61 protein-coding genes and 2 tRNA genes (1 of these 63 running past the window's edge) are annotated in these 53585 nt (G+C 63.1%); 17 read left to right on the top strand and 46 right to left on the bottom strand.

Translation table 11 applies throughout. The features are described from left to right. Nucleotides 1-66 precede the first annotated feature (66 nt). The 4 genes from hemA (at nt 67) to CDE01S_RS00825 (ending at nt 5217) form a co-directional block, all read left to right on the top strand. On the top strand, nt 67-1326 hold the full coding sequence (gene hemA / locus CDE01S_RS00840) for a glutamyl-tRNA reductase (RefSeq protein WP_066702257.1): 1260 nt from the start codon (nt 67-69) through the stop codon (nt 1324-1326). Between the two features lie 102 nt (nt 1327-1428). Beyond that, nucleotides 1429-2514: a peptide chain release factor 1 gene (gene prfA, locus CDE01S_RS00835; protein WP_066702255.1), complete on the top strand. Its 1086-nt coding sequence runs from the start codon at nt 1429-1431 to the stop codon at nt 2512-2514. A 69-nt stretch (nt 2515-2583) separates the two neighbouring features. Further along, a complete protein-coding gene (gene prmC / locus CDE01S_RS00830) occupies nt 2584-3408 on the top strand; it encodes a peptide chain release factor N(5)-glutamine methyltransferase (RefSeq protein ID WP_066702253.1) in 825 nt (274 codons plus the stop codon). A gap of 66 nt (nt 3409-3474) precedes the next feature. Then, the gene (locus tag CDE01S_RS00825) at nt 3475-5217 is read left to right on the top strand and encodes a diguanylate cyclase domain-containing protein (RefSeq protein WP_066702251.1); all 1743 of its coding nucleotides are present in this window, start codon (nt 3475-3477) and stop codon (nt 5215-5217) included. Between the two features lie 6 nt (nt 5218-5223). Here the strand turns inward: CDE01S_RS00825 and CDE01S_RS00820 are convergent, their stop codons facing one another. Beyond that, the gene (locus CDE01S_RS00820; RefSeq protein WP_066702249.1) at nt 5224-6327 is read right to left on the bottom strand and encodes an ABC transporter substrate-binding protein; all 1104 of its coding nucleotides are present in this window, start codon (nt 6325-6327) and stop codon (nt 5224-5226) included. A gap of 78 nt (nt 6328-6405) precedes the next feature. On the opposite strand from CDE01S_RS00820, the gene CDE01S_RS00815 reads away from it, so the two are divergent. Then, nucleotides 6406-9222 carry an ATP-binding protein gene (locus CDE01S_RS00815; protein WP_066702235.1) on the top strand — a complete coding sequence of 939 codons (2817 nt, stop codon included), beginning with the start codon at nt 6406-6408 and terminating at the stop codon, nt 9220-9222. Between the two features lie 127 nt (nt 9223-9349). Continuing rightward, nucleotides 9350-9673 (top strand): Grx4 family monothiol glutaredoxin, encoded by a 324-nt coding sequence (gene grxD / locus CDE01S_RS00810; RefSeq protein WP_066702234.1) that lies wholly within the window; start codon nt 9350-9352, stop codon nt 9671-9673. Nucleotides 9674-9749: 76 nt separating this feature from the next. Here the strand turns inward: grxD and CDE01S_RS00805 are convergent, their stop codons facing one another. Next, nucleotides 9750-10394: a lytic transglycosylase domain-containing protein gene (locus CDE01S_RS00805; RefSeq protein ID WP_066702233.1), complete on the bottom strand. Its 645-nt coding sequence runs from the start codon at nt 10392-10394 to the stop codon at nt 9750-9752. Between the two features lie 2 nt (nt 10395-10396). Beyond that, nucleotides 10397-12142, bottom strand: a complete 1746-nt coding sequence (locus tag CDE01S_RS00800) for a proline--tRNA ligase (protein WP_066702232.1) — start codon at nt 12140-12142, stop codon at nt 10397-10399. A 93-nt stretch (nt 12143-12235) separates the two neighbouring features. Here CDE01S_RS00800 and CDE01S_RS00795 point away from each other — a divergent pair, with 93 nt between their 5' ends. Both CDE01S_RS00795 and CDE01S_RS00790 read left to right on the top strand, forming a co-directional pair. After that, nucleotides 12236-12862, top strand: coding sequence for an RNA pyrophosphohydrolase (locus CDE01S_RS00795; RefSeq protein WP_066702231.1), 627 nt, complete (start codon nt 12236-12238; stop codon nt 12860-12862). Nucleotides 12863-12884: 22 nt separating this feature from the next. Further along, on the top strand, nt 12885-13358 hold the full coding sequence (locus CDE01S_RS00790) for a CNP1-like family protein (RefSeq protein WP_218016483.1): 474 nt from the start codon (nt 12885-12887) through the stop codon (nt 13356-13358). A gap of 4 nt (nt 13359-13362) precedes the next feature. On the opposite strand, the gene proB is transcribed toward CDE01S_RS00790, so the two are convergent. The 4 genes from proB to rplU all read right to left on the bottom strand — a co-directional run bounded on the left by proB (nt 13363) and on the right by rplU (nt 16293). Continuing rightward, nucleotides 13363-14499 carry a glutamate 5-kinase gene (gene proB / locus CDE01S_RS00785; protein WP_066702225.1) on the bottom strand — a complete coding sequence of 379 codons (1137 nt, stop codon included), beginning with the start codon at nt 14497-14499 and terminating at the stop codon, nt 13363-13365. 57 nt (nt 14500-14556) lie between these two features. Next, nucleotides 14557-15627, bottom strand: coding sequence for an Obg family GTPase CgtA (gene cgtA / locus CDE01S_RS00780; RefSeq protein ID WP_066702223.1), 1071 nt, complete (start codon nt 15625-15627; stop codon nt 14557-14559). 81 nt (nt 15628-15708) lie between these two features. Beyond that, nucleotides 15709-15969 carry a 50S ribosomal protein L27 gene (gene rpmA, locus CDE01S_RS00775; protein WP_066702221.1) on the bottom strand — a complete coding sequence of 87 codons (261 nt, stop codon included), beginning with the start codon at nt 15967-15969 and terminating at the stop codon, nt 15709-15711. A gap of 12 nt (nt 15970-15981) precedes the next feature. Beyond that, entirely contained in the window at nt 15982-16293 is a 312-nt protein-coding gene (rplU, locus tag CDE01S_RS18035; RefSeq protein WP_082605348.1) for a 50S ribosomal protein L21, read from the bottom strand. 198 nt (nt 16294-16491) lie between these two features. On the opposite strand from rplU, the gene CDE01S_RS00765 reads away from it, so the two are divergent. The 7 genes from CDE01S_RS00765 (at nt 16492) to CDE01S_RS00735 (ending at nt 21681) form a co-directional block, all read left to right on the top strand. Then, nucleotides 16492-17421: a polyprenyl synthetase family protein gene (locus CDE01S_RS00765; protein ID WP_066702215.1), complete on the top strand. Its 930-nt coding sequence runs from the start codon at nt 16492-16494 to the stop codon at nt 17419-17421. Between the two features lie 22 nt (nt 17422-17443). Further along, a tRNA-Pro gene (locus CDE01S_RS00760) sits at nt 17444-17520 on the top strand. A gap of 457 nt (nt 17521-17977) precedes the next feature. Beyond that, on the top strand, nt 17978-19195 hold the full coding sequence (locus tag CDE01S_RS00755) for a type II secretion system F family protein (protein WP_066702212.1): 1218 nt from the start codon (nt 17978-17980) through the stop codon (nt 19193-19195). Beyond that, nucleotides 19195-20037 (top strand): prepilin peptidase, encoded by an 843-nt coding sequence (locus tag CDE01S_RS00750; RefSeq protein WP_066702209.1) that lies wholly within the window; start codon nt 19195-19197, stop codon nt 20035-20037. The genes CDE01S_RS00755 and CDE01S_RS00750 overlap by 1 nt, the downstream gene beginning before the upstream one ends. Nucleotides 20038-20040: 3 nt before the next feature. After that, nucleotides 20041-20649: a dephospho-CoA kinase gene (gene coaE / locus CDE01S_RS00745; protein ID WP_066702206.1), complete on the top strand. Its 609-nt coding sequence runs from the start codon at nt 20041-20043 to the stop codon at nt 20647-20649. A gap of 22 nt (nt 20650-20671) precedes the next feature. Next, a complete protein-coding gene (gene zapD, locus CDE01S_RS00740; protein WP_066702204.1) occupies nt 20672-21427 on the top strand; it encodes a cell division protein ZapD in 756 nt (251 codons plus the stop codon). A gap of 35 nt (nt 21428-21462) precedes the next feature. Continuing rightward, on the top strand, nt 21463-21681 hold the full coding sequence (locus tag CDE01S_RS00735; RefSeq protein ID WP_066702201.1) for a DNA gyrase inhibitor YacG: 219 nt from the start codon (nt 21463-21465) through the stop codon (nt 21679-21681). Between the two features lie 27 nt (nt 21682-21708). Here CDE01S_RS00735 and CDE01S_RS00730 read toward each other — a convergent pair whose 3' ends face one another. The 5 genes from CDE01S_RS00730 to CDE01S_RS00710 form a co-directional block, all read right to left on the bottom strand. Next, a complete protein-coding gene (locus CDE01S_RS00730) occupies nt 21709-22200 on the bottom strand; it encodes an NUDIX domain-containing protein (protein WP_066702198.1) in 492 nt (163 codons plus the stop codon). After that, nucleotides 22197-23072: an ATP-binding protein gene (locus tag CDE01S_RS00725; RefSeq protein WP_066702195.1), complete on the bottom strand. Its 876-nt coding sequence runs from the start codon at nt 23070-23072 to the stop codon at nt 22197-22199. Before CDE01S_RS00725 ends, CDE01S_RS00730 begins: the two co-directional genes overlap by 4 nt. A gap of 125 nt (nt 23073-23197) precedes the next feature. Next, nucleotides 23198-24436, bottom strand: a complete 1239-nt coding sequence (gene argJ / locus CDE01S_RS00720; RefSeq protein ID WP_066702185.1) for a bifunctional glutamate N-acetyltransferase/amino-acid acetyltransferase ArgJ — start codon at nt 24434-24436, stop codon at nt 23198-23200. A gap of 24 nt (nt 24437-24460) precedes the next feature. Then, a complete protein-coding gene (gene secA / locus CDE01S_RS00715; protein ID WP_066702182.1) occupies nt 24461-27205 on the bottom strand; it encodes a preprotein translocase subunit SecA in 2745 nt (914 codons plus the stop codon). A gap of 140 nt (nt 27206-27345) precedes the next feature. After that, complete coding sequence (locus CDE01S_RS00710) at nt 27346-28434, bottom strand: M23 family metallopeptidase (RefSeq protein WP_084382615.1); 1089 nt, start codon at nt 28432-28434, stop codon at nt 27346-27348. A 26-nt stretch (nt 28435-28460) separates the two neighbouring features. Between CDE01S_RS00710 and CDE01S_RS00705 the strand changes: the two genes are divergently transcribed. Then, nucleotides 28461-28772 carry a hypothetical protein gene (locus CDE01S_RS00705; protein WP_066702180.1) on the top strand — a complete coding sequence of 104 codons (312 nt, stop codon included), beginning with the start codon at nt 28461-28463 and terminating at the stop codon, nt 28770-28772. A 33-nt stretch (nt 28773-28805) separates the two neighbouring features. Here the strand turns inward: CDE01S_RS00705 and CDE01S_RS00700 are convergent. From CDE01S_RS00700 to CDE01S_RS00660, 9 genes are all read right to left on the bottom strand, one after another. Then, nucleotides 28806-28881 (bottom strand) — tRNA-Thr (locus CDE01S_RS00700). A 48-nt stretch (nt 28882-28929) separates the two neighbouring features. Then, on the bottom strand, nt 28930-29424 hold the full coding sequence (locus tag CDE01S_RS00695; protein WP_174525442.1) for a ClpXP protease specificity-enhancing factor: 495 nt from the start codon (nt 29422-29424) through the stop codon (nt 28930-28932). A gap of 21 nt (nt 29425-29445) precedes the next feature. After that, nucleotides 29446-30057 (bottom strand): glutathione S-transferase N-terminal domain-containing protein, encoded by a 612-nt coding sequence (locus tag CDE01S_RS00690; protein WP_066702169.1) that lies wholly within the window; start codon nt 30055-30057, stop codon nt 29446-29448. Nucleotides 30058-30163: 106 nt separating this feature from the next. After that, entirely contained in the window at nt 30164-30922 is a 759-nt protein-coding gene (locus CDE01S_RS00685; protein WP_066702167.1) for a cytochrome c1, read from the bottom strand. A gap of 17 nt (nt 30923-30939) precedes the next feature. Beyond that, entirely contained in the window at nt 30940-32352 is a 1413-nt protein-coding gene (locus CDE01S_RS00680) for a cytochrome b (RefSeq protein ID WP_066702164.1), read from the bottom strand. Nucleotides 32353-32363: 11 nt separating this feature from the next. Beyond that, a complete protein-coding gene (gene petA, locus CDE01S_RS00675) occupies nt 32364-32978 on the bottom strand; it encodes a ubiquinol-cytochrome c reductase iron-sulfur subunit (protein ID WP_066702161.1) in 615 nt (204 codons plus the stop codon). A 102-nt stretch (nt 32979-33080) separates the two neighbouring features. Beyond that, entirely contained in the window at nt 33081-34127 is a 1047-nt protein-coding gene (pdxA, locus tag CDE01S_RS00670; protein WP_066702159.1) for a 4-hydroxythreonine-4-phosphate dehydrogenase PdxA, read from the bottom strand. Nucleotides 34128-34286: 159 nt separating this feature from the next. Further along, nucleotides 34287-35045, bottom strand: coding sequence for a Nif3-like dinuclear metal center hexameric protein (locus tag CDE01S_RS00665; RefSeq protein ID WP_066702156.1), 759 nt, complete (start codon nt 35043-35045; stop codon nt 34287-34289). Further along, entirely contained in the window at nt 35042-35422 is a 381-nt protein-coding gene (locus CDE01S_RS00660; RefSeq protein WP_066702505.1) for a hypothetical protein, read from the bottom strand. The genes CDE01S_RS00665 and CDE01S_RS00660 overlap by 4 nt, the downstream gene beginning before the upstream one ends. A gap of 23 nt (nt 35423-35445) precedes the next feature. On the opposite strand from CDE01S_RS00660, the gene CDE01S_RS00655 reads away from it, so the two are divergent. Beyond that, nucleotides 35446-36588, top strand: coding sequence for a S1C family serine protease (locus CDE01S_RS00655; protein ID WP_066702154.1), 1143 nt, complete (start codon nt 35446-35448; stop codon nt 36586-36588). A 21-nt stretch (nt 36589-36609) separates the two neighbouring features. On the opposite strand, the gene tatC is transcribed toward CDE01S_RS00655, so the two are convergent. The 25 genes from tatC to CDE01S_RS00530 form a co-directional block, all read right to left on the bottom strand. Further along, nucleotides 36610-37401: a twin-arginine translocase subunit TatC gene (tatC, locus tag CDE01S_RS00650; RefSeq protein ID WP_066702149.1), complete on the bottom strand. Its 792-nt coding sequence runs from the start codon at nt 37399-37401 to the stop codon at nt 36610-36612. Nucleotides 37402-37477: 76 nt separating this feature from the next. Then, nucleotides 37478-37939 carry a Sec-independent protein translocase protein TatB gene (tatB, locus tag CDE01S_RS00645; RefSeq protein WP_066702146.1) on the bottom strand — a complete coding sequence of 154 codons (462 nt, stop codon included), beginning with the start codon at nt 37937-37939 and terminating at the stop codon, nt 37478-37480. A 17-nt stretch (nt 37940-37956) separates the two neighbouring features. Next, nucleotides 37957-38193 (bottom strand): Sec-independent protein translocase subunit TatA, encoded by a 237-nt coding sequence (gene tatA, locus CDE01S_RS00640; protein WP_066702144.1) that lies wholly within the window; start codon nt 38191-38193, stop codon nt 37957-37959. A 66-nt stretch (nt 38194-38259) separates the two neighbouring features. Beyond that, nucleotides 38260-38628 (bottom strand): histidine triad nucleotide-binding protein, encoded by a 369-nt coding sequence (locus CDE01S_RS00635; protein WP_066702142.1) that lies wholly within the window; start codon nt 38626-38628, stop codon nt 38260-38262. Then, the gene (locus tag CDE01S_RS00630) at nt 38625-39008 is read right to left on the bottom strand and encodes a DUF4870 family protein (protein ID WP_066702502.1); all 384 of its coding nucleotides are present in this window, start codon (nt 39006-39008) and stop codon (nt 38625-38627) included. Before CDE01S_RS00630 ends, CDE01S_RS00635 begins: the two co-directional genes overlap by 4 nt. Nucleotides 39009-39010: 2 nt before the next feature. Next, on the bottom strand, nt 39011-39394 hold the full coding sequence (locus CDE01S_RS00625) for a phosphoribosyl-ATP diphosphatase (protein ID WP_066702140.1): 384 nt from the start codon (nt 39392-39394) through the stop codon (nt 39011-39013). 4 nt (nt 39395-39398) lie between these two features. After that, nucleotides 39399-39788: a phosphoribosyl-AMP cyclohydrolase gene (hisI, locus tag CDE01S_RS00620; RefSeq protein WP_066702138.1), complete on the bottom strand. Its 390-nt coding sequence runs from the start codon at nt 39786-39788 to the stop codon at nt 39399-39401. Nucleotides 39789-39819: 31 nt separating this feature from the next. Further along, nucleotides 39820-40611: an imidazole glycerol phosphate synthase subunit HisF gene (gene hisF / locus CDE01S_RS00615; protein ID WP_066702136.1), complete on the bottom strand. Its 792-nt coding sequence runs from the start codon at nt 40609-40611 to the stop codon at nt 39820-39822. 11 nt (nt 40612-40622) lie between these two features. Then, nucleotides 40623-41363, bottom strand: a complete 741-nt coding sequence (gene hisA / locus CDE01S_RS00610) for a 1-(5-phosphoribosyl)-5-[(5-phosphoribosylamino)methylideneamino]imidazole-4-carboxamide isomerase (RefSeq protein WP_066702132.1) — start codon at nt 41361-41363, stop codon at nt 40623-40625. A 54-nt stretch (nt 41364-41417) separates the two neighbouring features. Further along, nucleotides 41418-42101 (bottom strand): imidazole glycerol phosphate synthase subunit HisH, encoded by a 684-nt coding sequence (gene hisH, locus CDE01S_RS00605; RefSeq protein WP_066702130.1) that lies wholly within the window; start codon nt 42099-42101, stop codon nt 41418-41420. A gap of 49 nt (nt 42102-42150) precedes the next feature. After that, nucleotides 42151-42747: an imidazoleglycerol-phosphate dehydratase HisB gene (gene hisB / locus CDE01S_RS00600; protein ID WP_066702127.1), complete on the bottom strand. Its 597-nt coding sequence runs from the start codon at nt 42745-42747 to the stop codon at nt 42151-42153. Beyond that, nucleotides 42744-43841, bottom strand: a complete 1098-nt coding sequence (gene hisC, locus CDE01S_RS00595; protein WP_066702124.1) for a histidinol-phosphate transaminase — start codon at nt 43839-43841, stop codon at nt 42744-42746. The genes hisB and hisC overlap by 4 nt, the downstream gene beginning before the upstream one ends. After that, a complete protein-coding gene (hisD, locus tag CDE01S_RS00590) occupies nt 43838-45217 on the bottom strand; it encodes a histidinol dehydrogenase (protein WP_066702121.1) in 1380 nt (459 codons plus the stop codon). Before hisD ends, hisC begins: the two co-directional genes overlap by 4 nt. Nucleotides 45218-45222: 5 nt before the next feature. Then, nucleotides 45223-45864 carry an ATP phosphoribosyltransferase gene (hisG, locus tag CDE01S_RS00585; RefSeq protein WP_066702118.1) on the bottom strand — a complete coding sequence of 214 codons (642 nt, stop codon included), beginning with the start codon at nt 45862-45864 and terminating at the stop codon, nt 45223-45225. A 66-nt stretch (nt 45865-45930) separates the two neighbouring features. Further along, on the bottom strand, nt 45931-47196 hold the full coding sequence (gene murA / locus CDE01S_RS00580; protein ID WP_066702115.1) for a UDP-N-acetylglucosamine 1-carboxyvinyltransferase: 1266 nt from the start codon (nt 47194-47196) through the stop codon (nt 45931-45933). A 12-nt stretch (nt 47197-47208) separates the two neighbouring features. Then, nucleotides 47209-47451, bottom strand: coding sequence for a BolA family protein (locus CDE01S_RS00575; RefSeq protein WP_066702112.1), 243 nt, complete (start codon nt 47449-47451; stop codon nt 47209-47211). A gap of 19 nt (nt 47452-47470) precedes the next feature. Further along, nucleotides 47471-48337: an ABC transporter permease gene (locus CDE01S_RS00570; protein WP_084382614.1), complete on the bottom strand. Its 867-nt coding sequence runs from the start codon at nt 48335-48337 to the stop codon at nt 47471-47473. A gap of 2 nt (nt 48338-48339) precedes the next feature. Next, nucleotides 48340-49290, bottom strand: coding sequence for an ABC transporter ATP-binding protein (locus tag CDE01S_RS00565; protein WP_066702108.1), 951 nt, complete (start codon nt 49288-49290; stop codon nt 48340-48342). Between the two features lie 49 nt (nt 49291-49339). Next, the gene (locus CDE01S_RS00560) at nt 49340-49609 is read right to left on the bottom strand and encodes an STAS domain-containing protein (RefSeq protein ID WP_066702107.1); all 270 of its coding nucleotides are present in this window, start codon (nt 49607-49609) and stop codon (nt 49340-49342) included. A gap of 2 nt (nt 49610-49611) precedes the next feature. Continuing rightward, nucleotides 49612-50250, bottom strand: coding sequence for an MlaC/ttg2D family ABC transporter substrate-binding protein (locus CDE01S_RS00555; RefSeq protein ID WP_439648656.1), 639 nt, complete (start codon nt 50248-50250; stop codon nt 49612-49614). Between the two features lie 90 nt (nt 50251-50340). After that, on the bottom strand, nt 50341-51060 hold the full coding sequence (locus tag CDE01S_RS00550) for an MlaA family lipoprotein (RefSeq protein WP_066702104.1): 720 nt from the start codon (nt 51058-51060) through the stop codon (nt 50341-50343). Between the two features lie 38 nt (nt 51061-51098). Then, on the bottom strand, nt 51099-51581 hold the full coding sequence (gene mlaD, locus CDE01S_RS00545; RefSeq protein ID WP_066702101.1) for an outer membrane lipid asymmetry maintenance protein MlaD: 483 nt from the start codon (nt 51579-51581) through the stop codon (nt 51099-51101). Nucleotides 51582-51647: 66 nt separating this feature from the next. Then, entirely contained in the window at nt 51648-52430 is a 783-nt protein-coding gene (gene mlaE / locus CDE01S_RS00540; RefSeq protein ID WP_066702099.1) for a lipid asymmetry maintenance ABC transporter permease subunit MlaE, read from the bottom strand. Next, complete coding sequence (locus tag CDE01S_RS00535; RefSeq protein ID WP_066702097.1) at nt 52427-53242, bottom strand: ABC transporter ATP-binding protein; 816 nt, start codon at nt 53240-53242, stop codon at nt 52427-52429. Before CDE01S_RS00535 ends, mlaE begins: the two co-directional genes overlap by 4 nt. A gap of 53 nt (nt 53243-53295) precedes the next feature. Further along, nucleotides 53296-53585 carry the final stretch of a glutamate synthase subunit beta gene (locus CDE01S_RS00530; RefSeq protein WP_066702095.1) on the bottom strand. 1177 nt of this gene lie beyond the right edge of the window, so the window shows 290 of its 1467 coding nt (coding positions 1178-1467); its start codon lies off the right edge, out of view; the stop codon is at nt 53296-53298.

Here is a 53585-nt window from a genome sequence, read left to right as displayed (position 1 = left end):
AGCCGGCCTGACAAGGCCAAAAAGAGGGCAAAAGCTTGAGGCATCGGCAAATTTTATAATCGGGCGATGGCAGTCTGGGCATTAGGCATCAATCACACGACCGCGCCGCTCGATCTGCGCGGCCGTTTTGCGTTCGCCCTCGACCAGATCGGCCCCACCCTGCACGGCCTGCGCGGCGCCCTGCCGCGTCCGCCCGAGGCCGCCATCATCTCCACCTGCAACCGCACCGAGATCTACTGTGCCGGCGACCAGCTGGAAATCGTTCCCACCCTGGACTGGCTGGCCCACAGCGGCGGCGTTTCGCCCGCGCTCCTGCGCTCACACACCTACGCACTGGAAGACGGCCAGGTGGCGCGCCATGCCTTCCGCGTGGCCAGTGGGCTGGACTCCATGGTGCTGGGCGAGCCGCAGATCCTGGGCCAGATGAAGGACGCGGTGCGCGCCGCCGAAGAAGCCGGCGCCCTGGGCACCACGCTCAACCAGTTATTCCAGCGCTCCTTTGCCGTGGCCAAGGAAGTGCGCACCTCGACCGAGATCGGCGCCCACTCCATCAGCATGGCGGCTGCCAGCGTGCGCCTGGCCGGCCAGCTGTTCGAAGACCTGAGCGACATCCGGGTGCTGTTCGTCGGTGCCGGCGAGATGATCGAGCTGGCCGCCACCCACTTCGCGGCGAAGAACCCGAAGGCGATGGTGATTGCCAACCGCTCGCTCGACCGCGGTGAAAAACTCGCTTCCCGCTTCGGTGCCGAGGTCATGCGCCTGGCCGACCTGCCCAGCCGCCTGCACGAATTCGACGCCGTGGTGAGCTGCACCGCCAGCACGCTGCCGCTGATCGGCCTGGGTGCGGTGGAACGCGCCCTGAAATTACGCCGCCACCGCCCCATGTTCATGGTCGACCTGGCGGTGCCGCGCGACATCGAACCCGAGGTCAAGGCGCTGTCCGACGTCTACCTCTACACCGTGGATGACCTGGCCGCCGTGGTGCAGACCGCGCAGGCCAACCGCCAGGCCGCCGTGGCCGAGGCCGAAGTCATCATCGACGCCGGTGTGCAGAGCTTCCTGCACTGGATGGACCAGCGCCGCAGCGTGCCGCTGATCCAGCAGCTCAACGCCCAGGCCGATGAATGGCGCAACGCCGAGATCGCGCGCGCGCGCCGGCAACTGGCCAAGGGCGAGGACGTGGATGCCGTGCTGGAAGCCATGGCCAAGGGCCTGACGCAAAAAATGCTGCACGGCGCGCTGGCCGAACTGCATGCCGGCGACGCGGCTGCACGCGAACGTGCCAGCGACGCCATTCAGCACTTCTTCTTGCGCAAAGAGCGTTAGCGACGGCCGCCTTCCGCGCGCCCGCCAGGGTGCGCGTTGCCGCCCTGCGCCTCCCCCGGCCGGGAGCCCCGATCCGCCGCCCTTCTCTTGTACCGTGTTCTCATGAAACCCTTTCTCCGCCAACAACTCGCACGCTACGCCGACCGCCTGGCCGAGCTGGAATTCCTGCTCTCGCGCGAAGACATCATGAAGGACATGGCCCAGTTCCTCACGCTCTCGCGCGAGCACACCGAGGTGGCCGCCGTGGCCAGCCGCTGGGCCCGCTACCAGCAGCGCGAGGCCGACCTGGCCAGCGCCCGCGAGATGCTGGCCGACCCGGACATGGCGGAGATGGCGCAGGAGGAAGTGGACAGCGCGAGCACCGAGCTCGCCCAACTGGAGACCGAACTGCAGCGCATGCTGCTGCCCAAGGACCCGGACGATGCGCGCAATGCCTTCGTGGAAATCCGTGCCGGCACCGGCGGCGACGAGTCGGCCCTGTTCGCCGGCGACCTGCTGCGCATGTACACGCGCTATTGCGAGCGTCGCGGCTGGAAGACCGAGATCATCAGCGAGTCACCCAGCGAGCTGGGCGGCTACAAGGAGGTGGTGCTGCGCGTCGAGGGCGACAACGTCTACGGCGCGCTCAAGTTCGAATCCGGTGGCCATCGCGTGCAGCGCGTGCCGGCCACCGAAACCCAAGGCCGCATCCACACCAGTGCCTGCACCGTGGCCGTGCTGCCGGAACCGGACGAGGCGCAGGCGATCCAGATCAACCCGGCCGACCTGCGCATCGACACCTTTCGTGCCAGCGGCGCCGGCGGCCAGCACATCAACAAGACCGACTCGGCGGTGCGCATCACGCACATTCCCACCGGCATCGTGGCCGAGTGCCAGGACGGCCGCAGCCAGCACAGCAACAAGGCCCAGGCGCTGAAGGTGCTCACCGCCCGCATCCAGGAAAAAGACCGCGCCGAACGCGCCGCCAAGGATGCGGCCCAGCGCAAGAGCCTGATCGGCAGCGGCGACCGCAGCGACCGCATCCGCACCTACAACTTCCCGCAGGGCCGCCTGACCGATCACCGCATCAACCTCACGCTGTACAAACTGCTCTACGTCATGGAAGGCGAGCTGGACGACGTGGTGGAGGCGCTGCAGGCCTATGAAGCGGCGCAACAGCTGGCTGAGCTGGAAGTGGGCAACGTCTGATTGAATCAGCAAGAAATCTGACTCCAGCCCTTATTCAATATGCGCCAGGCACTCTCTTTTTCATAGCAAATGCAGCTCAGCCAAGCCCTCGCTGCTGCCCGTACCCTCGGCCTGCCCCGGCTCGATGCCCAGCTCCTGCTGCTGCACACCCTGGGCCGGTCGGCACACGATCGCGCCTGGCTGCTGGCACATGACAGCGACGCGCTGGACCCTGAGGCCATGGAGCGCTTCCTGGCACTGGCACGACGCCGTGCCGGTGGCGAGCCACTCGCCTACCTGACCGGCGTCAAGGAGTTCTACGGCCTGCCGCTGCAGGTGGATGCGCGTGTGCTCGACCCGCGCCCCGACACCGAAACACTGGTGGAATGGGCACTGGAACGTCTGGCAGGGTTGCCAGCGCCGCGTGTGGTCGATCTGGGCACCGGCAGCGGCGCCATCGCCCTGGCACTCAAGCATGCCCGCCCCGATGCGCAAGTGAGTGCGGTGGATGCCAGTGCCGATGCGCTGGCGGTGGCGCGTGCCAATGCACAACGCCTGGGACTGGATGTGACGTTCCGGCAGGGCAACTGGCTGGCTGGGCTGGAAGGCCGCTTCGACCTGATCGTCTCCAACCCGCCCTACATCGCCGAGGGTGACCCGCACCTGGCCGCCCTCGGCCATGAACCGCGCCAGGCGCTGACCGCCGGCCGCGACGGTCTGGATGACATCCGCACCATCACCGCCCAGGCGTCGGCCCATCTGCAACCGGGTGGCTGGCTGCTGCTGGAGCACGGCTGGGACCAGGCCGATGCCGTGCGCGGCCTGCTGAGCAGAGCCGGGCTGCACGAGACACAATCGCGCGCCGATCTGGCGGGCATTGCGCGCTGTAGCGGGGCTTGCCTGCCCAATTCTTGACGTAACTCAAGACATGGCCGCCGCGCGACGATATGGTGGAGAGCAAATAATTCATTCAGGAGCACCATGACGGCCGACGTCACCATCGAGCGCATTGTCCATCCCGACATTCTGAGCTGTGCCCCGGACACCCCCTTGTCTGTGGCCGCGCAACGCATGGTGGCGGCACGCTGCAGTTCCATCCTGGTGATGGACAAGGGTGCGATCGTCGGCATCTGGACCGAACACGACGTGCTGGCACTGGACGCCTCCGACCCGTCAACCTTCCTGGCGCCGATTTCCAAGCACATGACCTCGCCGGTCAAGACCATCCATGTCGCGACCGGCCTGGGTGAAGCGGCCCTGCGTTTTCGCGAAGAGAAGGTGCGCCATTTCCTGGCGGTGGACGATACCGGCGCCTGCAAGGGCATCGTGACCCAGACCGACATCGTGCTCAACCAGGGGATCGAATACTACCTGTCCCTGCGGGAGGTCAACGCGGTGCTGAACCGTCGCGTGCCGCTGGTTGCCAGCCACCTGTCCTTGGGCGAGGCCGTTCACACGATGCGCGACAGCCGTACCGATGCCATCGTGGTGGTCTACCCGGATGGCAGTCACGGCATCCTCACCGAACGCGATGTGATGCGCCTGGTCGGGGCCAACAAGCCCAGCACCAATGTCGGTGAACTGGCCAGCCGCCCCCTCATCACCGTGGCCGTCAACGCGAGCCTGTACCACGCGCGCTCGGAGTTCACGGCACGGCACATCCGTCATCTCGGTGTGACCGGCACCGACGGCGAGTTGCTGGGCCTGGTCACGTTCTCCGACATCCTCGCCAGCATCGAACACGATTACGTGCACCAGCTGCGTGAGACGCTGAAGGATCGTGAGCACAGCCTGGCGCTGTCCCTGCAGCACCAGCGTCTGGCCACCAAGGTGTTCGAGAGCACGCTTGAGGGCATCGTCGTCACCAATGCACAGCGCATCATCGAATCCGTCAATCCGGCCTTCACCCAGATCACCGGCTACAAGGCGCACGAGGTGATCGGCCAGACGCCGGCCATGCTGTCATCCGGCCGGCACGACGCCACCTTCTACCAGAAGATGTTCGACGAGCTCGCGGTCAACGGCCATTGGCAGGGTGAGATCTGGAACCGGCGTCGCAGCGGCGAGGTCTATCCCGAGTGGCTCACCATCAACACCGTCCGGAATGAAGAGGGCGAGATCGTCAACTACGTCGGTGTGTTCGCGGACATCACCAAACGCAAGGCGGCGGAAGAACAGATGCAGTTCCTCGCCTACCACGACGGCCTCACCGGCCTGCCCAACCGAGGTCTGTTCCTCGACCGTCTGCACCACGCGGTCTCCCATGCCCATCGCAACCACACCATCGTGGCGGTAATGTTCATTGACGTCGACAACTTCAAGCCGATCAACGACACCCTGGGGCATCACATTGGCGACCAGTTGCTGCAGACCGTGGCGCAGCGTCTGGTGGCCAGTGTGCGCGAGGCCGATACCGTGGCGCGCCTGGGCGGCGACGAATTCACGATCATCCTGGAGTCGATTGCCGATGCCGGCGATGTGCCACTGGTTGCGCAGAAGATTGTCGACACCGTCTCGCAGCCGATGCGGATCGACGGGCATGACATCACCACCACCGTCAGCGTCGGCCTCAGCCTCTACCCCATCGACAGCGAACACGCGGAGGATCTGATCCGGCACGCAGACATGGCGATGTACATGAGCAAAAAAGGCGGCCGCAACAACTACCGGTTTTTCACGGCTGACATGAAGCAACTGGTCTCGGAACGACCGGTTGCCGCCTGACGGTCCTTATTTCAGCTGGACGTAGCGCCCGTCCCGGATCTCGGTGAAGAAGACCTTGCGCTGCGTATCGCCGTTGACGTCAAACACGATCTGTTGTTGCAGGCCCTGGTAGGGACCATTCTTCAGCGCCGAGCTCTTCAGGCTCTCGCCATGACCGCGCTTTTTCAGTGCCGTCAGCACCACGGTTGCGGCGTCGTAGGCGGAAACCGAGCTGTAGCCTGGATTGCGCTGGAAGCGCTTGAAGTACGCCTCGCTGAACTCCTTGAAACGTTGCGTTTCGTCGTCGCGATTGAAGTTCTGCACGATCATCAGCCCCTGGACCACGTCGCCGCCAAGTTCGATCAGCTGTTCGGTGGCCGCCCACTCCGACGCGCCGATCGGCAGCTTGGGGGCCTGTTTGCGGGACTGCTGGGCGAGGCGCGCCACGTCCAGCGCGCCGGCAATGTAAAACAGACTGTCGGGCTTGCTGCGCAACATCTGATGCACCACCGCCTCGAAATCGACATCCGGACTCGACTCGTAAGGCACTTCGCCAACCACTGAACCGCCACCGGCGCTCACCGCCTCGCGGAACTCCTTGAGCCAGGACTCGGTGAAGTTGCGGTTGCGGGTGTCGTAGGCCACGGCGATCTGCTGCTGGCCGCGGCCGAGCATGACCCGGGCATAGTCCCGCGCGTTGTCGCGCGTGGTCCGGTTGATGCGGAACAGGTTGTCGTCCTTGCCGTAAAAGGCCATCGACGTGATGGTCGGGCTGATCTGGAAGATGCCGGCCTTGCCGGTGATGGGCACGATCACCTCCGCCATGGCGCTGGTGAACGGGCCGATCACGGCCTCCACCTTGGCGCCCACCAGCTCCGTGGCAGACTTGGCCGCGGTTTCCTTGTTCTGGGCATCGTCACGGGCAATCAGCTCGACCATGCGGCCGTTCAGCCCACCGGCCCGGTTGAACTGCTCCACCGCCAGAATCACGCCATTGAGCCCCGACTGGCCGTTGTCGGAATTGCGGTCGCTCAGTCCCCCGATGAACCCGATCTGAACCGGTTGTTGAGGACCACAAGCGGACAGCAACAGGCTGACAAGGCCGACGAACAGGCAAAGGCGTTTTCTCATGGGGGGCTCCTTACAGTCCCGGAATATATGCAGATGTTATTTATTTTATCATATTTGCTATAATTTCCGATAATAGCCATGCAAGATCTCGCCTCCCCACTGGCCAAGCCGGATGACCCACCGGTCGGGCACGCTTTGCCGCTGCTGACGCGCTGGCGCCGGGCATGGGATGGCTCGTTGCGCTTTCGCCTGCTGGCGCTGGGTTTGATGCCCTTGCTGGTGGTCTTCCCCATCGTGATTGCCGTGCTGATGCTGGTTGGCGGGGAACGGACCGACCGTCTGTTGCAATCGAACCTGCGCGGCCACCTGGCCGGCAGCAACAACTACCTGGACCAGCTCAAGGCGGATGCCCGGCTGCGGGTCACCCAACTCGCCAAGTCGGAACGCTTGACCCATCTGCTCGGCACACAATCGGCCTCCCGGGAACTCAATCAGCTGCTGGGCACGGCCGCCGAGGGCGGTGGATTGGACTTCCTGGTCATTGCCTTGGCAGATGGCACCGTGATCGGCTCCAGCACCGGCGTCCCCCCCGGCAGCCGGCTGCCGGATTCCTATGTGATTCGCCAGGCCCAGATCGGGGTCGCCAACGTGGCCTACGAACGCTTCGAGGCCGACCAGTTGCGGGCGTTTTCACCCGAATTCCCCCGCCAGGCCCTCATCGCCCCGGCATCGCCGTCCTCCTCGGGCCCCGCCGTTGAAACACGCGGCCTGCTGATCAATGCGGCGGCCCACTTTCCTCTGGCGGTCAACAACCCGGACGCGATCCTGGTGGGCGGCATTCTGCTCAACAAGAATGCCCCGCTGATCGAGCACATGCGGGAAATCATCTTTCCCATAGGCATGCTGCCGGACGACGCGGAGGGCATCACCTCCCTGTTCATTGACGGCGTGCGCATCGCCGTCAGCCGCCAGCGCCACCACGGACAACGCACGGTCGCAGGGCCCGCCGACGCCGACGTCGTGGAGGCCGTGATCGGGCAGGGCCATTCCTGGCTTGGCCAACTCCAGTTGGCCGACCAGAAGCACATGGCGGCTTATGAGGCCCTGGTGGACGGCGACGGCCGGCGCGTCGGCATGATCGGTGTGGCCTTCCCGCATGCCCCTTACCAGCGGGCCATGTTGTTGCTGCTGGGCATGGTGGCCGGGCTGCTCGCACTGGCCATGCTGGCCCTGTCTTTCGTGTTCCTGCGGGCCGGCCGGGAGCTGACCCAGCAATTGGGCATCATCGGTGCCACGATGTCCGCGGTTGGACAAGGCGACCGCACCGCACGTGTCAGCGCGTTGCCGCGCCAGGACGAACTCGGCCGCCTGGCCCAGCACTTCAATGGTTTGCTGGACACGATCACCCGCCAGGACGAGCGGCAGAGGGCGTCCCAGCAGACCATTGCCGATGAGGCATCGCGCCGCCGCGCGCTGTTCGAGCACGAGCGCGACGGTGTCGTGATCCTGAACCTGGACGGCAGTGTCTTCGAAGCCAATCCGAAATGCGCCGCCATGCTGGGCTACACGCCCTCCGAACTGCTGCAACTGCGCGTGAGTGACTGGGACAGCCATGTCGATTCAAGTCGGGCAAGCGACCTGCTCGCCTCGGTGGGGTCGGAGGGCAAGTTCTTTGAGACCACCCTGCGCCACAAGGATGGCAACCTCTTTGAGGCCGAAGTGTCACTGAGCCGTGCCGAATGGGGCGACAAGACTTTTGTTGTCGGTTTGCTGCGCGACATCAGCGAGCGCAAGGCGGTCGCCGCCGAACTGGAAACCTACCGGCTGAATCTGGAAAAACTGGTGGACCAGCGCACCAAGGAGTTGCATGAGCGCTCGGAACAGCTCGACACCCTCTTCGCCCTGAGCCCGGACGGTTTTGTGTCGTTCGACCGCAGCCACAAAGTGGTGTTCGCCAACCTGGCGTTCCTGCGCATGACCGGTCTGGACGCCAACGACGTGATCGGGCTGGAAGAAAACAGCTTCTGCGATCTGCTGGCCCGCAAATGCCTGGCCCACAGCAGCTTCCCCAACCTGGCAACGCTGCGTGCCGCCAGAAAAAATATCAGCGAGTCCGGCGTCGAGGTGGAGCCGGGAAGCAACCGACGGCAACTGTTCGAACTGGCCGCCCCGGCCAGCCGCGTGCTCGAAGTCGGCATCCGCATGTCGGAAACCGCCAGCGTCTCGCAGATCCTCTATTTTCGCGACGTAACCCATGAAACGGAAGTGGACCGCATGAAAAGCGAGTTCCTCTCGACTGCCGCGCATGAACTGCGCACGCCGATGGCCAGCATCTACGGCTATTCCGAATTGCTGCGCATGAAGGAATTCGATACCGCCAAACGACAGGAGATCCTGGCCACCATCTCCCGCCAGTCCGGGCTGATGTCATCCATCATCAATGAGTTGCTGGATCTGGCGCGCATCGAGTCACGGCGTGGCAAGGACTTCGTGCTCGAACAGATCACCTTGCAGGACCTGGTGGCCGATGCCGTGTCCGGCTTCAAGCCGCCATCCGAGCGTCCTGCCCCTGTGCTGCCACCGCACGGTGAAGCGCTGTTCGTCCATGTCGACCGCAAGAAGATACAGCAGGCCTTGCTCAACATCCTGTCCAATGCCTACAAATACTCGCCCCAAGGCGGCGAAGTAAGCGTGCGCTACCGCGTGTCCGGGGGAGAAGAACGCCTGCGCCGGGTCGGCGTCGAAATCCGTGATCACGGCATCGGCATGAACGCCGAGCAGCTCAGCCGCGTCTGTGAACGCTTCTACCGGGCTGATGCCTCCGGCAAGATTCCGGGCACCGGACTGGGCATGAGCATCGTCAAGGAAATTGTCGAACTGCACGGCGGCGAAATCGAAATCGCCAGCGCGGTGGGAAGCGGCACCACGGTGACCTTGTGGCTGCCCCACGCCTGAAGCGGGTTGGCGTGTCCCACCCCAGGAAACCCCACCGACCACATGCCCCGGCGGCAACGGCCGGCAACATCGCGGCAGAAATGAAATAATCGCGTATTCGTTATCAGATTCCTACAGGACCCACGCCATGAGTGACGCACAACAACGCATTGACGACCTCGTCAAATCCAACGACATCCTGCTGTTCATGAAAGGCAGTGCCAGCTTCCCGATGTGCGGTTTTTCCGGCCGCGCCATCCAGGTTCTGAAGGCCTGCGGCGTTGATCCGAAAAGCGTGAAGACCGTCAATGTGCTGGAAGATGACGGCATCCGCCAGGGCATCAAGGAATACAGCAACTGGCCCACCATCCCGCAGCTCTACATCAAGGGCGAATTCATCGGCGGCTCCGACATCATGATGGAGATGTACGAGTCCGGCGAGCTGCAGAAGGTGCTGGGCACCCAGGCCTGACCCCTCCAGCGTCCCCACGACAACCACTGGCGGCACACGTCGCCAGTGGTTTTTTCATGGCGGGCGCCCAAGGGCCTTAACCTGCAAACTCCCACTGGCGTCGGGCTGCCAGTACGGCATCGGGATAGGGCGCCTTGCCACGCGAACCGTTGTAGCGCCCCAAGGCCATGAACAGGTCACCACGTTCGCGCTCCAGATAGTGGCGCAGGATGACACAGCCAAACCGCAGGTTGGTCTGCATGTGAAACAGTTTGCCGGCATCACCGTCGCCAATGACACGCGTCCAGAACGGCATGACCTGCATGTAACCGCGTGCCCCGACGCTGGACACCGCGAACTTGCGGAAATTGCTTTCGACCTGGATCAGTCCCAACACCAGCGAGGTGTCCAGGCCAGCACGCTTGCTCTCATACCAGACCGTCTGCAGGAACTCCTTGCGCACCTGCCACTCGTGTTTTTTCTTCTTCAGACGCTCGCTCATGGCCCCAAGCCAACGCAAATAGTGCAACCGGGCTTCGGTGTTGGCAAACTCCGGCACCGGCGGTGCATTGTTGGCAATGGCCGCGCTCAAGGCGGTGCGAACGGCATCGGCCAAGGGCTCCTCGATCTGGGCCCCGGCCCACGCCTGCTCCAGAGTCGATAGCAGACCCGCGCCGGCCAGCAGGGACAGAAGGCCGAAAGACCGTCGATTGACCCCCGGCAGGCCGGCCGCCACGGCCATGCTCAAATCCCCAGCTTGGATGTCACAAAGGCCAGGGCCTCGTTCGCGGGCACCTTGGTAGCGGCCGCATCGCGCCGATGCTGGTACTCCACCACGCCGTCCTTGAGGGCCTTGTCGCCGATGGTGATGCGGTGCGGCACGCCGATCAGCTCCCAGTCGGCGAACATGGCGCCGGGGCGCTCACCGCGGTCGTCCAGCAGAACGTCCACGCCAGCCGCCAGCAGCCCGGCATACAACTGCTCGGCCGCCGTCTTCACTTCCGGGCTGCGGTCCGGGTTGATCGGACACACCACCACCGTGAAGGGGGCAATCGCATCCGGCCAGATGATGCCGCGCTCATCGTGGTTCTGCTCGATGGCAGCCGCCGGCAGGCGCGTGATGCCGATGCCATAGCAACCCATCTCCATGAATTGCGGCTTGCCGTTCTCGTCGAGGAAGGTCGCGTTCATGGCGCGGCTGTACTTGGTGCCGAGGTAGAACACATGGCCGACCTCGATACCACGCTCAATCGCCAGCTCACCTTTGCCATCCGGCGACAGGTCACCAGCCACCACGTTGCGGATGTCAGCCACCAGGTCGGGCTCGGGCAGGTCACGGCCCCAGTTGACGCCGGTGATGTGGGCATCAACTTCATTCGCACCGCAGACCCAGTCTGCCATCACCGCCACCTCGCGGTCGGCAATCACGTTCAAGGGCTGCTTCAGACCTACCGGGCCCAGGTAACCCGGTTTGCAGCCAAAGTGCGCCAGGATCTCTGCCTCGGTGGCAAAACGGAAACCGCCTTCCATGCCCGGCAACTTGCCCACCTTGACTTCGTTCATGTCATGGTCGCCGCGCAACAGCAGCAGCCAGACCGCGGTCTTGGTCACCTGCTCGTAGTCGTTGAGTTCGTCGGTCGCCAGCACGATGGATTTGACGGTTCGTGACAGTGGCAGGCCCAGCAGCTCGGCCACGTCCGGGCAGGTACTCTTGCCCGGCGTCGGCACCTTGGTCAGGGTCTGGCTGGCGGTCGGACGCGGGGCTTGCGGCGCCAGCGCCTCGGCCTTCTCGATGTTGGCCGCGTACTCGCTGGCCGGACAGTAGACGATCGCGTCCTCGCCGGTGGCGGCAATCACCTGGAACTCCTCGCTCAGGTCGCCGCCGATGGCACCGCTGTCGGCCGCCACCGCACGGTAGCTCAGGCCGAAGCGGTCGAAGATCTTGCGGTAGGCCTGCGCCATCACCTGGTAGCTAGCCTTGGCGGACGCCTGATCACGGTCGAAGCTGTAGGCGTCCTTCATGATGAACTCTCGGCCGCGCATCAGGCCGAAGCGCGGGCGGCGTTCGTCACGGAACTTGGTCTGGATCTGGTAGAAATTCTTCGGCAGCTGCTTGTAGCTGCGGATTTCCTGGCGCGCGATGTCAGTCACCACTTCTTCGCTGGTCGGCTGCACCACGAAGTCACGGTCGTGCCGGTCCTTGATGCGCAGCAGCTCGGGGCCCATCTTGTCGAAGCGGCCCGTCTCCTGCCACAACTCAGCCGGCTGGACCACCGGCATGGTCAACTCCACCGCGCCGGCGCGGTTCATCTCCTCACGCACGATGGACTCCACCTTGCGGATCACGCGCAGGCCCATCGGCATGTAGTTGTAGATGCCGGCACCCAGCTTCTTGATCATGCCGGCGCGCATCATGAGCTTGTGGCTCACCACCTCGGCGTCGGCCGGTGCTTCCTTGAGGGTGGAGACGAGAAATTGGGAGGCTTTCATGAGCTGATTTTTCGAGGGGAAACGGGCTGCAGACCTTGATGCACGACGTCGGCCGTGCATAATGGACTCAGTTTAAAAATTTGGGGTTTGATTATGCTTGACCGGGACGGTTTTCGGCCCAACGTCGGCATCATTCTGCTCAACCAGAAGAATCAGGTTTTCTGGGGCAAACGCATACGCACCCACTCGTGGCAGTTCCCGCAGGGTGGCATTGATCGGGGCGAGACCCCGGAACAGGCCATGTACCGCGAGTTGGGCGAGGAGGTCGGGCTTCAGCCCGATCACGTGCGCATCGTGGCCCGGACCCGGGACTGGTTGCGTTATGAGGTGCCGGACCGCTACATCCGCCGTGAGGCACGCGGCCACTACAAAGGCCAGAAACAGATCTGGTTCCTGCTCCAGTTGCTCGGGCAGGACTGGCATCTGAATCTGCGCGCCACCGACCACCCTGAATTCGACGCCTGGCGCTGGAACGACTACTGGGTTCCGCTCGACATGGTGGTCGAGTTCAAGCGCGGTGTCTACGAGATGGCGCTGACCGAGTTGGCGCGTTTTTTGCCCCGTCACGATCACCGCAGCGGCTTTTTGCGTCAGGGCAACCGTGGGCGCGACCTGGAGCAGGTCGCTGCGTCCGCCCCACCAAAAAACATGATTGAATTGCCACCCGGTGCAACCTTTGACCCCGATCCGCAAACCAGCCGAGGATCACATGCCGGCTAAATTCAAGCGTGCACTCACATGGATGGTTCTGCTGATTGCCAGTGTCATCACCGTGCCGGCACACGCTGCCGATGAAGACTGGCAGGAGGCCGAGGCGCCTCCGCCACCGTCTTGGCGCAAAGAGGGCCTGATCGTGATCGAGTTGCCGATCCGTACCAGCCTGATTTTTGGCGTCGACCCCAGCACCCTGACCATTGGCCCCGACTGGGTGGTGCGTTATGTCATGGTCGCCTACAACCCGACCGGCAGTGTGAATGCCATGTACGAAGGCCTGCGTTGCGACACGGGTGAGTTCAAGACTTATGCCCGTGCCAGTGAGCCCGGACATTGGAACATGGTCGCGGCCCCGGTCTGGCGCGAACTGGACAACACCCAGAGCGCGACCCGGCACGCCCTTGCCCTCGCACGTCAAGGCGCTTGCGAGAGCCATGGCATCGGCGCCCGAACGGTGGCAGAACTGATCCGGCGACTGAAAAATCCGCGCCAGGACCCGTGATGCTTCAGCGAGCGAGCACCAGGTTGTCCCGGTGCAGCATCTCCGGCTCGGCGGTATAACCCAGCAGCTTTTCGAATTCAGCCGAAGGCTTGCGGCACAGCAACCGCGCCTCGGAACTGGCGTAATTGGCCAAGCCGCGCGCGATCTCGGTCCCACTTTCGTCCCGCACCGCGATCACGTCGCCACGCGAGAACTCCCCCTCCACCGCGGTCATGCCGATGGGCAGCAGGCTCTTGCCCTCTTCCAGCAGCTTGACCGCGGCGCCGGCATCGACCACCACAGCACCCCGCAGTTGCAGGTGGTCGGCCATCCATTGCTTGCGTGCCTGGTTCTTCTGCGTTTGCGCCACCAGCAGGGTGCCGATCGCCTCGCCGCGCGCCAAGCGGAGCAGGGCATCAGGTTCGCGTCCCCAGGCAATCACGGTGGAGGCACCGGAGCCGGCCGCACGTTTGGCCGCCAGGATCTTGGTGATCATGCCGCCCTTGCCAAGGCTGGAGCCGGCGCCACCGGCCATGGTCTCCAGCGTCGGATCGCCGGCCTGGGCTTCGTGCACGAACTGAGCGGCCGGGTCCTTGCGCGGGTCGGCCGTGTACAGGCCTTTCTGGTCGGTCAGGATGATCAGGGCATCGGCTTCGACCAGGTTGGCCACCAAGGCGCCCAGCGTGTCGTTGTCGCCGAATTTGATCTCGTCGGTCACCACCGTGTCGTTCTCGTTGATCACCGGCACCACGCCGAGCTTGAGCAGCGTCAGCAGGGTGGAGCGCGCATTGAGGTAACGCTCACGGTCGGCTAGGTCGGCATGGGTCAACAGCACCTGGGCACTGCCCAGGCCGTGTTCGCGCAGCCGGGTTTCGTACATCTGCGCCAGGCCCATCTGGCCCACCGCGGCCGCGGCCTGCAGTTCGTGGATCTCGTGCGGACGGCTGCTCCAGCCCAGACGCTTCATGCCTTCGGCAATGGCGCCGCTGGAGACCATGATGACTTCACGTCCCTCGCGCACCAGCGTCGACAGCTGGCGGCACCATTCGCCGATGGCCACTTGGTCCAGACCGCGCCCCTCGTTGGTCACCAGACTGGAGCCGACCTTGACGACAATGCGTCGCGCATCGCGCATGACGCCTGAAGCTGTTTGATGGGTCATTTTGGCTTTTCGCCCTTGTCATCCAGGCGTGAATAGCTATGAATTAAATAGCGGATTTTAGGCGCTGGGCTCATCCTTGAAGCGCGGATCGATCTCCACCGAGGGCTGCTCGGCCACCTGCTGCTTCTTCACCTGCTCGTACACCGCCTTGACCAACTGGTCGCAGCCTTCATGCGTCAGCGCCGAGATCTGGAACACCGGTCCCTTGTACTTCATGCGCTTGACGAAGTCCTTGACGCGCGCCTCGCGCTCCTCTGCCGGCACCATGTCGAGTTTATTCAAAACCAGCCAGCGCGGCTTGTCGTACAGCGACTTGTCGTATTTCTTCAGTTCGGCCACGATGCCCTTGGCCTGCGCCACCGGATCGACGTTGTCGTCGAACGGCGCCATGTCCACCACATGAAGCAGCAGACGGGTGCGTTGCAGATGCCGCAGGAACAGGTGCCCCAGACCTGCACCTTCGGATGCCCCTTCGATCAGGCCCGGCAGGTCGGCCACCACGAAGCTCTGCTCCGGGCCGACGCGCACCACCCCCAGATTGGGGTGCAGCGTAGTGAACGGGTAATCGGCAATGCGCGGGCGGGCATTGGAAATGGCGGTGATGAGCGTGGACTTGCCGGCATTGGGCAGGCCCAGCAGGCCGACATCGGCCAGCACCTTCAGCTCCAGCTTGAGGCTGCGACGTTCACCGGGCCAGCCCGGCGTCTTCTGCCGCGGCGCGCGGTTGATGGCGCTCTTGAAACGCAGGTTGCCGAAACCGCCATCGCCACCTTTGGCAATGGTGATGACTTCACCCGGCTGCAGCAGCTCGAACAGCACCTCGCCGGTTTCGGCGTCGGTGATGATGGTGCCGACCGGCACCTTGAGCGTGATGTCGTCGCCGGCAGCGCCGAACATGTCAGAGCCCATGCCATGCTGGCCGCGCTTGGCCTCGAAGCGGCGTGTGTAGCGAAAATCGACCAGCGTGTTCAGGTTCGGGTCGGCCACTGCAAAGACGTGGCCACCACGGCCACCGTCGCCGCCGTTGGGGCCACCGAACTCCTTGTACTTCTCGTGCCGGAACGAGACGCAGCCGTTGCCACCATCGCCGGCGGCGATGTCGATGAAGGCTTCGTCAACAAATTTCATGACAGTGAGTTTCCAAGGTTTATAAACGAAAAACCCCGCGCTTGAGGCGCAGGGTTTCGCACGGGAGCAAGCGCTGACAGCTTAAGCTGCGGCGGTCACATTCACCGTGTGCTTGTTGAGCGCGCCTTTGACGGCAAACGACACTTGGCCGTCGACCAGGGCAAACAGGGTGTGGTCCTTGCCCACGCCGACATTGGTGCCGGGATGGAACTTGGTACCGCGCTGGCGCACGATGATGGAGCCGGCGCTGATCTGCTGGCCGCCGAAAGCCTTCACACCGAGCATCTTGGGCTTGGAATCGCGCCCGTTTCGCGTAGAGCCGCCGCCTTTTTTCTGTGCCATGACTGATGCCCCTTAAGCAGAAATTGCGCCGATTTGCAGCTCAGTGAACTGCTGACGGTGACCTTGACGTTTCTGATAGTGCTTACGACGGCGCATCTTGAAGATGCGAACCTTGTCGTGTTTGCCGTGAGCCACCACCGTGGCTTTGACAGTCGCGCCGGACACCAAGGGCGTACCGACCTTCAGTTCAGCGCCGTTGCCGACTGCCAGAACCTGGTCGATGACGATCTCTTGGCCTACGTCCGCAGCAATCTGTTCTACTTTAATTTTTTCGCCAGCAGCAACACGATATTGTTTGCCGCCGGTTTTTATGACCGCGTACATGTTGACCTCATTTGTGAATGATCCCTACGGACGGATTCCGCAGAGCCAATAAGTATAGCATAGTTTGGGATTACTAACATACCCGCCCACCCGACTTGGCAGTGCTTCCTATAATCGGCCACCTCCTACCGGCTTTGAAGCCCTGCCACAGTGAACCCAACTCGTCCAGCCAACCCGCTCGCGCTCATCGCCGATGACATGCGTGCCGTGGATCAAGTGATCTCCCAGCGCCTGAACTCAGGCGTCCCCCTGGTCGGTCAAGTCTCACAGTACATCATCGCGGCCGGCGGCAAACGCCTGCGGCCGGCCCTGTTGCTGATGACCTGCGGCGCCCTCGGTTATCAGAGCGCGCAACGCTTCAATCTGGCTGCGGTCGTGGAATTCATCCATACCGCCACCTTGCTGCACGACGATGTCGTGGACGAATCGGTTCTGCGTCGCGGCAACCCCACCGCCAACGAGACCTTCGGCAACCCTGCCAGTGTGTTGGTGGGCGACTTCCTTTATTCCCGTGCCTTCCAGATGATGGTGGAAGCGCAAAACATGCGCATCATGCAGGTGCTGGCCGATGCCACCAACGTGATCGCCGAAGGCGAGGTCATGCAGTTGATGAACATGCACAACGCCGGTCTTGACGAAGCCGGCTACCTGCAGGTGATCCGCTCCAAGACCGCCAAACTGTTCGAAGCCAGCGCCCGTGTCGGCGCCATTCTGGCCGGCGCCGAGCCCGCGCTTGAGGAGGCCTGCGCCGAATACGGCCAGGCACTGGGCACGGCCTTCCAGGTCATTGACGATGTGCTGGATTACGCCGGCGATGCGGCCGTCATGGGCAAGAGCCTGGGCGATGACCTGCGCGAGGGCAAAGCCACCCTGCCCTTGATCGCCGCCATGCAACGCGGCAACGGCAGCCAACGCGAGCTGATTCGTCATGCCATCGAAAACGGAGCCACAGAACAACTCGAGGCAGTGATCGCCATCGTCCGGGAAACCGGTGCACTGGAGGTATCGCGCCAAGCCGCCGCACGGGAAGCCGAACGTGCCGTAGCCGCAGCGCAACGTCTGCCAGCCGGAGCCCATGCCGACAGTCTGCTACAATTGGCGGCTCAGTTGCTGGAGCGTCAGTCTTAACAGGCCGCCGCGGCAACGATATCGGAATGTAGCGCAGCCTGGTAGCGCACTTCGTTCGGGACGAAGGGGTCGGAGGTTCGAATCCTCTCATTCCGACCAGTTTTCCTTCTACGACTCAACGTAGAAATCACAAAGCGGGGTCGAAACCCATCACCCCGCGCCATCCCCCCATCTGCGCCCGGCCTGTTGCTTTGCAACGTCTGCTTGCAATTTGCCTGCCCGCCCCAGATTTACATCAGGCGGGCAATCGGCGATGATCCACGGGTCTTCTTTGGCCCCGTACATTCCCGCCTCATGGCAGCCACTGACTCCGCCACTCAACAACGACCCCTTACCCATGCCCTTCTTGGGCAGAGTCCTGCGCCAACTCGGGCCGGCCTGCCGAGGCCGTTGATGGCCGCCGAAACGATCGGTTCCTCATCTGGCGCCCGCTCCCCGGCCGTCGGACGCCGCATCACCCCCTCTGTACCCAATGACAACGACAATTGGCCGACTCCATGTCAATGAAGTCCAGGTCATCCACAACAAATAACTGACAAGAAACCCGGGGAACCGCATGGCGACAGCAAAATCCAAAGCCGTTAAAGAATTTGTCTTTGAATGGGAAGGCAAGGATCGCAACGGCAAGATGATGCGCGGCGAAATGCGCGCGGGTGGGGAGAATCAGGTGCAGGCGGCCTTGCGGCGCCAAGGCGTTCTGCCGGCGAAGATCAAGAAACGGCGCATGCGCTCAGGCAAGCCCATCAAGGCCAAGGACCTTGCCATCTTCACGCGCCAGCTCGCCACCATGATGAAGGCGGGCGTCCCGCTGCTGCAGGCATTCGACATTGTCGGGCGCGGCAATTCCAACCCCAGCGTCACTCGGCTGCTCAACGACATCCGCACCGATGTGGAGACCGGCACCTCGTTGAGTACCGCTTTCCGCAAATACCCGATGTACTTCGACAACCTCTACTGCAACCTGGTCGAGGCGGGGGAACAGGCCGGTATTCTGGACCAGCTGCTTGACCGGCTGGCGGTCTACATGGAAAAGACCGAGGCCATCAAGTCCAAGATCAAATCGGCCCTGATGTACCCGATTTCCGTCGTTGTCGTCGCCTTCGTCGTCGTCGCGGTGATCATGATCTTCGTGATCCCAGCCTTCAAGGAGGTGTTCTCGTCCTTCGGTGCCGACCTGCCGGCGCCGACCCTGTTCGTGATCGGCATGAGTGAGTTCTTTGTCGCTTACTGGTGGCTGATCTTCGGCAGCATTGGCGGCGGTCTGTATTTCTTCTTTCAGGCCTGGAAGCGAAACGAAAAAATGCAGAAATTCATGGACCGTCTGCTGCTCAAGGTGCCAGTCTTCGGCACCCTGATTGAAAAGTCCATCATTGCACGCTGGACCCGCACTCTGTCCACCATGTTCGCGGCTGGCGTGCCACTGGTCGAGGCCTTGGATTCGGTTGGCGGCGCCGCCGGCAACTCGATCTACCTGGAAGCCACCGAAAGAATCCAGCACGAGGTCTCCACCGGCACCAGCCTGACAGCCGCCATGACCAATGCCAACCTGTTCCCCACCATGGTGCTGCAGATGTGCTCGATCGGCGAGGAATCAGGTTCGATCGACCACATGCTGGGCAAGGCGGCCGATTTCTACGAAGCCGAAGTTGACGACATGGTGGCTGGCCTGTCCAGCCTGATGGAGCCCATCATCATCGTGTTTCTCGGCAGCCTGATCGGCGGCATCGTGGTATCGATGTACCTGCCCATCTTCAAGCTGGGTCAGGTGGTCTGATGCTGGTATCCCCCCTCTTCGATATCACCCTGGCCGGTCTTCTGGGCCTGTTGATCGGCAGCTTCCTCAATGTCGTGATCTACCGCCTGCCCAAGATGATGGAGCGACAGTGGGCGGCCGAATGTGCCGAATTGAACAACCGGGAAATGCCGGAAGCCGAGCCCTTCAATCTCATGATGCCGCGTTCGCGTTGCCAGAAGTGCGGCCACCCCATCCGCTGGTATGAAAACATTCCCGTCCTGAGCTATCTGGGACTGCGCGGCAAATGCTCGGTTTGCGGCACCCCCATCAGCCTGCGCTATCCGCTGGTGGAACTTGCGACCGCTGCCCTGTTTGCCTTCAGCGTCTGGCGCTGGGGCGCCACACCCGCCGCCTTGGCCTGGAGCGCCTTTGCCGCCGCCATCCTGGCACTCGGCCTGATCGACTGGGATACGACGCTGCTGCCCGACGACATCACCCTGCCGCTGCTCTGGGGCGGCCTGATCGCGTCCGCCCTGCAATGGACCCCCATACCGCTGAGCACGGCGCTGTGGGGTGCCGTGGCGGGCTACCTCTCACTCTGGCTGATCTACTGGGCCTTCAAGCTGCTGACCGGCAAGGAAGGCATGGGCTACGGTGATTTCAAACTGTTCGCCGCCCTGGGTGCCTGGTTCGGTTGGTCGGCCCTGATCCCCATCATTCTGATGGCCTCCGTCATCGGTGCCATCATCGGCATCGCCATGAAGTTCAGCAGCGGGCTGCGTGAAGGCGGCTACGTCCCCTTCGGCCCCTTTCTGGCCATGGCAGGCCTCACTGCCATGATTTTCGGCCCGCAAAGCATCCTGCGCCTCATCGGGCTGTAAACGATGCAGGCCGTCATCCGTCTCGGGCTTACCGGTGGCATCGGCAGCGGCAAGAGCACGGTGGCGGCCATGCTGTCCCGCCATGGCGCTGCCGTGATCGACGCCGATGCGATTTCGCGCCAGACCACGGCAGCAGGTGGCGCAGCCATCGAGGCGATCCGTCAGACCTTCGGCCCCGAATTCATCACCCCCGACGGGGCACTGGACCGCGAGCGCATGCGCGAACGCGTCTTCCGCGCCCCGGAGTCTCGCCGGCAACTGGAGCACATCGTTCACCCCTTGGTGGGCCTGGAGACCGCGCGCCAGACCGAGGCTGCGGTGGCGGATGGCCGACGCTGCATCGTGTTCGATGTGCCGCTGCTGGTGGAATCCAGTCACTGGCGGGCCCGGCTGGACCAGGTGCTGGTCGTGGACTGCCGCCCTGAGCTGCAGATCGAGCGCGTCATGCAGCGCAACGGCCTGCCCCGCGAAACCGTCCTGGACATCATGGCCAGCCAGGCCAGCCGGTCCGCTCGGCTGCGCGCGGCCGACCTGGTGCTCTGCAACGACGGCCTCACACTCGATGAACTGGCCATGGAAGTCAAGCAAATCGCTGTACGCTTCGGGCTATGATTCAGGGTCCGGAAATATCAGCGTGATCATCTACGAATACCCCTTCAACGAGCGCATCCGCACCTACCTGCGGCTGGAACATCTGTTCCACCGGCTGACAGAACTGGTTTCACGCGAAGAGCCGCTGGATCACCACTACGCCCTGGCCACCATCTTTGAAGTCATGGATGTGGGCGCACGTGCCGATCTGAAATCGGATGTGCTCAAGGATCTGGACAAGCAGAAACAAGCGCTGCTGGCCTACCGCGGCAATCCTGCCATCGATCAGACCGTGCTGGACGGCGTCCTGCAGCAGATCGAGCGCGGTTTCACCGACCTCAACAACCTGCCCGGCAAGGCCGGCCATGCCTTGACCGAAAACGACTGGCTCATGAGCATCCGCAGCCGCATCGGCATTCCTGGTGGCACCTGCGAATTCGATCTGCCGGCCTACTACGCCTGGCAGCACGAATCCGGCGCCCATCGCCGGGCCGACCTGGAACGCTGGTCAGCCACGCTGGCACCGCTGGCCGACTCCATCCATCTGCTGCTCAAGTTGTTGCGTGATTCGGGCTCACCCCAGAAAGTCATGGCCACAGGCGGCCAGTACCAGCAGAACCTGCCGCAAGGTCGCACCTTCCAGCTGCTGCGTCTCGCACTCGATCCGGCACTCGGACTGATCCCCGAAATCAGCGGCAACCGACTGATGGTATCCATCCGGCTGATGCGGCTCGAAGACGACGACCGGCTGCACGCCAGCAATGAAGATGCGGCCTTCGAATTGACCCTGTGTTCCTGAGGCGGGAGCATCCGGCCTTTTCTTTCCGGCACAGCATGAGCGATTCCGTCAACAACGCCCCCCGCCAGCCCAGAATCGTCGTCTGCCCAACCTGTGGCGGCGACAGCATCTACGCGCCCAGCAACCCCTACCGCCCCTTCTGCAGCGAACGCTGCAAGCAGATCGACTTCGGCGCCTGGGCCAGCGAAGACTTCCGCATGCCCGCCGAGGCACCGCCGGACGATCAGGAGTTCGGCGACCCCAAGCTCCAGTGATTCGAAGCGGAATCCGACCCCAGACCTTTATTTATCTGCGCCAGACGCTATCGAATGTGTAGCACCCTGAAAGCCGCGCTCCTCGGCCAGCCATTGCAGCAGCGGCACCGTCCCGGGTAACACGGGCACCACCTGAACCGGCAACTGCTGCCAGGCGAACGACTGGCTCTCACGCATCTGCAATTCGCCTAGCCACTCGAACACCTTGCAGAAATTCAAGCGCACCAAGGCATGGGGATAGTCAACAACTTCCGACTTCCAAGGGTGAACGGCACCGATATGAATGCCAAGTTCCTCCTCCAGCTCGCGCCGCAAGGCCTGCTCCACCGTTTCACCGGCTTCCAGCTTGCCACCCGGGAATTCCCAGTAGCCCTCATAGACCTTGCCCTGCGGGCGCGAGGTCAGAAGAAAACTGCCATCGGGCCGGATCAGCACGCCCACGGCAACCTCGGTCACAGGCCGGTCTGCGCCGCCTTCGCGCGGGCGGTCGGCATCGGCCATCAACGGGCGTTGTGTCATGCCTGCGCGTGCTTGCCGGCGTAGTCGCGGGCAAACTGGAAGGCCACCCGGCCACTGCGCGAACCGCGTTCCAGGGCCCACACCAGGGCTTCGGGTTTGGCGGCCTCGATGGCGGCAGCGTCGACCTGGAAAGACGACAGCCACTGCGCGACGATGGTTAGGTACTCATCCTGGCTGAACGGGTAGAAACTCACCCACAGACCAAAACGCTCAGAGAGGGAAATCTTCTCCTCCACCACCTCGCCCGGATGGATCTCGCCATCGTCACTCGGCGCATAGCTGAGGTTGTCCTTCATGTACTCGGGCAACAGGTGGCGCCGGTTGCTGGTGACGTAGATCAGCACATTGGGCGTGGTGGCGGCCACCGAACCGTCGAGGATGGACTTGAGCGCCTTGTAGCCCGGCTCACCCTCCTCGAAACTCAGGTCATCACAGAAGACGATGAACTTCTCGGGCCGCTGCGACACCACCTCAACGATATCCGGCAGATCAACCATGTCGGCCTTGTCGACCTCGATCAGACGCAGCCCCTGATCGGCATAGGTGTGCAGACAGGCCCGGATCAGCGATGACTTGCCGGTGCCGCGCGCGCCGGTCAGCAACACATTGTTGGCCGGCAGGCCGCGCACGAACTGCTCGGTGTTGCGCTGGATCTTCTCTTTCTGCTGCTCAATTTCCTTGAGCTGATCCAGATGCATTGCCCCTACATGACGCACCGGCTCGATGACGCCATGGCCTGAGCTGCGCTTGCGGTAACGAAAAGCGATGGAAGCCGTCCAGTCGGGCTGGGCCAGCGGTTGCGGCAGGATGGATTCGATGCGCGCCATCAGCTGCTCGGCACGATCGATCAGACGGTCAAATTTCTCGTTCATGTCTCTACTCGGTGATCGCCTGACTCCCTTCGCAAGCACCCGTGGAACCGGCTTCGCCGGGCCGCTGGGTGCGCCCCCTTGAGGGGGGATGCGAGCTACACGAAGTGAGCGAGAGTCGGGGGTGCTTAACTTCTGTAATCAGCGTTGATGGACACGTAGTCGTGGCTAAGGTCGCAGGTCCAGACCGTGTCTTCAGCCTGGCCACGGCCCAGCACCACACGCACCGTGATCTCGCTTTGTTTCATCACGCGCTGGCCATCCTCCTCGCGGTAGGCCGGGTTGCGCCCGCCCTGCACGGCCACGTGCACATCGTCCAGGAACAGATCGATGCCGGTCTGGTCAAGATCGGCGATGCCCGCATAACCAACCGCCGCCAGGATGCGACCCAGGTTCGGATCGCTGGCGTAAAACGCCGTCTTCACCAGCGGTGAGTGCGCAATGGCATAGGCGACCTGGCGGCATTCGTCGGCGGTCTTGCCGCCTTGCACCTGGATGGCAATGAATTTGGTCGCGCCTTCACCATCGCGCACGATGGCTTGGGCCAGTTGGCGCGCCACCCCCAGCATGGCGGCCTTGAGGGCCCGGCCCTCGGGACTGTCCAGCGACTCGATCGGTGCATGCGCGGCCTTGTTGCTGGCAATGACAACAAAGGAGTCGTTGGTCGAGGTATCGCCATCGACTGTGACGCGATTGAACGAGCCCTCGGCCAACTCACGCGCCAGCTGCTGCATGACTGCTTGGCTGACACGCGCATCGGTGGCCATGAAACCGAGCATGGTCGCCATGTTGGGCCGGATCATGCCGGCGCCCTTGCTGATGCCGGTCACGCTCACCGTGACACCACCGATCACGACCTGCGCGCCAAAGGCCTTGGGCACGGTGTCGGTGGTCATGATACCTTCCGCTGCACGCAACCAGTTGTCCTCACGCGCATCGGCCAATGCCGCCGGCAGACCGGCTTCGATGCGTTCATGCGGCAGCGGCTCCATGATCACACCGGTGGAAAACGGCAACACCTGTTCTGCGTGCAGATTCAAATGCTTGGCCAACGCGGCGCAGGTGCTGCGCGCGCGCGCCAGGCCGTCCTGTCCGGTACCGGCATTGGCGTTGCCGGTGTTGATGACCATGGCCCGGATGCCGCGTCCGGTGGACTGTTGTGCCAGATGCTCGCGGCACACCTGAACCGGCGCAGCGCAGAAACGGTTCTGCGTGAAGACACCTGCCACCGAGGCGCCTTCGTCCAGCAGCACAACCGTCAGATCCTTGCGGTTGGCCTTGCGTATACCGGCTTCGGCCACGCCGATGCGCACCCCGGCGATGGGCAGAAGTTCAGAAGCGTTGGGAGCGGACAGGTTGACTGGCATGGTGCAACTCGGAATTCAAAAAGTTCAACTCAGCTTGCCGTGGCAATGCTTGTATTTCTTGCCGCTGCCGCAAGGGCAAGGATCGTTGCGGCCGACGCGAGGGACGGCAGCCACCTGTGTTGCCGCATCGACCGTGGTTTCCACCTCCCCCGTTTCGGTCGGGGCGGTATAGGTCACGTTGGCAATGTGCTCGGCGCGGCTTTCCAGTGCATCGGCAGCCTCTTCGATCTGCTCGCCCGACTGCACGCGTACCGTCATCAGGACACGGGTGACTTCGTTTTTCACCGAATCCAGCAACTGGCCGAACAACTCGAATGCCTCGCGCTTGTATTCCTGTTTGGGCTGCTTCTGCGCATAACCACGCAGGTGGATACCCTGACGCAGGTAATCCAGCGCACTCAAGTGCTCGCGCCAATGGGTATCGATGCTCTGCAGCAGCACGACGCGTTCGAACTGGGTGAAGTTCTCGGCACCGATCTGGGCCAGCTTGGCGTCGAACGCGGCATTGGCAGCCGCCAGCACCTTCTCAAGCACATCCTCGTCGGTGATGGCACTGGCGTCCTGCACCAGCTGGCGCAGCGGCAGCTCGATCTGCCACTCATCGTGCAGCACCTTCTCCAACCCGGCAATGTCCCACTGTTCTTCCACCGACTCCGGCGGCACATGCTGGTGCACGAGATCGGTGAAACAGCCCTCCCGCAAAGAGGCAATCTGAGCCGACAGGTCGACCGCATCCAGAATGGCGTTGCGCTGCTGGTAGATCACCTTGCGTTGGTCGTTGGACACATCGTCGTATTCGAGCAGCTGCTTGCGGATGTCGAAGTTGCGCGCCTCGACCTTGCGCTGTGCACTCTCGATGCTGCGCGTCACGATGCCGGCTTCAATGGCCTCGCCATCGGGCATCTTGAGCCGGTCCATGATGGCCCGCACCCGGTCGCCGGCAAAGATACGCATCAACGCATCGTCCAGACTCAGGTAGAAACGTGACGAACCCGGGTCACCCTGACGACCGGAGCGGCCACGCAGCTGGTTGTCGATGCGGCGCGACTCATGGCGTTCGGTGGCGATGATGCGCAGACCGCCCAGCGCCTTGACCTTCTCATGGTCCTGGTTCCACTGCGCACGCAGCGCCGCCACCTGCTTGGCCTTGGTCGCGGCATCCAGCGTGGCATCGGCTTCAATCGCCTCGATCGACTTTTCGATGTTGCCACCGAGCACGATGTCGGTACCGCGGCCCGCCATGTTGGTGGCGATCGTGATTACACCGGGACGGCCGGCCTGGGCAATGATGTCGGCCTCGCGCGCATGCTGCTTGGCGTTGAGCACCTGGTGCGGCAGTTTTTCCTTCTGCAGCAGTTCGGCGATGAACTCTGAATTCTCGATCGAGGTCGTGCCGACCAGCACCGGCTGGCCACGCTCATGGCATTCACGGATGTCCTGGATGGCCGCCTGGTATTTCTCGCGCGTGGTCTTGTAGACACGGTCCAGCTGGTCGTCACGCCGGCTCGGACGGTTCGGCGGGATGATCACGGTCTCCAGACCGTAGATCTCCTGGAATTCATAGGCTTCGGTATCGGCCGTGCCCGTCATGCCCGCCAGCTTGTTGTAGAGGCGGAAGTAGTTCTGGAAGGTGATGGAAGCCAGTGTCTGGTTCTCGGCCTGGATGGCCACGCCTTCCTTGGCTTCCACCGCCTGGTGCAAGCCGTCACTCCAGCGCCGGCCCGTCATCAGGCGGCCGGTGAACTCGTCCACGATGACGATCTCGCCGTTCTGCACCACGTAATGCTGGTCGCGGTGGTACAGGTTGTTGGCCCGCAAGGCGGCATACAGGTGATGCATCAGCGAGATGTTGGCCGGGTCATAGAGGCTGGCGCCCTCGGGCAGCAAGCCCGCCTGGCTGAGAATGCGCTCGGCATTCTCATGGCCCTGCTCGGTCAGGAAGACTTGGTGGCTCTTTTCATCCAGCGTGAAGTCACCCGGTTTGGTCACGCCTTCCCCGGTGCGCGGATCGGCCTCGCCCTCCTGGCGCGTCAGATGCGGCACCACCTTATTGATGGCGACATACAGTGCAGTGTGGTCCTCGGCCTGGCCGCTGATGATGAGCGGCGTGCGCGCCTCGTCGATCAGGATGGAGTCAACCTCGTCAACGATGGCGTAGTTCAGACCGCGCTGCACCCGGTCGGCCACCTCGTACACCATGTTGTCACGCAGGTAGTCGAAGCCGTATTCGTTGTTGGTGCCGTACGTGATATCGGCCTGGTAGGCGGCCTGCTTGTCTTCACGGGGCATCTGCGGCAGGTTGATGCCGACCGACAGGCCCAGGAAGTTGTAGAGCTTGCCCATCCACTGCGCATCGCGGTTGGCCAGGTAATCGTTGACCGTCACCACATGCACACCCTGCCCGCCCAGCGCATTGAGATACACCGGCAACGTGGCCGTCAGCGTCTTGCCTTCACCCGTCCGCATTTCCGCAATCTTGCCCTGGTGCAGGGCAATGCCGCCGATCAGCTGTGCATCGAAATGCCGCATCTTCATGACGCGCTTGGAGCCCTCGCGCACCACGGCAAACGCCTCCGGCAGCAAGGCATCGAGCGTTTCCCCCTTGGCAAGCCGGTCGCGGAACTCCTGGGTCTTGCCGCGCAGTTCGTCATCGTTCAGTTTCTCGAACTGCGGCTCCAACGCATTGATGCGGGCCACGATGGTGCGGTACTGCTTGAGCAGCCGATCATTGCGGCTGCCGAAAATTTTGGTGAGGATGTTGGTGACCATGAATGCCCTACCGACCCGCCAGCCCAAAGAGGCCTGCAGGGCAGCGCAATCCTTTTTCAATCAAGATGGAACGAGTCTTCCCAAGGCCAGACAGCCGCCAGCGCGGCCCGTCAGACAGCAGGAAAACCAAGTGTCTGATTCTACCTTTGCACCGCCGCCGGCTGGGGAGCCGGCGCGGGGGCTGGCGCCGCGGGTGCGGCGGCAACCGGCACCGGAGCTGGCCGAGCTGCCGGCTGTTGTGCCAGCCCCGGCGTGGGCGCCGCAGGCTGCGGGCTCGACCCCGTCGCGGCGCCAGCGGGTGCCATGGCAACCTGCTGCACCGGCAGGTTGCGACCCGCCGTCAGGAATTTCTGCGGATCCTGCGGCACGCCGCGCACCAGCACCTCGAAATGCAGGTGCGGTCCGGTCGAACGGCCGGTATTGCCGACATCGGCAATCCGCTGCCCGCGCTTGATGAGATCACCCTTCTTGACGTAAGCCCTGGAGGTATGGGCGTAACGGGTCATCAAGTCCTTGCCGTGATCGACTTCGATCATGTTGCCATATTCGGGGTGAAATTCCTGGGTCACCACCACGCCGCCAGCCGCCGCCAGGATGGGCGTGCCTGTATTGGCCTGAAAGTCCAGACCGGTATGCAGCGCGGAACGCCCTGTGAACGGATCGATGCGCCAACCGAAGCTGGATCCCAGGTTGCCGACCACCGGTTGCTGGGTGGGCACCATCATGGTCCGGACCTTCTGCTCAAACAGACGCGACTCCATGACCGCCATCAGGTCCGAACGCTGATCCGTCAGCCGGTCCAGATCCGCCAGTGTCGCGTTCAGCTCTTCCATGGTGAGCGGACGGCCCGACACCAGCGCACCGCCTTGCCCCGGTTTGATCTTGATGTCATTCGGATTGATGCCCGCCAGGCCCGAGACGCGCTCGCCCAGCGATTCAAGCTGCATCATCTTGGCCTGCATCTCGCCCAGCCGCTTGGCCATCACATCCAGGTTTTCGCGCATGAAGCGGTCGCGCTGCGCAAATTCGTCCTTGATCACCAGGCGGACGAGCGTCCCCACCACCGGCCAGCCTTCGCGCGCACCCTTGAGAAAAACCCAGTGGTACAGGCCGGCAGCGACCAGCATCAAGGTGAAGGACAGGGCCAGCACGGCCACCAGCAGCTTGGTTCCGCTCAGGTAGATGGCTCGGCTCTTTGCCAGCCAAGCATCCGTGATAATCAAATGCATTCGTCTCTCCGCTCCAACCCAACGCCATGAACCGACGCCACCATCCTGTGACCCTGCTGCAGGCCACACAGGATTCTCCCACCTTGGCCCGGCTGACCGAGCTGACCCGGGATTCGTCGGCACGGCTCAAGGCCATCGAACCACTGATCCCCGGCCCCTTGCGTCCGGCCATCCAGGCTGGCCCCATCGACGGCTCTGTCTGGTGCCTGATTGTCAGCAGCAACGCGGTTGCGGCCAAGCTCCGGCAGTTCCTGCCCGCACTGGAAGCCCACTTGCGTACCAAGGGTTGGGAGATTACCTCAATTCGGCTCAAGGTCCAAATTTCCCGCGATCGCTGAATGCGGGCGGGCAGGGTGCGTGCAGGGAAAAGATGGTGCCGATTGTCGGATTCGAACTGACGACCTACCGCTTACAAGGCGGGTGCTCTACCAACTGAGCTAAATCGGCACAGGTTTTATTCTACCGTGCTCTCGTGGCGACCTGAGGCCACAAGCCTCATTTGACCCGCTTGAGTGCCGGCCGATTGCCGCTTGGCGGCCTGGGTGGTTCGGGCTCGTCGCTGCTGCGTGCCGAATCGACCCGCGTCAGCTGGACCGTCTTCGCCTCAGCATCGCGTTCGGCGGGCAATTCTGATGCCACCTCGTCCGCCTGTGCCGCAGACGCGCCGGCCTCATCCAGCGGGAACGCCATGCCTTGCCCGTTTTCACGGGCATAGATGGCGATGACCCGACTCACCGGCACCATGATGTCACGCGCAGTGCCCGCGAAGCGGGCCTTGAACTCGATGAACTCATTGCCCAGCTTGAGCGAACTGGTCGCATCCATGCTGACGTTGAGCACAATCTCGCCGTTCTTCACATACTCGCGCGGCACCTGCACGGTCTCGTCAACCCGCACCGCCACATACGGCGTAAAGCCATTGTCGGTGCACCATTCGTACAGGGCACGGATCAGATAGGGACGGGTCGACGTGGTGCTCGGAGCATTCATCATGGAACAGCGACCCGTTGTTTACTTGCGCATCACTTTTTCAGACGGCGTCAACGCTTCAATGTAGGCCGGACGCGAGAAGATGCGCTCAGCGTACTTCAGCAGCGGCGCCGCATTCTTGCTCAGTTCGATGCCGTAGTAGTCGAGGCGCCACAGCAGCGGCGCGATCGCCACATCGAGCATGGAGAAGTTCTCGCCCAGCATGTACTTGTTCTTCAGGAACACCGGGGCAAGCTGCGTCAGACGGTCGCGGATATGGGAACGCGCTTTTTCCAGGGCCTTTTCATTGCCTTTGGAAGCACGGGATTCCAGTGTCGAAACATGGACGAACAGCTCCTTCTCGAAATTGAGCAGGAACAGACGCACGCGCGCGCGATCCACCGGATCGCCAGGCATCAGCTGCGGATGCGGGAAGCGCTCGTCGATGTACTCGTTAATGATGTTCGACTCGTACAGGATCAGGTCACGCTCCACTAGGATCGGCACCTGGCCGTAGGGATTCATGACATTGATGTCTTCCGGCTTGTTGTAGAGGTCCACATCGCGGATCTCAAAGTCCATCCCTTTTTCGAACAGGACAAAACGGCAGCGGTGGGAAAAGGGGCAGGTGGTTCCCGAATACAGCACCATCATGGTGGAGACTCCTAAAAATCAAAAAGAGTGGGATGCATTTTTGCAAACCCACTCCGCAAAACGCAAGCCACATCCGGTGGATGTGGCCCGTTGAGGCTGTTAGACGTTACTTGACGTCTTTCCAGTACGCGGCATTGAGGCGCCAGGTGATCACGGTGAACATCAACAGGAACAGCAAGACCCAGACGCCCACGCGAACACGGGTCTTCTGAGCCGGCTCACCCATCCATTGCAGGAAGTTGACCAGGTCGCCAATGGCTTGATCATACTGGAGCGGCGTCATGGTGCCCGGCGTCAGCTGCTCCCAGCCCTTGAAGACATGGACTTCATGGCCATGTTCTTCCTTGGTCTCGTAGATCGGGCGACGCTTGCCCTGCAGCTCCCACAGCGCATGCGGCATGCCCACGCTCGGGAAGACCAGGTTGTTCCAGCCGGTGGCCTTGGTCTCATCCACGTAGAAAGTACGCAGGAAGGTGTAGAGGTAATCAGCACCCGTGCCGCCATGGCCGGCGCGTGAACGTGCAATCAGGGTCAGGTCAGGCGGGTTGGCGCCGAACCATTCCTTGGCCTGCTTCGGATCAATGGCCGACTTCATGGTCTCGCCGACCTTGTCGGTGGCGAACAGCAGGTTGTCCTTGATCTGTTCATTGGTGAAACCAAGGTCCTGCAGACGGTTGTAGCGCATGAAGGCAGCCGAATGGCAGCTCAGGCAGTAGTTGACGAACAGCTTGGCGCCGTTCTGCAGCGAAGCCACGTCGCTGGTGTTGACGGGCGCCTTGTCCCAAGAAATGCCACCGCCACTGGACGCATGGGCACCGCCGAGCAGACCGAGTGCCGTGATCAGGCCGAGAATGAGTTTCTTCATTTTTTGTTATCTCCAGCTCAGTGGGCAGCAAAGGTAACGCGGTCAGGCACAGGCTTGGTCTGACCAATACGACTCCACCACGGCATCAACAGGAAGAAACCGAAGTAGAACAGTGTGCCAACCTGGGACACCCGCTCGCCGATCGGCGACGGCGGCTGCACGCCCAGATAGGCCAGCACGACGAAGTTGATCACGAAGATGCCGTACAGGTATTTGTGCCAGTCCGGACGGTAGCGGATCGACTTGACCGCGCTGTTGTCCAGCCAGGGCAGGAAGAACAGGATGACGACGGCACCGCCCATCACCACCACACCCCAGAACTTGGCATCGATCGCCAGCATCAGGGCCGTCACCACCACGGCACCACCCAGCACCACCGCCTTGAACAGCGAGGACAGCTTGAGCTTGACCGCAGCCAGCACGGCAGCGAGCAGCACACAGGCAATCAGGGCGTACATCATCTCGCTGGTGATGGCACGCAGCATGGAATAGAACGGCGTGAAGTACCAGACCGGCGCAATGTGCGCAGGCGTCTGCAGCGGGTCAGCCGGAATGAAGTTGTTGTACTCGAGGAAGTAACCACCGAATTCAGGCGCGAAGAAGATGATGGCGGTGAACACCATCAGGAACACGCTGACACCGAAGATGTCATGCACCGTGTAGTAGGGGTGGAACGGCACGCCGTCGAGCGGGTGGCCCTGAGCATCCTTCGGAGCGTTCGGGCCCTTGATTTCAATGCCATCCGGGTTGTTGGAGCCGACATCATGCAGCGCCAGCAGGTGCGCCACGACCAGGCCCAGCAGCACCAGCGGCACGGCAATCACGTGGAAGCTGAAGAAGCGGTTCAGGGTGGCATCGCCCACCACGTAGTCGCCGCGGATCAGCAGCGCCAGGTCAGGGCCGACAAAGGGAATGGCGGCAAACAGGTTCACGATCACCTGGGCGCCCCAATAGCTCATCTGACCCCAGGGCAGCAGGTAGCCCATGAAGGCCTCGGCCATCAGGCACAGGAAGATCGCGCAACCGAAGATCCAGACCAGCTCACGCGGTTTGCGGTAGCTGCCGTAGATCAGGCCGCGGAACATGTGCAGGTAGACCACCACAAAGAAGGCGGAAGCACCGGTGGAGTGCATGTAGCGGATCAGCCAGCCCCACGGCACATCGCGCATGATGTACTCGACCGAGCCGAAGGCCAAGGCCGCATCGGGCTTGTAATGCATGACCAGGAAGATGCCGGTCACGATCTGGATCACCAGCACCAGCATGGCCAGCGAGCCGAAGATGTACCAGAAGTTGAAGTTCTTCGGGGCGTAGTAGTCAGCCATGTGGACGCGGTAGGCGTCGAACATGGTCGGGAACCGGTTCTCGAACCAGTTCGTGAGTTTGGCGCCTGCGGAGGCGTTGGGCGAGATTTCCTTGAATTCAGCCATGTTCGTCTTCCTCAAGCCTTCTTGTCTTCACCGATCAGCAGTTTGCTGTCGGACAGGTACATGTGCGGCGGCACCTCGAGGTTGTCCGGTGCCGGCTTGTTCTTGAACACACGGCCCGCCATGTCAAAGGTGGAGCCGTGGCAGGGGCAGAGGAAGCCGCCTTGCCAGTCGTCCGGCAGCGAGGGCTGGGCGCCGGGCTGGAACTTGTCGCTCGGCGAGCAACCCAGGTGCGAGCAGATGCCGACGGCCACCAGCAACTCCGGCTTGATGGAGCGGTACTGGTTGCGCGCGTATTCAGGCGTGAGTTCGGCGGGCTTGCGCTCGGACTTCGGGTCCGCCAGCTGGCCTTCGGTCTTTTTCAGGCTTTCCAGTTGCTCGGGCGTGCGCTTGACGATCCACACCGGCTTGCCGCGCCACTCCACCGTGACCTTTTCACCCGGCTTGAGGGCGGAAATGTCCACCTCGACGGCCGCGCCGGCCGCCTTGGCCTTTTCCGAGGGCTGGAAAGTGCTGACGAAGGGAATGGCGGCTGCAACGCCACCCACGGTGCCAGCGCAACCGGTGGCGATCAGCCACGTCCGTTTGCTGGGATCCATCTGACTTTTATCGGCAAGCGTGTCGCTCATGGGAAGCCTCAATGAAAACAACGGGATTTATTTGTTTGACTGCTGTGGTCAACGCGGGATTGTAGCCGACCCTCCAGCATCCATCGACGTGCGGCGGCCCGCTCAGTCAAGCAAGCGCCGCGCCATGCGGATGGCCTCGATCAGGCTGGCGGCGTCGGCCCGGCCCGTGCCGGCCACGTCAAACGCCGTGCCATGATCCGGACTGGTACGCACCAGCGGCAGCCCCAGCGTCACATTGACGCCCTTGTCCACCCCCAGGTACTTGACCGGAATCAGGCCCTGGTCGTGGTACATGGCCACCACCACATCGAACTCGCCGGGCTGCCCGTCGTGGGCCCGGGCACGCATGAACACCGTGTCCGGCGCCAGGGGGCCGTGCACATCCAGCCCCTCGCCACGTGCCTGTGCCAGGGCCGGCATGATGATCTCGATTTCCTCGCGGCCGAACAGCCCCCCCTCGCCGGCATGCGGGTTCAGGCCCGCCACGCCGATGCGCGGCACGCGGCCGAGCACCGGCCGCAGCGCAGCATGCGTGATGCGCAAGGTCTGCAACACGTTGTCGTGCGTGACCGCCTCGATCGCCTGGCGTAGCGACACATGGATGCTGACCAGCACCGTACGCAATTCGTCATTGGCCAACATCATGCGTACAGGCAGCTCGGCCACGGTCTTGCCCTGGTACGCCGCTGCTTCGGCCTGCAACAGCTCGGTATGGCCCGGAAAGGCATCAAAAGGCGCCCCGGCCGCCGACAACGCCTCCTTGTGCAAGGGTGCCGTCACCAGGCCGGCGATCTCCCCCCGCAACGCCGCCTGCGCCGCCCACACCACGCAACGGCCTGCCAGCCGTCCCGCCTCCGCACTGATGTGACCAAAAGGCGCCGGCGCCGCCAGCGCCTCAACCTGTAGCACCGGCACACAGTTCGGCGGCACCGCCAGCGCCTCGGCGGCCTGATCGAGTTGCAGCAGCGGCTGAACGGGTTCGCCTTCGCGCCGGATCAGCTGGGTGGCGCGCCGCAGCGTGACGACATCGCCCACCACAAAACAGCCGCGCGTCACCTCCGGCGCATCGCGAAAGGCCTTGGCGATGATTTCCGGCCCGATGCCGGCGGCATCGCCCATGGTGATGGCAAGGGGCTTCTCGATCACCATGCCTGTTGCTCCAGCACGCATCGCACCATCCGCGGCGTCTGAAACCACCCAACCGGGAAACGCCGTGAATCCGGCTTTGCCGGGTCACTGGCGTTGCCCCCTGCAAGGGGGGGGGCGTAGCGACACGCAGTGCGCAAAGCCTGGGGGTGTTCCATATTCTCAGGCGGGGTTGTCGATCTCGATGAATTCATGGGTCAACCCCAATTGCGCGGCCACATGCGCGGCCGCCGCCGGCGCACCATAACGCTCGCTCGCATGGTGGCCGCACGCGATGTAGGCGACGCCGCATTCGCGCGCATAGTGCGCCTGCGGCTCGGAAATCTCGCCAGTGATGAAGGCATCGGCCCCGGCGGCAATCGCCGCCTCGAAATAACCTTGCGCCCCGCCTGTGCACCATGCTATATTTTTAATAGCGTCTTGCGCTGTATTGACAATGGTCACTGGCCGATTTAGTGCTTTTTCCACATGGGCAGCCAGATCGCCAGCCGTCGCGAAGTCAGTACCCTGCATCCGCGTCCCCAGAAAACCCAGGTCCTGCTCGCCAAAGCGCCCTTCCGCCCGCAAGCCCAGTTGCAGACCCAGTTGGGCGTTGTTGCCGAATTCAGGATGTGCATCCAGCGGCAGGTGGTAGGCCAACAGGTTGATGTCGTGCGCCAGCAGCAAAGCCAGGCGCTGCTTCATCCAGCCGGTCACCCGCCCGTCCTGGCCGCGCCAGAACAGGCCGTGGTGCACGAAGATGGCGTCAGCCTGTGCGGCGATGGCGGCCTCGATCAGGGCGCGGCTGGCGGTGACGCCGGAGACGATCTTGCGGATCTCGGAACGACCCTCGACCTGCAGGCCGTTGGGGCCGTAATCGCGGAAACGCTCAGGCTGCAGCAAGGCATCGAAAGCCTGGAGGAGCTGTTGGCGGTCTGTCATGACGGTGATTGTCGGTCAGATTGGCTGCCGGCCGGGCCCTGCACCGCCAGGTCGCTGTCGCAGCCCTGGCCGGCAGCAATCCAGCGGCGCGCCAGACGGCGCAGCAGCGGCGCTGTGGCCGATGCCAGCCAACGCAGGCCCGGTGGCAGCGCCTGGTGCAACACGGTCGTCGCATCCACCATGGCACCACAGCGGTATTGGTTTGCCACCGCATCCCAGCGCACGGCCGCACAAGCCCCGGTTCGCCGGTGCGACAGCAGCATCCCCAGCGGACAAGGCTCGCTCAGGCAGCAGACGCCGCAGCCATTGCAAGGCGCGCCGCTGGCCGGTTTAGGCGCCGCCTGGGGCTGAATGTGGATCACGAACGACGGTTTCACAGCCAGCACTCTACAATTTCCCCATGAAACGATTCTGGTTGCTGTTTTCCCAGGTGGTCACAGTTCTGCTGGCCGTCTACTTTGTGGTGCTGACCCTCAAGCCGGATTGGCTGGGCAAGGCCGTCTCGCTCTCGACAGGTGTTGCCCTGCTCGAAGCACCCGCCAGCCCGCCAGGGGCGGTGCCAGCCGGCAGCTTCCGGGGGGCGGCACAAAAGGCCTCGGCCGCGGTGGTGAGCATCAGCACCAGCAAGGCCCCCAAGAACAACCCGAACAGCAACGACCCCTGGTTCCGCTTCTTCTTCGGCGACCAGGACAACGAGCCGCAGGTCGGCCTGGGCAGCGGTGTCCTGGTCAGTCCCAACGGCTATGTGCTGACCAACAACCATGTGATCGACGGCGCCGACGAGATCGAGGTCATCCTCAACGACAACCGCCAGGCGCGCGCCAAGGTGATCGGCACCGACCCGGACAGCGACCTGGCTGTGCTCAAGATCGAACTCGACCGGCTGCCCGTGATCGTGCTCGGCAATTCCGACAATGTCCAGGTCGGCGACCAGGTGCTGGCCATCGGCAACCCCTTCGGCGTCGGCCAGACCGTGACCAGCGGCATCATCAGCGCGCTGGGACGCAACCAGCTCGGCATCAACACCTTCGAGAACTTCATCCAGACCGATGCCGCCATCAACCCCGGCAACTCCGGCGGCGCCCTGGTCGACACCAACGGCAACCTGCTGGGCATCAACACCGCCATCTACTCGCGCTCGGGCGGCAACATGGGCATCGGCTTCGCCATTCCGGTTTCGACCGCCAAGCAGGTGCTGGACAGCATCGTCAAGGAAGGTCAGGTGACGCGCGGCTGGATCGGGGTGGAGCCGAGCGAGCTCTCACCGGAACTGGCCGACACCTTCGGCATCAAGGCCAACCAGGGTGTGATCATCACCGGCGTGCTACAGAACGGCCCGGCGGCGCAGTCCGGCATCCGCCCCGGCGATGTGATCACCGGCGTGGCCGGCAAGCCGGTACACAACGTTTCGGAGCTGTTGTCGAGCGTGGCCGCACTCAAACCGGGCACGCCCTCGAAGTTCAGCTTGCTGCGCCAGAACAACCCGGTGGAACTCGATGTGGTGCCCGGGGTACGGCCGAAGCCGCGGCGCATGCAGCAGTAAACGGCGACCGTCCGCAGCCGTTCAGGGCTGCGGTGCCTCGGCGTCCTCGGCAGGCGCCTGGGTGTGCTTGATGAAGATCTGGGCTGCCCACAGGCCCAACTCGTACAGCAGCACCATCGGGATGGCCAGCGCCAGCTGCGATACCACGTCCGGTGGCGTCACGATGGCGGCGATGATGAAGGCCAGCACCACGAAATAGCCGCGGAACTCCTTGAGCTTCTGCACGCTGACAATGCCCATGCGCGCCAGCACGATGACCACGATCGGCACCTCAAAGGCCAGACCGAAGGCCAGGAACATGGTCAGCACGAAGCTCAGATAGGCCTCGATGTCCGGCGCGGCCGTGATGCTCTTGGGTGCAAAGCCCTGGATGAAGGCAAACACCTGGCCGAACACGAAGAAATAGCAGAAGGCCACGCCAATGAAGAACAGGATGGAGCTGGAGATCACCAGCGGCAACACCAGCTTCTTCTCATGGGTGTAGAGGCCGGGCGCCACAAAGGCCCAGGCCTGGTACAGGATGACCGGCAGTGCTACCAGGAAGGCCGTCATCAGCATGATCTTGAGCGGCACCATGAAGGGTGAGATCACCGAGGTGGCGATCAGTGTGGCGCCCTTGGGCAGGTGCGCCACCAGCGGCGCCGCCAGGATGTCGTACAGCGCAGCCGGGCCCGGGTAGAGCGCCAGCACCACAGTGACCACCGCCATCGCGATCATGGACTTGACCAAGCGGTCGCGCAGCTCCATCAGGTGCTGAACAAACGGCTGCTCGGTCCCTGCCAACTCGTCTTCTTTGGATTGATCGTCTGCCATGCGTTGTTTGCTCGGTACTCGAACCGCCCGCCGCGATCAGCGGCTGCAGCCCGATGGATAGGGGGTCAGAGGATCTTCAGCTCAGTCTTTGCGGCCGGAAACGGGCCACCCGGGCAGCACCGGACTGCGCCCGGGTACGCACCCCATGCCGGGCCTTGTACCAGACCGGCGTGGCACCGCGCTTGAGGCGCCAGTTCTTGCCGGGATGCTTGTACTCGGGATAGCCGATCGGCACGTCCAGACCGCTGGACTCCAGCCCCGAAGTCGCCTCGGACCAGCTCTTCTCGAAATCGCTGGTGGTGGTCTGGATCGAGCTCTCGACATCGCGCGCCGCACCTTCGACCGTGTCCTTCATCTTCTTGAGCTCGTCGAGCTCCATGGACCGGTTGACCTCGGCCTTGACATCGGCCACATAACGCTGCGCCTTGCCCAGCAGGGTGCCGACGGTGCGGGCCACGCGCGGCAGCTTCTCCGGCCCGATGACAATGAGTGCCACCGCGCCGATCAGCGCCATCTTGGAAATGCCGAGATCGATCATGTCTGCCTAGGCGGCAATCAGGATTTGGTCTTGGCTTCGACGTCGATGGTGGTCTTGTCCGCAGCCGGAGCAGACACCTGGGCGGCGGGCGCAGCCGGCTTTTCCTCAGTGGAAGCACCGTCTTTCATGCCGTCCTTGAAACCCTTGACGGCGCCACCGAGGTCGCTGCCCAGATTCTTGAGCTTCTTGGTGCCGAACACCATCACCACGATCAGCAGCACGATCAGCCAGTGCCAGATAGAAAACGAACCCATATATCACTCCTCAAGAATTTGACGATTCTAATCTTCACAGTGGGCGGCCGCACGGCCCAACCCAAATTAGCCTTTGAGCCAGGGACGCGGCCCGCCGATCACGTGCACATGCAGGTGGTGGACTTCCTGCCCGCCGTCCTCGCCGGTGTTGCAAACGATGCGAAAGCCCCCCTCCGGATAAGGACGGCAGCCCTCCTGCAAGGCCAGCTTCGGTGCCAGCGCCATCATGCGCCCGAGCAATGCAGCATGTTCCGTGCCTACCTGCGCCATGGACGGAATGTGCAGCTTGGGCACCATGAGGAAATGCACCGGCGCCCAGGGATGGATGTCATGGAAGGCGAAGATCTCCTCGTCCTCGTAGACCTTCTTGGAAGGAATCTGGCCTGCAATGATCTTGCAGAAAATGCAGTTCGGATCGTGTGGCACGGCTGTCATGCAGAAAACTCCATGGGAAGACCTTTGTTCATGTTCACCATGCCGCTGATGATGCGGTAGAGGAACCAGACCGAGATAGCGAGCCAGGCCAGCCAGCCCGGCACGAAAAAGAAGAACCACAGCGGTGCCGTCAGCACGTAAAGTGCGGCAGCGATCAGCACGGTGCGGATGCGCCAGCGGAAATGCGAAGCATGCCAGCTGCCTTCGGCGTCCGGGCGCTTGACCAGGTCGAGCACCAAGGCCACGACCAGCAGCACCGGGCTGATCTGCGCCCCCGGCACCAGGGCGCCGACCGCCACGATCAGGTGCAGCACGTAGCTGACCGTCCCCAGCGTGGTGAGGGACTGCAGCCGCTCGGCTTCGCTCCGGTCCGGGTTCAGGCTCACTGCTCGCCGCCCTCGCGCGCCAGTGCCTTGCGCAGCGCCTTTTCCTCGATGCCGCTGGTGCCCTCGCGGCGCTCCAGTTCGGCGATCACGTCCGCCGGTGTCAGGCCGTAATGCGCCAGGGCAATCATGGAATGGAACCAGAGATCGGCCACCTCGTAGAGGATCTTGCCGCGATCGCCGCCGTGGTCCGCATCCTTGGCCGCCATCACCACTTCCGTGGCTTCCTCGCCGATCTTCTTCAGAAAGGCATCCGGCCCCTTGTGCAGCAAACGAGCGACATAGCTCTTGTCGGGGTCGCCGCCGTTGGCAGGCAGGCGGCTCTCGACCACGGCCGCCAGGCGGGCCAAGGCATCGGCGGAATTCGTACGCGTATCGGACATGGCGTTATTTGTAGATGGTTTCAGGGTCTTTCAAGACCGGGTCGACGGCCTGCCAGCTCCCGTCCTTGTAGATGCTGAAAAAGCAGCTGTGGCGCCCGGTGTGGCAGGCAATGCCGGGCTCATGGCCAAGCTGAGTCACCTTGAGCAGCACCACGTCGTTGTCGCAATCCAGGCGGATCTCGTGCACCGTCTGAACATGGCCAGATTCCTCGCCCTTGAACCACAGTTTGCCGCGCGAACGGCTGAAATACACGGCGCGGCCAAGCTCGGCCGTCTTCTGCAGCGCCTCGCGGTTCATCCAGGCAAACATCAGGACATCGTTGCTGCCCTGCTCCTGCGCGATCACCGGCACCAGGCCCTGCGCATCCCATTTCACTTCGTCCAACCAGTTCATGGCGCTATTGTCGCCCGATTTGGCAGGGGAATCAGGCGGCGGGTTCGATGCGCACCGGAATACCGGCCGCGGCCATGCGGGCCTTGGCCTGGGCGATGGTGTACTCGCCGTAGTGGAAGATGCTGGCGGCCAGCACCGCATCGGCACCACCGATCTTGATGCCATCGACCAGGTGGTCGAGGTTGCCGACGCCACCCGAGGCGATCACCGGCACGCTCACCGCATCGCTGACGGCACGGGTGAGTTCCAGGTCGAAGCCGGACTTGGTGCCGTCACGGTCCATGCTGGTGAGCAGGATCTCGCCGGCGCCATGCTCGGCCATCTGGCGCGCCCAGGCCACGGCGTCCAGCCCGGTGTTCTTGCGGCCGCCATGGCTGTAGACGTCCCAGCCCTCGCCGCGTGCCAACACCTCGTCACCATGACGGCGCTTGGCGTCGATGGCCACCACAATGCACTGGGCACCGTACTTGTGCGAAGCGTCACGGATGACCTGCGGGTTGGCGATGGCGGCCGAGTTGAAGCTGGTCTTGTCGGCACCGGCATTGAGCAGGCGGCGCACGTCTTCCACCGTGCGCACGCCGCCGCCCACTGTCAGTGGAATGAAGACCTTGGAGGCCACCGCCTCGATGATGTGCAGGATCAGGTCGCGCCCGTCGCTGGTGGCGGTAATGTCGAGAAAGGTGAGTTCGTCAGCGCCCTGGTCGTTGTAGCGCGCCGCGATCTCCACCGGATCGCCGGCATCGCGCAGTTCGACGAAATTGACGCCCTTGACGACACGACCACCGGTCACGTCCAGGCAGGGGATGATTCTCTTGGCCAGCACGCAGATTACTTTCAGGCGCTGAGTTCATCGGCCCGGATCTGGGCCGCCTGGAAGTCGAGATCGCCGGTGTAGATGGCACGGCCACAGATCACGCCCTCGATGCCCTCGTCCTCCACCGCACACAGCGCTTCGATGTCGGCCATGTTGCTCAGGCCGCCGGAGGCGATGACGGGAATGGTCAGCGCCTGCGCCAGCCGGACCGTGGCCTCGATGTTGATGCCCGAGAGCATGCCGTCGCGGCCGATGTCGGTGTAGATGATGGACTCGACGCCGTAGTCCTCGAACTTCTTGCCCAGGTCCACCACTTCGTGGCGCGTCAGCTTGCTCCAGCCATCGGTCGCCACCTTGCCGTCCTTGGCATCCAGACCGACGATGATGTGGCCACCGAAAGCGGTACAGGCGTCCTGCAGGAAGCCCGGGTTCTTGACCGCGGCGGTGCCAATGATGACGTAGCGCAGGCCGGCGTCGAGGTAGCGCTCGATGGTATCGAGGTCGCGGATGCCGCCGCCGAGCTGCACGTCGATTTCGCTGCCGACTTCCTTCAGGATGCTGCGGATCGCCTGCTCATTCTTCGGCTGGCCCGCAAAGGCGCCGTTCAGGTCCACCAAGTGCAGACGGCGTGCGCCCTTGTCCACCCAGCTGCGCGCCATGAGCGCCGGGTTTTCCCCGAAGGTGGTCGATTGATCCATGTCGCCCTGTTTCAGGCGAACGCAGTGACCGTCTTTCAAATCGATGGCAGGAATTAAAAGCATGGTGCTTCGAAGAAGAATAGGGCTAGGGATTCAGCCGGGACAAAGGGAAATGGATCAGGGCTTCCAAGAAAGGAAGTTGCGGTAAAGGGCCAAGCCGTGGGCAGCACTTTTCTCGGGGTGGAATTGGGTCGCGAAAATATTATCGCGCGCAATCGCCGCCGCAAAGCGGCCACCGTAGTCGGCCTCGCCTGCGCTGTGGCGCGCATCCGACGGTCGGGCATAGAAGCTGTGCACGAAGTAGAAGTAGCTGCCGTCCGGCACCTCGCCCCAGACCGGGTGACGGCCCTGGCCGTGGTCCATCTGGTAAACCTGATTCCAGCCCATCTGCGGTACCTTGTAGCGGCTGCCGTCGGGCTGGCGTTGGTTCGCCAAGTCGAACTTGAGCACCTCGCCGTGGATCAGGCCCAGGCCGGGCGTGTCGCCCTCGGCGCTGTGGTCCAGCATCATCTGCATGCCAACGCAAACGCCGAACAGCGGCTTGTTCACGGCCGCTTCCAGCACCGCGTCGCGCAGGCCGGAGTCGCGCAGCTCACGCATGCAGTCGGGCATGGCGCCCTGGCCGGGCAGCACCACACGCTCGGCGGCGCGCACATCGTCGGGCCGGGAAGTGATGAGCACGTGCCAGCCGGTGTCGGCTGCAGCGGCCTGCACCGCCTGCGACACCGAGCGCAGATTGCCCATGCCGTAGTCGACCACCGCCACGGTCTTGGCAGTCACCCCATTTGCTATCGAATTCATAGCTGATTGCGCAGAATTGACAAGGTCCAGAGGCCTTTTTGGCACATGACTAAAGCGAACCTTTGGTGGATGGGATGGTACCCGCGGCACGCGGGTCAAGCTCCAGCGCGGCGCGCAAGGCGCGGGCGAAGGCCTTGAACACGGTCTCGGCCTGATGGTGGGCGTTCTCGCCGCGCAGGTTGTCGATGTGCAGCGTGACAAAGGCGTGGTTGACGAAGCCCTGGAAAAACTCGTAGGCCAGCTGGCTGTCGAAGGTGCCGATCATGCCGCTCTTGAACGGCACGTGCATCACCAGCCCCGGACGGCCGGAGAAGTCGACCACCACGCGCGACAGCGCTTCGTCCAGCGGCACGTAGGCGTGGCCGTAACGGCGGATGCCCTTCTTGTCACCCACCGCCTTGGCCACCGCCTGGCCCAGGGTGATGCCGACGTCTTCCACCGTGTGGTGGCCGTCGATGTGCAGATCGCCCTTGGCCTGGATGTCGAGATCGATCAGGCCGTGGCGCGCGATCTGGTCCAGCATGTGGTCGAAGAAACCGATGCCGGTGGCGAGGCGCGCCTGGCCGGTGCCGTCGAGGTTGACCTTGACGGTGATCTGGGTCTCGGCGGTATTGCGGGTAACTTCGGCAATGCGTGGTGTGCTCATAGTGATTCTTTCAGCGCTGCCAGCATCAACCGGTTCTCGTCCGGTGTGCCGACCGTCAAACGCAGGCAGTTGGCCAGCGAGGGATGCAGCTTGGACACATTCTTCACCAGCACCTTGCGCGCCTTCATGCCCTCGAAGGCCTTGGCCGCATCCGGCACGCGCACGAGGATCATGTTGGCATCGCTGTTCCAGGCCCGCACCTGCGGCCACGCCGACAACGCTTCCAAAATCATAGCACGCTGCGCTTTGATCTCAAGGGCCTGTGCCGCAAATACATCGGCATGTTCGAGCGCGAACAAGGCACACTCGTAGTTCAGCACGCTGATGTTGTAGGGCGGGCGCACCTTGTCGATCTCAGCCACCAGGGCCTGCGGACCGATCATGTAGCCCAGCCGCACACCGGCCAGGCCGAACTTGGAGAGCGTGCGCATCAGCAGCACATGGCCGTGCGCAGCCGGGTTGGCGCGTATCTTGTCCAGCCAGCTGCGCGAGGAAAACGGCTGGTAGGCCTCGTCCATCACCACCAGGCCGCCCTGCTCGCCCACGGCGGCGATGATCCTGGCAATCACGGCCTCGTCCCACAGGTTGGCGGTCGGGTTGTTCGGATAGGCGATGTAGGTGAGCGTCGGCTTGTGCTGGCGGATGGCGGCCAGCATGGCGGCCTCGTCGAGCTCGAAGTCGGCGGTGAGCGGCACGCCGTGGAAGGCCAGGCCCTGCAGCTGTGCGCTCATGGCATACATCACGAAGCCCGGCACCGGCGCCAGGATGGAAGCACCCGGCACGTCGCAGGCCAGGGCCAGCAGCGAGATCAGCTCGTCCGAGCCATTGCCCAGCATCAGGTCGTAGCCGGCCGGCATGTCGGCGTAGCGCGCCAGGGCAGCTCGCAGGTCGTTGACGCGGCCGTCCGGGTAGCGGTTGAGCGCCAGCTTGCCCAGGCGCTGACCCAGCTCGGCCTGCAGCGCGGGCGGCAGGCCATAGGGGTTCTCCATGGCGTCGAGCTTGACCATGCCCACCGAGTCCTGGATGGCATAGGCGTGCATTCCCTGGATGTCCTGGCGGATCAGGCGTTGCAGTTTCGAATCGAGTGCTGTCATTTCTTGCTGTCTTTCAGGCGCATTTCTGCGGCACGGGCATGCGCTTGCAGGCCTTCGCCGTGCGCCAGCACGGAGGCGATCTGGCCCAGGCTCTGCGCGCCGGCTTCGCTGACTTCGATCAGGCTGCTGCGCTTCTGGAAGTCGTAGACGCCCAGCGGCGAGCTGAAACGTGCCGTGCCGCTGGTAGGCAGCACGTGGTTCGGACCGGCACAGTAGTCACCGAGCGATTCGCTGGTGTAGGCACCGAGGAAGATGGCGCCGGCGTGTTTCAACAGCGGCTCCCACTGGTGCGGCTCACGGCTCGACACCTCCAGGTGCTCCGGTGCGATGCGGTTGGAAATGGCGCAGGCCTCTTCCATGCTGCGCGTCTGGATCAGTGCGCCACGGCCCGTGAGCGACTTGGCGATGATCTCGGCGCGCGGCATCTGCGGCAGCAGGCGCTCGATCTCGCGCTGCACGGCATCGAGGTAGGCCGCATCCGGGCACAGCAGGATGCTTTGTGCCAGCTCGTCGTGCTCGGCTTGGCTGAACAGGTCCATCGCCACCCAGTCGGCCGGCGTCGTGCCGTCGGCCAGCACCAGAATCTCGCTCGGGCCAGCGATCATGTCGATGCCGACCTGGCCGAAGACATGCTTCTTGGCGCTGGCGACATAGGCGTTGCCGGGGCCGGTGATCTTGTCCACCTTGGGCACGGTTTGCGTGCCATACGCCAAGGCCGCCACGGCCTGGGCACCACCGATGGTGAAGGCGCGCGTGACGCCGGCCACATAGGCGGCGGCCAGCACCAGCTCGTTGCGCTCACCCTTGCTTGACGCGGCCTGCTCGCCCGAGCCACCGGTGGCCACGCTGCCACGCACGGGCGTGGGCACGACCATGATGATTTCCTGCACCCCCGCCACGTGGGCAGGAATGGCATTCATCAACAGGCTCGACGGGTACGCGGCCTTGCCGCCGGGCACATAGATGCCGACGCGGTCCAGCGGCGTGACCTTCTGGCCTAACAACGTACCGTCTTCGTCACGGTAGCTCCAGCTCTCGCCCGAGGCCTTTTTCTGTGCTTCATGGTACTTGCGCACGCGGGCTGCGGCCGACTGCAGGGCCTCACGCTGAGCCAGCGGAATGGCGTCGAACGCGGCCTTGAAGTCGGTCTGGGTCAGCTCCAGCGCCGCCATGTTGGGCGCCGAGAGGCCATCGAAACGGGCGGTGTAGTCGAGCACAGCAGCATCGCCGCGCTGACGCACATCGGCCAGGATCTCGGCCACACGCTGCTCGATGGCGGCATCGGTCTCACCCGACCAGTGCAGTCGCGCTTGAAACTTAGCCTCAAAATCGGCCTCAGCCGTCGACAAACGGGCGGGAGCAGCTACAAAATTCATAGCAATTACTTGGGTTCCACGACACTTGCAAACGCGTCGATGATGCGGCGGATCGGTTCCTGCTTGAGCTTGAGCGCGGCCTGGTTCACCACCAGGCGCGAACTGATGTCCATGATGTGCTCGACCTCGACCAGGTGGTTGGCCTTGAGCGTGTTGCCGGTCGACACCAGATCGACGATGGCATCGGCCAGGCCGGTGAGCGGCGCCAGCTCCATGCTGCCGTAGAGCTTGATCAGGTCCACGTGCACACCCTTGGTGGCAAAAAAATCGCGCGCAATCGCCACGTACTTGGTGGCCACGGTCAGGCGCGAGCCCTGGCGCACGGCCGCAGCGTAGTCGAAGCCCTCACGCACAGCCACGCTGATGCGGCATTTGGCAATCTGCAAATCCAGCGGCTGGTACAGCCCGTCGCTGCCGTGTTCGAGCAGCGTGTCCTTGCCGGTGATGCCAAGGTCGGCCCCGCCGTACTGCACGTAGGTCGGCACGTCGGTGGCGCGCACCAGCACCACCCGCACGTCCGGCTGGTTGGTGGCCAGGATGAGTTTGCGGGTCTTTTCCGGATCGTCCAGCACCTCGATGCCGGCTGCCTTGAGCAGCGGCAGGGTCTCGTCGAAGATGCGGCCTTTGGAGAGTGCGAGCGTGATCATGGGGTCATTTTCTCATGCGCGAGCACGCCGGACCGGCCCAGGGCGCGGAGGCCCCTTGGAAGGCCATTATTTGATGCGCTCGATGTCGGCGCCGATGCCGGCCAGCTTGGCCTCCATGCGGTCATAACCGCGGTCGAGGTGGTAGATGCGGTCGACTACGGTCTCCCCCTCGGCCACCAGGCCGGCGATCACCAGGCTGGCCGAAGCCCGCAGGTCGGTCGCCATGACGGTCGCACCCGACAGGCGTTCGACGCCCTCGATCACCGCCACCTTGCCGTCGATCTGGATCTTCGCGCCCAGGCGCACCAGTTCGTTGACGTGCATGAAGCGGTTCTCGAAGATGGTCTCGGTCACCTTGGCCGTGCCCTGCGCCACACAGTTCAGCGTCATGAACTGGGCTTGCATGTCGGTGGGAAAACCCGGGTACTCGGTGGTGCGGAAACTCTGCGCCTGCATCCGGCCATGCGCCTGCACGCGGATGCCGTCGGCAAGTGCTGTCACCGTCGCACCGGCAGCGCGCAGTTTTTCAATCACGGCATCCAGATGGTCAGCGCGGCCATATTTCAGCACCACGTCGCCGCCGGCTGCCGCCACGGCACACAGAAAGGTGCCGGTTTCGATGCGGTCGGCCACCACCTGGTGATTGCAGCCGTGCAGCGCCTCCACACCCTGGATGCGGATGCGACTGGTGCCGTGGCCCTCGATCTTGGCGCCCATCTTGATCAGCATCTCGGCCAGATCGGGAATCTCGGGCTCCTGCGCCGCGTTCTCCAGAATGGTTTCGCCTTCAGCCAGGCTGGCAGCCATCAGGAAGTTCTCGGTCCCGGTCACGGTCACCATGTCGGTGGTGATGCGTGCCCCGCGAAGCCGGCGTTGGCCTTGCGGCAGTTTGGCGATGATGTAACCGTGCTCCACCGCAATCTCGGCCCCCATGGCCTGCAGCCCCTTGATGTGCTGGTCCACCGGACGCGAACCGATGGCGCAACCTCCGGGCAGCGAAACACGGGCCTGGCCAAAACGCGCCAGCAACGGCCCCAGGGCCAGCACCGAGGCACGCATGGTCTTCACCAGCTCATACGGTGCTTCCGGCGAGTTCAACGGCCCGGCATCGATACGCACGGTACCGTCATCGCCCACTTCAGCCTTCACGCCCATGTTGCGGATCAGCTTGAGCATGGTGACCACGTCCTGCAGACGCGGCACATTGCGCAGTGTCACGGGTTGCGCCGTCAGCAAGGCGGCACACAGTTCGGGCAAAGCCGCGTTTTTGGCGCCGGAAATCAGCACCTCGCCGCGCAGCTCGCGCCCGCCACGAATCAGCAATTTATCCATGGTTCAGTTCACTCAGTGGGCCAGCGCGGCCCATTCGGCCGGCGTGTAGGTTTTCATGGACAAGGCATGCACCTCGTCGGTGTGCATCTTCTGCCCCAGCGTGGCATAAACACGCTGGTGGCGCTGGATCGGGCGCTTGCCTTCGAACTCGCTGGACACGATGGTGGCGTACCAGTGGCGGCCATCACCCGTGAGTTCGATGTGCTCGCACGGCAGGCCGGCGGCGATGAAGGATTGGAGTTCGTCTGCAGTCATGCTCGTTCGCTTGGTTGCTTCAGCCGCGGATCTTGTACCCGGTGCGCAACAAGTGCACCGCCAGACCGCCCACCAGCACAAGTGCCGCCCCCACAATCCCGAAACTCAGCCAAGGCGAGACATCGCTCTGGCCGAAGAAGCCGTAGCGAAAGCCGTCGATCATGTAGAAAAACGGGTTGAGATGGCTCACGCCCTGCCAGAAGCTGGGCAGCGAGTGGATGGAATAGAACACGCCGCTGAGAAAGGTCATCGGCATGATGATGAAGTTCTGGAAGGCCGCCAACTGGTCGAATTTTTCAGCCCACAGGCCGGCAATCAGGCCGAGGGCGCCCAGCAGGGCTGCGCCCATGACGGCAAACGCGATGACCCAGAGCGGGGCCACCACGCTCAGGTCGGTGAACCAGACCGTCACCAGAAACACGCCTGCCCCCACCACCAGACCGCGCACCACGGAGGAGCCGACATAAGCAAAGAACCAGCTCCAGTGAGACAAGGGCGTGAGCAGCAGAAAGACCAGGTTGCCCATGATCTTGCTCTGGATCAGCGAGGACGAACTGTTGGCAAAGGCGTTCTGCAACAGACTCATCATCACCAGACCGGGGATCAGGAAGGCGGTGTAGCTGATCCGGTCATACACCTTGACGTGGTTCTCCAGCACATGGCCAAAGATCAGCAGGTAGAGCACGGCCGTCAGCACCGGTGCTGCCACGGTCTGGAAGCTGACCTTCCAGAAGCGCAGCACTTCCTTGTAGAACAGGGTTTGCCAGCCGGCGGCGATGCCCCCCCTGAGACGGCCTGCGGCCGCCTTCCCCCCTTGGGGGGACGACACCAGCGGCCCGGCTGAGCCGGTTCCGCGGTGTCCCTCGGTCTGAAGGTTTTCTTTCATGCTCATGCGCCCTCCGCCGTCTCAGAGCCAGCGCTGGCATTGGTCGAACTCATCACGTCGAGGAAGACATCTTCCAGATCAGCCTTGCTGATCTCGACGTCATCCACAACGACACCGGCCTCGCGCACCGCGGCCAGATAACCCTCGATCTCGCGTGCGTCGTGCGCCGGAAACTGGACGATCCGCCCCGTGACACGCGCCTGCGCCGCCAGATCGGCCGGCAACTCGCCGTCAATCTTCAGGCGCAGCACATGGCTGGATGCGGCTTTCAGCAGCTCGCTGGTGCGCTCCAGGGCCACCACCTTGCCGGTTTTCAGCATGGCAATACGGCCGCACAGGGCTTCGGCTTCTTCCAGATAATGAGTCGTCAGCAGCACCGTGTGGCCTTCGCGGTTGAGCCGCGCGATGAACTGCCACAGCGTCTGGCGCAACTCCACATCCACTCCGGCGGTCGGCTCGTCCAGCACGATGACCGGCGGCTTGTGCACCAAGGCCTGCGCCACCAGCACGCGTCGTTTCATGCCGCCGGAGAGCTGGCGCATATTGGCATTGGCCTTGTCGGCCAAGCCCAGACTTTCGAGCAGCTCGTCAATCCAGGCGTCGTTGTTCTTGACACCGAAGTAGCCTGACTGGATGCGTAAGGCCTCGCGCACATTGAAAAACGGATCAAACACCAGTTCCTGAGGTACCACGCCGAGCAGGCGTCGGGCCTGGGCGTAATCGGCCTGCACGTCATGGCCCAGCACCGTCACGCGGCCTTGGCTGGCGCGCGTCAGGCCCGCCAGGATGCTGATGAGCGTGGTCTTGCCGGCCCCGTTGGGGCCGAGCAGGCCAAAAAATTCGCCCTCTTCGATATTGAAGCTGACGTCATCAAGCGCCAGGAACGTGGCGCCCTTGGGTCCCCGTGCTGCCGGATAGGCCTTGGAGACAGACTGGAAGGAAATGGCTGGCATGGGAGTCCGCTATTTTAAGCGGACGGCCCGAAGGCCTGCTCATGCGGGGTCAAGCCGCAGGCAGCAGCCCGTCAATGCCGTACAGGGCGGCCAGATCGGCCAGCCGCGGCGAGAGACCCCGGATCGAAAAATGCTTGCCCACCGTCAGGCATTCACGTCGGAACTCCAGCAGCACAGACAAGGCCGCGGAGTCAAAGTGCTGCAGGGCACCGGCATCCACCACCACGGACGCTCCGCTGTGGGCACGCAGACCCTGCACCAGCATCTGCAGGCAGGCCCGGGCCTGGGCGTGGGTCAGTTCCGAGGGCAGCACTAGCACGTTCAGACCTTCTTGGCGTTGGCCTTGTTGCGCTCTGTCAGCGTCGCAATCAGGCCATCCAGACCTTTGGTGCTGATTTCCTGTGCAAACTGGCTGCGGTAGGTCTCCACCAGCCAGACGCCGAGCACATTGAGGTTGTAGATCTTCCAGCCCAAACCGTCACCAGGCGTCTTCTCCAGGCGATAGTCGAGTTGGATCGGATCACCACGGCCCTGCACCTCCGTACGCACCACCACCTCCTTGTCTTCCGGCGCAGCGCGCATGGGCTTGAGCGCGATGGTCTGGTCCGTCACCTGCGACAGTGCACCGGCATAAGTACGGACCAGCAAGGTCTTGAACTCTTCCTGCAGACGCTTCTTCTGCTCCGGTGTGGCCTGGCGCCAGCCGGGGCCGATGGCTGAAGCGGTCATGCGCTGGAAATTCACGTTGGGCATGATCTTGGCATCGACCAGCGCAATGATGCGATTCATGTCGCCCGCACGGATGGCCTTGTCGGCACGGATGCTGTCGAGCACCTCGGTCGACAGACGCTTGATCATGAGGTCAGGGGCTTCGTCTGCGGCGTGCGCCTGCAGGTGTCCCATGAGCCCCAGGCTACAGGCCAATACCACCAGACAACGATTCAAAGAACGACGCTTCATGCTTGCTTTCCCATTCATTCATGATGATCCTGACGCCTCCAACGCAGCAGTCGCGTCGATGGCTGACCCGAAACCCTGCCCTGGCTCCGGTTATTGCTCGGGCTCGGCCTCCGGCTCTTCTTCCGGTGGATTGCCATCAAATACCGCGTTGCGGCGCCGCTGCAGATGGGAATCCCGGAAGAAAGTGTACTTATCGAGCGCAATTTCCTCCAGCAAATCGCCCGCCTTGAGCACCTGGGCCCGGTTGTCCACCAGGCGCAGGGTCCAGAGCGTATTGCGCACCGGGATGTCCTCAATCTTGGTCACCGGATCGCCCACGGTCTTGTCCACCGGCAAGGCCACGGTATCACGCAAGGTCGAGGGGCCGAAGAAGGGCAGCACCACATAAGGGCCTGCCCCGACACCCCAGCGCCCCAGCGTCTGGCCGAAGTCTTCGGGATGGCGCTCGATCCTCATCTCGCTGGCCACGTCCAGAATACCGCCCAGACCGAAAAGGGTGTTGACGCTGACACGCATCAGGCTGTTCGCGGCGCCTTCACCCTTGAGCTGCAGCACATTGTTGACAAAAGACCAGACGTCCTCAATGTTGTTGAAGAAGTTGCCCACCCCGCGGCGCAGCAGATCCGGCGTTACCTCCTTGTAGGCGGTCGCCACCGGCTTGAGCACGGCATGATCTATCGCATCGTTGAACTCGAACATGCTGCGATTGAAAGGCTCGAGCGGATCTTTCGGATTCACATTCGGCCCGGTGGCGCAACCGGCCAACACCACGCACAGCAGCAACGCTGCCAGTGGCGACAGACGACTCAATCTCCCGGCAACCTGCCGGTCTGCCCTGCAGTGAAACTTCATTTCTTGCCCGCGCTTGATGTATTGCCTTCGGCGGTCTTGCTGTAGAGGAACTGACCGATCAGATTCTCCAGCACCACCGCGGACTGCGTGGCGGTCACCACATCGCCAGCCGCCAGTTCCTTGTCGTCCGCCCCGGCCTCAATACCGATGTACTGATCTCCCAGCAGGCCACTGGTCAGAATCTTCATCGAACTGTCTTTGGGGAAACTGTAGCGGCTCTCCAGTGCCAAGGCGACCTTGGCCTGGAAGGTCTTGTCATCAAATGCGATGGACTCGACACGCCCCACGACCACGCCACCACTGCGTACCGGCGACTTGGGCTTCAATCCGCCGATATTGTCAAAGCGCGCCTCGACCCGGTAGGTCGACTGAAAGCTCAGGTTCAGCAGATTGGCAGCCTGCAAGGCCAGAAACAAAATGGCCACCGCCCCGATCAGGACAAACAGGCCGACCCACACATCATTTTTTGAGCGTTGCATCTTAGTTCATTGGGGTCAGAGCACATCGCTGCGCGAGTGATCTGACCCACAAAGCTCCAGTCAAATTCAAATCGAAAACATCATGGCGGTCAGGATGAAATCCAGACCCAGAACTGCCAGCGAAGCCATCACCACCGTCCGCGTGGTCGCTCGTGAAACCCCTTCAGGCGTCGCCTGCGACCGGTACCCCTGCAACAGCGCCACAAAGCTCACCGTGAAACCGAACACGATGCTCTTGACCACGCCGTTACCCACGTCCGCCCAGACATCGACCCCTCCTTGCATCCGGCTCCAGAAGGCACCCGGGTCGACACCGATCATGACCACGCCGACCAGCCAGCCGCCCATGACGCCAACCGCATTGAAGACCGCGACCAGCAAGGGCAAGGTGATCACGCCGCCCCAGAAGCGCGGCGCCAGGATGCGACGGATCGGGTCCACCGCCATCATCTCCATGGCACTGAGCTGTTCACCCGCTTTCATCAGGCCGATTTCGGCGGTGAGCGAGGTACCGGCCCGGCCGGCAAACAGCAGGGCCGCCACCACGGGTCCGAGTTCGCGCACCAGACTCAGCGTCACCATCTGGCCCAGCGCCTCCGTCGAACCGTAGTCCACCAGGATGTAATAACCCTGCAAACCGAGTACAAAGCCAACGAAAAGACCGGAGACCACAATGATGGCCAGCGAATGGTTGCCCAGCAAGTGGATCTGGTCGCGGATCAACCCGAAACGTTTGAAGCTCGGACCGGCCAGCTGCAGCAGCCGCATGAAGAGGCGCGCACCGTAGCCCATGTCCGCCAGCTTTTGGCGCACTGCATAGCCCACGTCAGAAGGACGCCACCAGCTCATACCTGCTCCACACCGAAATCCTGCTCCACACTGGGGCCGGGGTAATGAAAGTGCACCGGCCCTTCGGCCTGAGCCTGGACGAACTGCTGCACCAGAGGATCCGTAGAACGCTTGACCTCCTCCGGTGTTCCCTGCGCGGCGATGCGGCCATTGGCCAGAATCACGACCTGATCGGCAATATGGAAGGTCTCTTCCAAATCATGCGACACCACGATGCTGGTCAGGCCCATCGCATCGTTGAGGCGACGGATCAGCTGGGCCGCTGTCCCGAGGGAGATCGGATCGAGACCGGCAAAGGGCTCGTCGTACATGACCAGCTCGGGATCGAGCACGATCGCGCGTGCCAATGCCACGCGCCGGGCCATACCGCCCGAAACCTCGCTCGGCATCAGGCTGCGGGCACCACGCAGGCCAACGGCATTGAGCTTCATCAGAACGATATCGCGAATCAGCGCCTCGGACAGATCGGTGTGCTCACGCAGGGGAAAAGCCACATTCTCGAAGACATCCAGATCCGCAAACAGGGCGCCGAACTGGAACAGCATGCCCATGCGGCGCCGTGCCGCATACAGCTGCGTCTGGTCCATGCGGGTGACGTCCTGGCCATCAAACAACAACTCACCGCGCTGAGCACGGTTCTGCCCGCCAATCAAGCGCAGAACGGTTGTCTTGCCACCGCCAGAGGCGCCCATCAGGGCGGTCACCTTGCCGCGCGGGATGCTGAGAGAAATGTCATCCAGGATGACTCGCTCCCCATACCCGAAGGTCAGGTTCCGCAGTTCGACAAGAGAGTTCGCTTGGGATGAGGGCATAAAAAACAAAAGCCGGGACGATCCGGCTTTTGAATCATAAGGGATGAAACCTCTCAGCGTGGCAGATCGCTCGCGCCCATAAGGAACTCGTCCACCGCCCGCGCGGCTTGCCGACCTTCGCGAATGGCCCAGACCACCAGACTCTGGCCGCGCCGGATATCACCAGCAGCGAACACCTTGGCCGCATTGGTGACGTAGCCGCCAGAAAAGTCAGTACTCGCTTTGGCATTGCCGCGTGCATCCTTCTCCACACCGAAGGCATCCAGCACGGTCGCCACCGGGCTGACGAAGCCCATGGCCAGCAGCACCAAGTCGGCCGGGTATTCCTTTTCGGTGCCGGGGA

The sequence above is a fragment of the Curvibacter delicatus NBRC 14919 genome (assembly GCF_001592265.1).
Lineage (GTDB): Bacteria > Pseudomonadota > Gammaproteobacteria > Burkholderiales > Burkholderiaceae_C > Hylemonella > Hylemonella delicata.
Note: the sequence above shows the minus strand (reverse complement) of the source record. Positions and strands in the feature narration are given on the sequence as shown.

What these genes read in the sequence shown, in the direction of transcription:
- hemA (WP_066702257.1), top strand. Translation starts at nt 67, where the DNA reads ATGGCAGTCTGGGCATTAGGCATCAATCACACGACCGCGCCGCTCGAT.
- prfA (WP_066702255.1), top strand. Translation starts at nt 1,429, where the DNA reads ATGAAACCCTTTCTCCGCCAACAACTCGCACGCTACGCCGACCGCCTG.
- prmC (WP_066702253.1), top strand. Translation starts at nt 2,584, where the DNA reads ATGCAGCTCAGCCAAGCCCTCGCTGCTGCCCGTACCCTCGGCCTGCCC.
- CDE01S_RS00825 (WP_066702251.1), top strand. Translation starts at nt 3,475, where the DNA reads ATGACGGCCGACGTCACCATCGAGCGCATTGTCCATCCCGACATTCTG.
- CDE01S_RS00820 (WP_066702249.1), bottom strand. Translation starts at nt 6,327, where the DNA reads ATGAGAAAACGCCTTTGCCTGTTCGTCGGCCTTGTCAGCCTGTTGCTG.
- CDE01S_RS00815 (WP_066702235.1), top strand. Translation starts at nt 6,406, where the DNA reads ATGCAAGATCTCGCCTCCCCACTGGCCAAGCCGGATGACCCACCGGTC.
- grxD (WP_066702234.1), top strand. Translation starts at nt 9,350, where the DNA reads ATGAGTGACGCACAACAACGCATTGACGACCTCGTCAAATCCAACGAC.
- CDE01S_RS00805 (WP_066702233.1), bottom strand. Translation starts at nt 10,394, where the DNA reads ATGGCCGTGGCGGCCGGCCTGCCGGGGGTCAATCGACGGTCTTTCGGC.
- CDE01S_RS00800 (WP_066702232.1), bottom strand. Translation starts at nt 12,142, where the DNA reads ATGAAAGCCTCCCAATTTCTCGTCTCCACCCTCAAGGAAGCACCGGCC.
- CDE01S_RS00795 (WP_066702231.1), top strand. Translation starts at nt 12,236, where the DNA reads ATGCTTGACCGGGACGGTTTTCGGCCCAACGTCGGCATCATTCTGCTC.
- CDE01S_RS00790 (WP_218016483.1), top strand. Translation starts at nt 12,885, where the DNA reads ATGGTTCTGCTGATTGCCAGTGTCATCACCGTGCCGGCACACGCTGCC.
- proB (WP_066702225.1), bottom strand. Translation starts at nt 14,499, where the DNA reads ATGACCCATCAAACAGCTTCAGGCGTCATGCGCGATGCGCGACGCATT.
- cgtA (WP_066702223.1), bottom strand. Translation starts at nt 15,627, where the DNA reads ATGAAATTTGTTGACGAAGCCTTCATCGACATCGCCGCCGGCGATGGT.
- rpmA (WP_066702221.1), bottom strand. Translation starts at nt 15,969, where the DNA reads ATGGCACAGAAAAAAGGCGGCGGCTCTACGCGAAACGGGCGCGATTCC.
- rplU (WP_082605348.1), bottom strand. Translation starts at nt 16,293, where the DNA reads ATGTACGCGGTCATAAAAACCGGCGGCAAACAATATCGTGTTGCTGCT.
- CDE01S_RS00765 (WP_066702215.1), top strand. Translation starts at nt 16,492, where the DNA reads ATGCGTGCCGTGGATCAAGTGATCTCCCAGCGCCTGAACTCAGGCGTC.
- CDE01S_RS00755 (WP_066702212.1), top strand. Translation starts at nt 17,978, where the DNA reads ATGGCGACAGCAAAATCCAAAGCCGTTAAAGAATTTGTCTTTGAATGG.
- CDE01S_RS00750 (WP_066702209.1), top strand. Translation starts at nt 19,195, where the DNA reads ATGCTGGTATCCCCCCTCTTCGATATCACCCTGGCCGGTCTTCTGGGC.
- coaE (WP_066702206.1), top strand. Translation starts at nt 20,041, where the DNA reads ATGCAGGCCGTCATCCGTCTCGGGCTTACCGGTGGCATCGGCAGCGGC.
- CDE01S_RS00735 (WP_066702201.1), top strand. Translation starts at nt 21,463, where the DNA reads ATGAGCGATTCCGTCAACAACGCCCCCCGCCAGCCCAGAATCGTCGTC.
- CDE01S_RS00730 (WP_066702198.1), bottom strand. Translation starts at nt 22,200, where the DNA reads ATGACACAACGCCCGTTGATGGCCGATGCCGACCGCCCGCGCGAAGGC.
- CDE01S_RS00725 (WP_066702195.1), bottom strand. Translation starts at nt 23,072, where the DNA reads ATGAACGAGAAATTTGACCGTCTGATCGATCGTGCCGAGCAGCTGATG.
- argJ (WP_066702185.1), bottom strand. Translation starts at nt 24,436, where the DNA reads ATGCCAGTCAACCTGTCCGCTCCCAACGCTTCTGAACTTCTGCCCATC.
- secA (WP_066702182.1), bottom strand. Translation starts at nt 27,205, where the DNA reads ATGGTCACCAACATCCTCACCAAAATTTTCGGCAGCCGCAATGATCGG.
- CDE01S_RS00710 (WP_084382615.1), bottom strand. Translation starts at nt 28,434, where the DNA reads ATGCATTTGATTATCACGGATGCTTGGCTGGCAAAGAGCCGAGCCATC.
- CDE01S_RS00705 (WP_066702180.1), top strand. Translation starts at nt 28,461, where the DNA reads ATGAACCGACGCCACCATCCTGTGACCCTGCTGCAGGCCACACAGGAT.
- CDE01S_RS00695 (WP_174525442.1), bottom strand. Translation starts at nt 29,424, where the DNA reads ATGAATGCTCCGAGCACCACGTCGACCCGTCCCTATCTGATCCGTGCC.
- CDE01S_RS00690 (WP_066702169.1), bottom strand. Translation starts at nt 30,057, where the DNA reads ATGATGGTGCTGTATTCGGGAACCACCTGCCCCTTTTCCCACCGCTGC.
- CDE01S_RS00685 (WP_066702167.1), bottom strand. Translation starts at nt 30,922, where the DNA reads ATGAAGAAACTCATTCTCGGCCTGATCACGGCACTCGGTCTGCTCGGC.
- CDE01S_RS00680 (WP_066702164.1), bottom strand. Translation starts at nt 32,352, where the DNA reads ATGGCTGAATTCAAGGAAATCTCGCCCAACGCCTCCGCAGGCGCCAAA.
- petA (WP_066702161.1), bottom strand. Translation starts at nt 32,978, where the DNA reads ATGAGCGACACGCTTGCCGATAAAAGTCAGATGGATCCCAGCAAACGG.
- pdxA (WP_066702159.1), bottom strand. Translation starts at nt 34,127, where the DNA reads ATGGTGATCGAGAAGCCCCTTGCCATCACCATGGGCGATGCCGCCGGC.
- CDE01S_RS00665 (WP_066702156.1), bottom strand. Translation starts at nt 35,045, where the DNA reads ATGACAGACCGCCAACAGCTCCTCCAGGCTTTCGATGCCTTGCTGCAG.
- CDE01S_RS00655 (WP_066702154.1), top strand. Translation starts at nt 35,446, where the DNA reads ATGAAACGATTCTGGTTGCTGTTTTCCCAGGTGGTCACAGTTCTGCTG.
- tatC (WP_066702149.1), bottom strand. Translation starts at nt 37,401, where the DNA reads ATGGCAGACGATCAATCCAAAGAAGACGAGTTGGCAGGGACCGAGCAG.
- tatB (WP_066702146.1), bottom strand. Translation starts at nt 37,939, where the DNA reads ATGATCGATCTCGGCATTTCCAAGATGGCGCTGATCGGCGCGGTGGCA.
- tatA (WP_066702144.1), bottom strand. Translation starts at nt 38,193, where the DNA reads ATGGGTTCGTTTTCTATCTGGCACTGGCTGATCGTGCTGCTGATCGTG.
- CDE01S_RS00635 (WP_066702142.1), bottom strand. Translation starts at nt 38,628, where the DNA reads ATGACAGCCGTGCCACACGATCCGAACTGCATTTTCTGCAAGATCATT.
- CDE01S_RS00625 (WP_066702140.1), bottom strand. Translation starts at nt 39,394, where the DNA reads ATGTCCGATACGCGTACGAATTCCGCCGATGCCTTGGCCCGCCTGGCG.
- hisI (WP_066702138.1), bottom strand. Translation starts at nt 39,788, where the DNA reads ATGAACTGGTTGGACGAAGTGAAATGGGATGCGCAGGGCCTGGTGCCG.
- hisA (WP_066702132.1), bottom strand. Translation starts at nt 41,363, where the DNA reads ATGCTTTTAATTCCTGCCATCGATTTGAAAGACGGTCACTGCGTTCGC.
- hisH (WP_066702130.1), bottom strand. Translation starts at nt 42,101, where the DNA reads ATGAATTCGATAGCAAATGGGGTGACTGCCAAGACCGTGGCGGTGGTC.
- hisB (WP_066702127.1), bottom strand. Translation starts at nt 42,747, where the DNA reads ATGAGCACACCACGCATTGCCGAAGTTACCCGCAATACCGCCGAGACC.
- hisC (WP_066702124.1), bottom strand. Translation starts at nt 43,841, where the DNA reads ATGACAGCACTCGATTCGAAACTGCAACGCCTGATCCGCCAGGACATC.
- hisD (WP_066702121.1), bottom strand. Translation starts at nt 45,217, where the DNA reads ATGAATTTTGTAGCTGCTCCCGCCCGTTTGTCGACGGCTGAGGCCGAT.
- hisG (WP_066702118.1), bottom strand. Translation starts at nt 45,864, where the DNA reads ATGATCACGCTCGCACTCTCCAAAGGCCGCATCTTCGACGAGACCCTG.
- murA (WP_066702115.1), bottom strand. Translation starts at nt 47,196, where the DNA reads ATGGATAAATTGCTGATTCGTGGCGGGCGCGAGCTGCGCGGCGAGGTG.
- CDE01S_RS00575 (WP_066702112.1), bottom strand. Translation starts at nt 47,451, where the DNA reads ATGACTGCAGACGAACTCCAATCCTTCATCGCCGCCGGCCTGCCGTGC.
- CDE01S_RS00570 (WP_084382614.1), bottom strand. Translation starts at nt 48,337, where the DNA reads ATGAAAGAAAACCTTCAGACCGAGGGACACCGCGGAACCGGCTCAGCC.
- CDE01S_RS00565 (WP_066702108.1), bottom strand. Translation starts at nt 49,290, where the DNA reads ATGCCAGCCATTTCCTTCCAGTCTGTCTCCAAGGCCTATCCGGCAGCA.
- CDE01S_RS00555 (WP_439648656.1), bottom strand. Translation starts at nt 50,250, where the DNA reads ATGAAGCGTCGTTCTTTGAATCGTTGTCTGGTGGTATTGGCCTGTAGC.
- mlaD (WP_066702101.1), bottom strand. Translation starts at nt 51,581, where the DNA reads ATGCAACGCTCAAAAAATGATGTGTGGGTCGGCCTGTTTGTCCTGATC.
- mlaE (WP_066702099.1), bottom strand. Translation starts at nt 52,430, where the DNA reads ATGAGCTGGTGGCGTCCTTCTGACGTGGGCTATGCAGTGCGCCAAAAG.
- CDE01S_RS00535 (WP_066702097.1), bottom strand. Translation starts at nt 53,242, where the DNA reads ATGCCCTCATCCCAAGCGAACTCTCTTGTCGAACTGCGGAACCTGACC.